This window comes from Methylobacterium longum (assembly GCF_022179385.1).
In the GTDB taxonomy this organism is placed as follows: Bacteria; Pseudomonadota; Alphaproteobacteria; order Rhizobiales; family Beijerinckiaceae; genus Methylobacterium; species Methylobacterium longum.
The window spans coordinates 53518-109596 of the sequence record NZ_BPQS01000005.1 but is presented as its reverse complement, the minus strand read 5'-3'; the positions used below and the strand labels follow the sequence as shown (position 1 = coordinate 109596).

The 56079-nt window shown below is 72.3% G+C and carries 49 protein-coding genes (1 of these 49 only partly in view); 17 read left to right on the top strand and 32 right to left on the bottom strand.

Annotated elements, in window-relative coordinates; all coding sequences use genetic code 11:
- Both MFF58_RS06495 and MFF58_RS06490 read right to left on the bottom strand, forming a co-directional pair.
- On the bottom strand, positions 1-1669 hold the 5' portion of the coding sequence (locus MFF58_RS06495; RefSeq protein WP_238286130.1) for an ABCB family ABC transporter ATP-binding protein/permease. The gene continues 314 nt to the left of window position 1, outside the view; only the first 1669 of its 1983 coding nucleotides appear in the window; its start codon is at positions 1667-1669; its stop codon lies off the left edge, out of view.
- 87 nt (positions 1670-1756) lie between these two features.
- Positions 1757-1951 carry a DUF1127 domain-containing protein gene (locus MFF58_RS06490; RefSeq protein ID WP_238286128.1) on the bottom strand — a complete coding sequence of 65 codons (195 nt, stop codon included), beginning with the start codon at positions 1949-1951 and terminating at the stop codon, positions 1757-1759.
- A gap of 104 nt (positions 1952-2055) precedes the next feature.
- On the opposite strand from MFF58_RS06490, the gene MFF58_RS06485 reads away from it, so the two are divergent.
- The gene (locus tag MFF58_RS06485; protein WP_238286126.1) at positions 2056-3390 is read left to right on the top strand and encodes an aminotransferase-like domain-containing protein; all 1335 of its coding nucleotides are present in this window, start codon (positions 2056-2058) and stop codon (positions 3388-3390) included.
- A 7-nt stretch (positions 3391-3397) separates the two neighbouring features.
- On the opposite strand, the gene MFF58_RS06480 is transcribed toward MFF58_RS06485, so the two are convergent.
- A complete protein-coding gene (locus MFF58_RS06480; protein ID WP_373323289.1) occupies positions 3398-4921 on the bottom strand; it encodes a LysM peptidoglycan-binding domain-containing protein in 1524 nt (507 codons plus the stop codon).
- A gap of 220 nt (positions 4922-5141) precedes the next feature.
- Here MFF58_RS06480 and MFF58_RS06475 point away from each other — a divergent pair, with 220 nt between their 5' ends.
- Positions 5142-5738, top strand: a complete 597-nt coding sequence (locus MFF58_RS06475; RefSeq protein ID WP_238286124.1) for an LOG family protein — start codon at positions 5142-5144, stop codon at positions 5736-5738.
- A gap of 47 nt (positions 5739-5785) precedes the next feature.
- Here MFF58_RS06475 and MFF58_RS06470 read toward each other — a convergent pair whose 3' ends face one another.
- Positions 5786-7447 carry a methyl-accepting chemotaxis protein gene (locus MFF58_RS06470; RefSeq protein WP_238286123.1) on the bottom strand — a complete coding sequence of 554 codons (1662 nt, stop codon included), beginning with the start codon at positions 7445-7447 and terminating at the stop codon, positions 5786-5788.
- A gap of 401 nt (positions 7448-7848) precedes the next feature.
- Here MFF58_RS06470 and MFF58_RS06465 point away from each other — a divergent pair, with 401 nt between their 5' ends.
- Positions 7849-9636, top strand: a complete 1788-nt coding sequence (locus MFF58_RS06465; RefSeq protein WP_238286122.1) for a methanol/ethanol family PQQ-dependent dehydrogenase — start codon at positions 7849-7851, stop codon at positions 9634-9636.
- Here the strand turns inward: MFF58_RS06465 and MFF58_RS06460 are convergent.
- Complete coding sequence (locus MFF58_RS06460; protein WP_238286121.1) at positions 9590-10519, bottom strand: LysR substrate-binding domain-containing protein; 930 nt, start codon at positions 10517-10519, stop codon at positions 9590-9592. The two genes, MFF58_RS06465 and MFF58_RS06460, sit on opposite strands and share 47 nt — an antisense overlap.
- A gap of 92 nt (positions 10520-10611) precedes the next feature.
- Here MFF58_RS06460 and MFF58_RS06455 point away from each other — a divergent pair, with 92 nt between their 5' ends.
- Positions 10612-11481, top strand: a complete 870-nt coding sequence (locus MFF58_RS06455; protein ID WP_238286120.1) for an aldo/keto reductase family oxidoreductase — start codon at positions 10612-10614, stop codon at positions 11479-11481.
- Between the two features lie 155 nt (positions 11482-11636).
- Here the strand turns inward: MFF58_RS06455 and MFF58_RS06450 are convergent, their stop codons facing one another.
- The 6 genes from MFF58_RS06450 to MFF58_RS06425 form a co-directional block, all read right to left on the bottom strand.
- Positions 11637-12866: an ABC transporter substrate-binding protein gene (locus tag MFF58_RS06450; protein WP_238286118.1), complete on the bottom strand. Its 1230-nt coding sequence runs from the start codon at positions 12864-12866 to the stop codon at positions 11637-11639.
- A gap of 184 nt (positions 12867-13050) precedes the next feature.
- Positions 13051-13935: a beta-keto acid cleavage family enzyme gene (locus MFF58_RS06445; protein WP_238286117.1), complete on the bottom strand. Its 885-nt coding sequence runs from the start codon at positions 13933-13935 to the stop codon at positions 13051-13053.
- Positions 13936-13953: 18 nt separating this feature from the next.
- The gene (locus tag MFF58_RS06440) at positions 13954-14712 is read right to left on the bottom strand and encodes an SDR family NAD(P)-dependent oxidoreductase (protein WP_238286116.1); all 759 of its coding nucleotides are present in this window, start codon (positions 14710-14712) and stop codon (positions 13954-13956) included.
- Positions 14709-15659 carry a 3-hydroxyacyl-CoA dehydrogenase family protein gene (locus MFF58_RS06435; RefSeq protein ID WP_238286115.1) on the bottom strand — a complete coding sequence of 317 codons (951 nt, stop codon included), beginning with the start codon at positions 15657-15659 and terminating at the stop codon, positions 14709-14711. The genes MFF58_RS06440 and MFF58_RS06435 overlap by 4 nt, the downstream gene beginning before the upstream one ends.
- Before the next feature lie 188 nt (positions 15660-15847).
- Positions 15848-16873 (bottom strand): cyclase family protein, encoded by a 1026-nt coding sequence (locus tag MFF58_RS06430; protein WP_238286114.1) that lies wholly within the window; start codon positions 16871-16873, stop codon positions 15848-15850.
- Positions 16874-17382: 509 nt separating this feature from the next.
- Complete coding sequence (locus MFF58_RS06425; protein WP_238286113.1) at positions 17383-18360, bottom strand: transporter; 978 nt, start codon at positions 18358-18360, stop codon at positions 17383-17385.
- 320 nt (positions 18361-18680) lie between these two features.
- Between MFF58_RS06425 and MFF58_RS06420 the strand changes: the two genes are divergently transcribed.
- The 9 genes from MFF58_RS06420 to MFF58_RS06380 all read left to right on the top strand — a co-directional run bounded on the left by MFF58_RS06420 (position 18681) and on the right by MFF58_RS06380 (position 29566).
- On the top strand, positions 18681-19940 hold the full coding sequence (locus tag MFF58_RS06420) for an ABC transporter substrate-binding protein (protein WP_238286112.1): 1260 nt from the start codon (positions 18681-18683) through the stop codon (positions 19938-19940).
- A 19-nt stretch (positions 19941-19959) separates the two neighbouring features.
- Entirely contained in the window at positions 19960-20835 is an 876-nt protein-coding gene (locus MFF58_RS06415; protein ID WP_238286111.1) for a branched-chain amino acid ABC transporter permease, read from the top strand.
- 136 nt (positions 20836-20971) lie between these two features.
- Positions 20972-21892, top strand: a complete 921-nt coding sequence (locus MFF58_RS06410; protein ID WP_238286110.1) for a branched-chain amino acid ABC transporter permease — start codon at positions 20972-20974, stop codon at positions 21890-21892.
- On the top strand, positions 21889-23400 hold the full coding sequence (locus MFF58_RS06405) for an ATP-binding cassette domain-containing protein (protein ID WP_238286108.1): 1512 nt from the start codon (positions 21889-21891) through the stop codon (positions 23398-23400). The genes MFF58_RS06410 and MFF58_RS06405 overlap by 4 nt, the downstream gene beginning before the upstream one ends.
- A 256-nt stretch (positions 23401-23656) precedes the next feature.
- Entirely contained in the window at positions 23657-24910 is a 1254-nt protein-coding gene (locus tag MFF58_RS06400; RefSeq protein ID WP_238286106.1) for an acyl-CoA dehydrogenase family protein, read from the top strand.
- Positions 24907-25965 carry a phosphotransferase family protein gene (locus tag MFF58_RS06395; RefSeq protein WP_238286103.1) on the top strand — a complete coding sequence of 353 codons (1059 nt, stop codon included), beginning with the start codon at positions 24907-24909 and terminating at the stop codon, positions 25963-25965. The genes MFF58_RS06400 and MFF58_RS06395 overlap by 4 nt, the downstream gene beginning before the upstream one ends.
- Positions 25966-26002: 37 nt before the next feature.
- Positions 26003-26785, top strand: a complete 783-nt coding sequence (locus tag MFF58_RS06390) for an SDR family NAD(P)-dependent oxidoreductase (protein ID WP_238286288.1) — start codon at positions 26003-26005, stop codon at positions 26783-26785.
- Between the two features lie 241 nt (positions 26786-27026).
- The gene (locus tag MFF58_RS06385; protein WP_238286101.1) at positions 27027-27797 is read left to right on the top strand and encodes an SDR family NAD(P)-dependent oxidoreductase; all 771 of its coding nucleotides are present in this window, start codon (positions 27027-27029) and stop codon (positions 27795-27797) included.
- On the top strand, positions 27794-29566 hold the full coding sequence (locus MFF58_RS06380) for a class I adenylate-forming enzyme family protein (protein ID WP_238286099.1): 1773 nt from the start codon (positions 27794-27796) through the stop codon (positions 29564-29566). The genes MFF58_RS06385 and MFF58_RS06380 overlap by 4 nt, the downstream gene beginning before the upstream one ends.
- Here MFF58_RS06380 and MFF58_RS06375 read toward each other — a convergent pair.
- The gene (locus MFF58_RS06375; protein WP_238286097.1) at positions 29533-30180 is read right to left on the bottom strand and encodes a hypothetical protein; all 648 of its coding nucleotides are present in this window, start codon (positions 30178-30180) and stop codon (positions 29533-29535) included. The two genes, MFF58_RS06380 and MFF58_RS06375, sit on opposite strands and share 34 nt — an antisense overlap.
- Positions 30181-30361: 181 nt before the next feature.
- Between MFF58_RS06375 and MFF58_RS06370 the strand changes: the two genes are divergently transcribed.
- Genes MFF58_RS06370 through MFF58_RS06360 form a run of 3 tightly spaced genes read left to right on the top strand, consistent with a single transcriptional unit; the run spans position 30362 to position 33141 of the window.
- Positions 30362-30607: a ferredoxin gene (locus tag MFF58_RS06370; protein WP_238286095.1), complete on the top strand. Its 246-nt coding sequence runs from the start codon at positions 30362-30364 to the stop codon at positions 30605-30607.
- Entirely contained in the window at positions 30607-31878 is a 1272-nt protein-coding gene (locus MFF58_RS06365) for an NAD(P)/FAD-dependent oxidoreductase (protein WP_238286093.1), read from the top strand. Before MFF58_RS06370 ends, MFF58_RS06365 begins: the two co-directional genes overlap by 1 nt.
- A gap of 9 nt (positions 31879-31887) precedes the next feature.
- A complete protein-coding gene (locus MFF58_RS06360) occupies positions 31888-33141 on the top strand; it encodes a cytochrome P450 (RefSeq protein ID WP_238286091.1) in 1254 nt (417 codons plus the stop codon).
- A 159-nt stretch (positions 33142-33300) separates the two neighbouring features.
- Here the strand turns inward: MFF58_RS06360 and MFF58_RS06355 are convergent, their stop codons facing one another.
- From MFF58_RS06355 to bchO, 4 genes are all read right to left on the bottom strand, one after another.
- Positions 33301-33897, bottom strand: a complete 597-nt coding sequence (locus MFF58_RS06355) for a DUF1989 domain-containing protein (protein ID WP_238286090.1) — start codon at positions 33895-33897, stop codon at positions 33301-33303.
- 8 nt (positions 33898-33905) lie between these two features.
- Positions 33906-34652: a guanitoxin biosynthesis heme-dependent pre-guanitoxin N-hydroxylase GntA gene (gntA, locus tag MFF58_RS06350; RefSeq protein ID WP_238286089.1), complete on the bottom strand. Its 747-nt coding sequence runs from the start codon at positions 34650-34652 to the stop codon at positions 33906-33908.
- 304 nt (positions 34653-34956) lie between these two features.
- On the bottom strand, positions 34957-35742 hold the full coding sequence (locus MFF58_RS06345; RefSeq protein WP_238286088.1) for a gamma-glutamyl-gamma-aminobutyrate hydrolase family protein: 786 nt from the start codon (positions 35740-35742) through the stop codon (positions 34957-34959).
- Positions 35743-35903: 161 nt separating this feature from the next.
- Positions 35904-36806, bottom strand: coding sequence for an alpha/beta fold hydrolase BchO (gene bchO, locus MFF58_RS06340; protein ID WP_238286087.1), 903 nt, complete (start codon positions 36804-36806; stop codon positions 35904-35906).
- Between the two features lie 210 nt (positions 36807-37016).
- Here bchO and MFF58_RS06335 point away from each other — a divergent pair, with 210 nt between their 5' ends.
- Positions 37017-37163: a hypothetical protein gene (locus tag MFF58_RS06335; RefSeq protein ID WP_238286086.1), complete on the top strand. Its 147-nt coding sequence runs from the start codon at positions 37017-37019 to the stop codon at positions 37161-37163.
- A gap of 37 nt (positions 37164-37200) precedes the next feature.
- Here the strand turns inward: MFF58_RS06335 and MFF58_RS06330 are convergent, their stop codons facing one another.
- The 16 genes from MFF58_RS06330 to bchF form a co-directional block, all read right to left on the bottom strand.
- Positions 37201-38955 (bottom strand): magnesium chelatase subunit D, encoded by a 1755-nt coding sequence (locus MFF58_RS06330; protein WP_238286085.1) that lies wholly within the window; start codon positions 38953-38955, stop codon positions 37201-37203.
- 199 nt (positions 38956-39154) lie between these two features.
- On the bottom strand, positions 39155-40165 hold the full coding sequence (gene bchI, locus MFF58_RS06325; RefSeq protein ID WP_238286084.1) for a magnesium chelatase ATPase subunit I: 1011 nt from the start codon (positions 40163-40165) through the stop codon (positions 39155-39157).
- Positions 40166-40338: 173 nt separating this feature from the next.
- On the bottom strand, positions 40339-41556 hold the full coding sequence (gene hemA / locus MFF58_RS06320; RefSeq protein WP_238286083.1) for a 5-aminolevulinate synthase: 1218 nt from the start codon (positions 41554-41556) through the stop codon (positions 40339-40341).
- A gap of 200 nt (positions 41557-41756) precedes the next feature.
- Positions 41757-42551: a putative photosynthetic complex assembly protein PuhE gene (puhE, locus tag MFF58_RS06315; protein ID WP_238286082.1), complete on the bottom strand. Its 795-nt coding sequence runs from the start codon at positions 42549-42551 to the stop codon at positions 41757-41759.
- 1 nt (position 42552) lies between these two features.
- Positions 42553-43656: a magnesium-protoporphyrin IX monomethyl ester (oxidative) cyclase gene (gene acsF, locus MFF58_RS06310; RefSeq protein ID WP_238286081.1), complete on the bottom strand. Its 1104-nt coding sequence runs from the start codon at positions 43654-43656 to the stop codon at positions 42553-42555.
- Positions 43653-43949 carry an O2-dependent cyclase accessory protein gene (locus tag MFF58_RS06305; protein WP_238286080.1) on the bottom strand — a complete coding sequence of 99 codons (297 nt, stop codon included), beginning with the start codon at positions 43947-43949 and terminating at the stop codon, positions 43653-43655. Before MFF58_RS06305 ends, acsF begins: the two co-directional genes overlap by 4 nt.
- Complete coding sequence (gene puhC / locus MFF58_RS06300) at positions 43949-44464, bottom strand: photosynthetic complex assembly protein PuhC (protein WP_238286079.1); 516 nt, start codon at positions 44462-44464, stop codon at positions 43949-43951. Before puhC ends, MFF58_RS06305 begins: the two co-directional genes overlap by 1 nt.
- Positions 44465-44477: 13 nt before the next feature.
- Entirely contained in the window at positions 44478-45128 is a 651-nt protein-coding gene (gene puhB / locus MFF58_RS06295) for a photosynthetic complex putative assembly protein PuhB (RefSeq protein WP_238286078.1), read from the bottom strand.
- Complete coding sequence (gene puhA, locus MFF58_RS06290; protein ID WP_238286077.1) at positions 45125-45904, bottom strand: photosynthetic reaction center subunit H; 780 nt, start codon at positions 45902-45904, stop codon at positions 45125-45127. The genes puhB and puhA overlap by 4 nt, the downstream gene beginning before the upstream one ends.
- Before the next feature lie 18 nt (positions 45905-45922).
- Entirely contained in the window at positions 45923-47353 is a 1431-nt protein-coding gene (locus MFF58_RS06285) for a BCD family MFS transporter (RefSeq protein WP_238286076.1), read from the bottom strand.
- Positions 47350-48108 (bottom strand): magnesium protoporphyrin IX methyltransferase, encoded by a 759-nt coding sequence (bchM, locus tag MFF58_RS06280; protein WP_238286075.1) that lies wholly within the window; start codon positions 48106-48108, stop codon positions 47350-47352. The genes MFF58_RS06285 and bchM overlap by 4 nt, the downstream gene beginning before the upstream one ends.
- 16 nt (positions 48109-48124) lie before the next feature.
- Complete coding sequence (bchL, locus tag MFF58_RS06275; RefSeq protein WP_238286074.1) at positions 48125-49018, bottom strand: ferredoxin:protochlorophyllide reductase (ATP-dependent) iron-sulfur ATP-binding protein; 894 nt, start codon at positions 49016-49018, stop codon at positions 48125-48127.
- Complete coding sequence (locus tag MFF58_RS06270) at positions 49015-52719, bottom strand: magnesium chelatase subunit H (RefSeq protein ID WP_238286073.1); 3705 nt, start codon at positions 52717-52719, stop codon at positions 49015-49017. The genes bchL and MFF58_RS06270 overlap by 4 nt, the downstream gene beginning before the upstream one ends.
- Positions 52694-54292, bottom strand: coding sequence for a ferredoxin:protochlorophyllide reductase (ATP-dependent) subunit B (gene bchB, locus MFF58_RS06265; RefSeq protein WP_238286072.1), 1599 nt, complete (start codon positions 54290-54292; stop codon positions 52694-52696). Before bchB ends, MFF58_RS06270 begins: the two co-directional genes overlap by 26 nt.
- A 4-nt stretch (positions 54293-54296) precedes the next feature.
- The gene (locus MFF58_RS06260; RefSeq protein WP_238286071.1) at positions 54297-55571 is read right to left on the bottom strand and encodes a ferredoxin:protochlorophyllide reductase (ATP-dependent) subunit N; all 1275 of its coding nucleotides are present in this window, start codon (positions 55569-55571) and stop codon (positions 54297-54299) included.
- Positions 55568-56074 carry a 2-vinyl bacteriochlorophyllide hydratase gene (gene bchF / locus MFF58_RS06255; RefSeq protein WP_238286070.1) on the bottom strand — a complete coding sequence of 169 codons (507 nt, stop codon included), beginning with the start codon at positions 56072-56074 and terminating at the stop codon, positions 55568-55570. Before bchF ends, MFF58_RS06260 begins: the two co-directional genes overlap by 4 nt.
- Positions 56075-56079: the final 5 nt, after the last annotated feature.

The following is a 56079-nucleotide window of genomic DNA, read 5'->3' as shown; positions in this document are numbered from 1 at the left end:
CCGAGGTCGCCTCGTCGAGCACGAGGATCGGCGGCGCCTTCAGGATGGTCCGGGCGATGGCGACCCGCTGCTTCTCGCCGCCCGAGAGCTTCAGGCCGCGCTCGCCCACCGGGGTGTCGTAGCCCTCCGGCAGGCTCGACACGAAGCCGTCGATCTGCGCGAGCCGGGCGGCCTCGCGCAGCTCCGCGTCGGTGGCGTCGGCGCGGCCGTAGCGGATGTTGTAGCCGATCGTGTCGTTGAACAGCACCGTGTCCTGCGGGACCATGCCGATCGCCGCCCGCAGGCTCGCCTGGGTCACCGCGGCGATGTCCTGACCGTCGATGCTGATCCGGCCGGCCGACGGCTCGTAGAACCGGAACAGCAGGCGCGAGAGCGTCGACTTGCCGGCCCCCGAAGGACCCACCACCGCCACCGTCTGGCCCGCCGGGATCTCGAAGGAGACGCCCCGCAGGATCGGCCGCTCGGGATTGTAGGCGAAGCGCACGTCCGCGAACCGCACCGTGCCGCCCGCCACGGCGAGGGGCGCCGCGCCCGGCCGGTCGGCGATCTCGGGGTTCTGCCCGAGGATGCGGAACATGTCGTCGATGTCGATCAGCGCCTGTTTGATCTCGCGGTAGATCATGCCCATGAAGTTGAGAGGCATCGCGAGCTGCACCAGCATGGTGTTGGCCAGCACGAAGCCGCCGATCGTGGTGCGCCCCGCCAGGATGTCCCGGGCGGCGAGCCACATCACCGCGGTCATGCCCAGCGTGAAGATCACCGCCTGCCCGGCGTTGAGCACCGCCAGCGACACGTAGGTCTGCGTCGAGGCCTTCTCGTACTTCGCCATCGACTCGTCGTAGCGGGCCGCTTCCCGGCGCTCGGCGCCGAAATACTTCACCGTCTCGTAGTTCAGCAGCGAATCGACCGCCTTGGTGTTGGCGTCGGTGTCGGAGGCGTTCATCCGGCGGCGGATCGCGATCCGCCACTCCGTCGCCTTGTAGGTGAAGGCCAGGTAGGCCGCGACCGTCAGGAAGGCGGTCGCCGCGTAGGTCCAGCTGAACTCGTAGGCCAGCACGCCGAGCACCAGCACGAACTCGACGATGGTCGGCACCAGGGTCAGCACCATCAGGCGCGACAATTCCTCGATGCCGGCGCGGCCACGCTCCAGCACCCGGGTCAGGCCGCCGGTCTTACGCTCCAGGTGGAAGCGCAGGGACAGCCGGTGCATGTGCTCGAAGGTCTGGAGCGCGAGGCGGCGCACCGCGTGCATCGCCACCTTGGCGAACAGCCCGTCGCGCACCTGGGTCAGGGCCGACATGGCGATCCGCGAGACGCCGTAGAGGGCGATCAGCAGCATCGGCGCGGCGAGCAGCCCCGTGGGCACCGGCGTGCTGCCACCCTCCTGCCCGCCGACCGCCGCGACCAGCGCGTCGGTGATCCACTTGAAGGTGAACGGCGTCACCATGGTCACCAGCTTGGCGGCGAGCAGCAGGCCGAAGGCCAGGAAGACGCGGCGCTGCAGGTCCGGCCGGCCGTAGGGCCAGAGATGTGGCCAGAGGCGCCGATAGGTGGCGATCAGCCCGGGGCGCTCGGCATTGGCCGGCCCGGCCGGGGGATTCGGCCCGGCCAGAGGCTTCGGCCCGGCCGGCGGTGTCGGCCCGGCCGGGCGCGCGGTGGTGTCGGTCATGAGGGTTCTGTCGGGCGGGGTGTCGTGAGCCCCGCATATAGGCGCGCGGTCGCGCGGGATCACCCGCGCTGCGCGCATGTCCCCGTCTCACCCCCGCCAGAACGGCTTCCGGATCTCCGCGCGCACCTGCCACGGTTCGAGGCCGACATCCCGCATCTGGTCGGGATGGAGCGCGGCGAGCGCCCGCCGGGTGTGGATCCGGCACAGCCAGATCTGGAGCGCGGACGGCCGCGCGGCGGCGCGGAGGGACGAGGGGGACTGGAACAGGCTGACGGCGGTCATCGCGGACGATCCGGTGGCGGGGGTGCAGTCCGGCCGGGATTGCTGGCGGAGAATTGATCCGATACACATCTCGGATCAATCGAAACATTGACCTCGGAGCAATAATGTCGCCCGCGGATTTCCGATCGGTCGCCGACGCCATCGCGGCCGACATCGCGGCTGGCCGGCTGCGGCCCGGCGAGCGGCTGCCGCCGCAGCGCGACTTCGCCTATGCGCGGGGCATCGCGGTCTCGACGGCGAGCCGGGTCTACGCGGAGCTGGCGCGCCGCGGCCTCGTCACCGGGGAGGTCGGGCGGGGCACCTACGTGCGGTCCGAGCCGGGCCGGGTCGGGCCGCTCCAGCCGGAGCCGCCCGCGGCGGCCCTCGATCTCCAGCGGACCCATTCGCGGCTGCCCGAGCAGGAGGCCGTGCTGTCGGAGACGCTGGCGGCGCTCGCCCGCGGCGGTGCCGAGATCGGGTTCAGCCAGTACGGGCCGGCGGGCACGGCCCGGGCGCAGGCGGTCGCGGCCGGGTTCCTGGCCCGTGCCGACTACGCGCCCGACCCGGCCGACATCCTGTTCACCGGCAACGGCCGGCAGGCGCTGGCGGCGGCCCTCGCGGCGCTGGCGGGGCCGGGCGAGCGCATCGGCTGCGAGCCGCTGACCTATCCGGTCGTGAAGGGCATCGCGGCCCGCCTCGGGATCACCCTGGTGCCGGTCGCCATGGACGCGGAGGGGATGTGTCCCGACGCCCTCCTCCAGGCCCACCGGGCGGCGCCGCTGAGCGGCGTCTACATCCAGCCGACGCTGCAGAATCCGCTGGGCGTCACGATGGGGCCGGCCCGGCGCGCCGACCTCGCGCGCCTCCTCGAGGGGACCGGCCTCACGGTCATCGAGGACGCGGTCTACAGCTTCCTCGCCGACGCCCAGCCCCTCGCCAGCTTCGCGCCGGACCGGACGATCCTGATCGACAGCCTGTCGAAGCGGGTGATGCCGGCGCTGACCGTCGGCCTGATCGCGGCGCCCCCGCACCTGACCGACCGGCTCGCGGCCTCCGTCCGCCAGGGGGCCTGGACGGCGCTCGGATTGTCGCTGGCTGCCGGGATGCACTGGATGTCGGGCGGCTCGGCGGCCGCGCTCGCCGCCGCCAAGCGCCGGGACGCCACGGCCCGGCAGGTCATCGCCCGCGCGGCGCTGTCGGACCTCCGGGTGGTCGGCGATCCCCACGCCTACCATCTCTGGCTCGAATTGCCGGAGACGTGGCGGGCGGAGGCCTACGCGGCGGCGGCCCTGCGCCAGGGCATCGCCCTCCTCCCGGCCTCGGCCTTCGCGGTCACGCCGGGCTACGCGCCGAACGCGGTCCGCCTCGCCCTCGCGGCGCCCGCGCGGGAGGACCTCGACCAAGCCCTGCGCCGCCTGCGGCGGCTGGCTTTCGCGGGGGACGACCAGGTCGTGGAGTGAGGGCGGCTCAGCCCCGCTTGCCCGTCGGCAACACGAAGATCTGGCCCGGGTAGATCAGGTCCGGATCGCGGATCTGGCTCTGGTTGGCGTCGTAGATCACCGTGTAGCGCTCGCCGCGACCGTAGGCGCGCTGGCTGATCCGCCAGAGATTGTCGCCGCGGCTGATCTTGGCCGTGCTGATCTCCGGCACGAACACCGCCCCGGCCCGCACCGGCCCCGCGGCATCCGCCGCGAGGTGGCTCGTGTCCGGACCGCGGGGCGAGTCCGGGGCGGGCGCGGAGAGGGCCGACGGGGTCCCAGGGGCATTCCCGGGCGCATGCCCCGCTGCCGTTCTTCCACCCTCGCGGGCGCCCGCCCTGGGGTGGCCCGCGGCGGTTGCCGTCGCGGCGGGCTCCTGGGCTGCGACCTGCGCCGGATCCGGCACCGACAGCGGGACCTCGGCACGGGCCGCGACCTTGCCGGTCGACGGATCGATCTGGTCGATCCGCACCTGGTACTGGCCGGGCTTGATCCCGCGCCCGATCGTGAAGCTCGCCCGTCCGTCCGGGCCGATGCTGCCCGGGGCGATCAGCGTCTCGTTGAGGTAGAGCCGGATCGGGGCGCCCGGAACCCCGGTCGCCGTCACGAACAGGCGGCCGTTGCCCTGCACGTCCACGCTGGCGATCCGGGTCGGCTCCGCTGCCCCCGCGCCGGGCGTCCCGGGGCGCGCGGCGGTGGCGACCTTGCCGCCCGCGCCGGACGCTGATGCGGGGGCGTCGGGCTGCGACAGGACCACGGTCGGCGCGTCCGGAGCCGTCAGGGCCACGAGCGGTCGACGGTCGCGGCCGGGAGCGACCGCCACCGCCACGCTCTGCTGGGAATCGGCGGCCCGCCCGTCCGGGGCGGTCATCCGCAGCCCGAGCACGCTGGATCCCGCCGGCAGCGCCGGCGGCACGATCGCGAACTGCCCGTTCGCGTCGGCCGTCGCGCGGGCCACGGGCTTGCCGTCGACCAGCATCTCGACCACGGCGTGCGGCGCTCCGCGCCCGGCCACGACGGCGTCGCCGTTCGGCTCGACCCGGACGATGTCGAAGCGCGGGGTCTCCGCGGCATCGGGGCCGGCCATCCTGCCGGAGGCGTCCGGAGCCGGGACGCGCCCGTCCTGCGGGGCCTGCGACGGTCCGGTCCCACCGGCAGGCGTGCCGGGTTTCGCGTCGCCCGGCCGGATCTGCGTGGGCCGGATCTCCGTGGGCCGGATCTCCGTGGGCCGGATCTCCGTGGGCCGGATCTCCGTGGGCTTTGCGTCGCCGGGCTTGGTCCCGCCGGGCTTGTCGTCGCGGAAATCGATGGTCGGATCGACGCGCCCGGCCACGGTGCCGGGATCGGCGAGACCACGCAGGGTGCTCTGCGGCGCGGCGGCAGGCGGGGCGGCCTCGTCGCGGCCGGTGAGCCGCCGCAGGGACTCGCCGCCGAACAGGGCCAGCACGAGGCCGAGGCCGCCGAGCAGGCCGGCGAGCGCCAGGACGAGACTGCGCCGCACCCGTCCCGACATCGCCACCATGGCCTCCCCTGATCCCGCCGCCGAGCGGCCCACCCGCCCGCGTGAAAAGCGTCGACGGCACCGCCCATAATACCGTACATGGTCGCGACACCAAGCCGTCCCGCCGCTCAGACGGGTGAATCCCGCGCGACTTCAGCAGTTTGGCGCGTGGAGCGCCGGACGCGGAGCTTCTTCCGGACGGCTCGCAACGGACGCGCGAGGAGGGCGCCGGATGGCTCCGGTGAGGACAGTCTGTGTCTATTGCGGCTCCGGCTTCGGCCGGGATCCCGCCTTCCGCGAGGCCGCGGAAATCCTCGGTACGGCGATCGCGCGGGCGGGGATGCGCCTCGTCTACGGCGGCGGCGACGTCGGCCTGATGGGCACGGTGGCGCGGGCCGCGCTCGCCGCCGGCGGCCACGTCACCGGCATCATCCCGGACTTCCTGCAGGCGCGCGAACACATGCTGGCGGAGGTTCAGGAGACCGTGGTGGTGCCCGACATGCACACCCGCAAGCGGCTGATGTTCGAGCGCTCGGACGCCTTCGTGACCCTGCCGGGCGGCATCGGCACCCTGGAGGAGCTGGTCGAGCAGCTGACCTGGGCGCAGCTCGGGCGGCACCGCAAGCCCGTGGTGCTGGTCTCGGTGGCCGAGTTCTGGGCGCCGCTGCTCGCCCTGTTCGAGCACATGCGCGGCCACGGCTTCATCCGCGAGGGGCTCGATCTCAGCTACCTCGTCGCCCGCGAGGCGGACGCCGTCGTTCCGCTGCTCCGCGACGCCGGCCACGAGCCCGATCCCGAGGCCGAGGACATCGTCCAGCAGCGGATGTGACGCGGATCGGGCGGCGGGGCCGCCCGAACGCCCCGGGGACGGTGCGATCAGGCCGCGCGCACGTCGGAGATGAAGCGCTGCACCTCGGCGTCGAGCCGCTCGGCGTGGCCGGACAAGGCCGACGCGGAGGCGAAGACCTGGGCGGCCGCAGCGCCGGTCCCCTCGGCGGCATCGGCCACGCCCGTGATGGTGGTGGTGACGGCGCCGGTGCCGGCCGCCGCCTCCGCGACGTTGCGCACGATCTCCTGCGTCGCCGCCGATTGCTCCTCGACCGCCGTGGCGATGCTGGTGGCGACGCCGTTGATCTCGCGGATCCGGCCGGTGATCGCGGTGATCGCCGCCACCGCCTCGGCGGTGGCCCCCTGGATCTGGCCGATCTGCGCGGCGATCTCCCCGGTGGCCTTGGCCGTCTGGTCGGCCAGCTCCTTGACCTCGGCGGCGACCACCGCGAAGCCCCGGCCCGCCTCGCCGGCGCGCGCCGCCTCGATGGTGGCGTTGAGGGCCAGAAGGTTCGTCTGCCCGGCGATGGTCGAGATCAGTCCGACCACGTCGCCGATCCGGGTCGCCGCGGCGCTGAGCGCCTGCACGGATCGGGCGGTCCGGTCGGCCTCGCTCACGGTGCCCTGTGCCAGATCCGCCGAGCCGGTGACCTGCCGGCCGATCTCGGACACCGACGTGCCCAGCTGCTCGGCCGCCGAGGCCACGGCCTGGACGTTGGTCGAGGCCGCCTCGGCCGCCGAGGCCACGGTGGCGGTCTTCATCGCCGTCTCGTTGGCGGTGTCGGTCATGCTCTGGGCGGTGGCCCGGAGCTCGGCCGCGGCCTCCGAGACCACCCGGATGATTCCGCCGACCGTGCCCTCGAACCCGTCGGCGATCGCCCGCATCGCGGACCTGCGCCGCCCCTCGGCCTCGCTGCGCGCCGCGTTGGCCTCGTCCTCCAGGGTGTGGGTGCGGATGAGGCTGTCCCGGAACACCCGGGCGGAACGGGCGGTCTCCCCGATCTCGTCGGAGCGTCCGGTATAGGGGATCGCGACGTCGCTCCGCCCCTCCGCGATGGCCAGCAGGACGTCGCCGATCCGGCGGATCGGGCGCGAGACGCCGAAGATCATGAGCAGCGCGGAACCCAGCACCACGGTGAGGCCGAGCAGCCCGATGGCCAGGCCGCGCCAGCTCGCCGTGTCGGCCTGGGCCAGGGCGGCCCCCGTCGCGTCGGCCGCGAAGACCTGCGCGTTCTTGGTCGATTCGCCGATGGCCGCGTCGGCGTTGGCCTCGACGTCGCTGAGCGTCCTGCGCGCCGCCACCCGGGGCGCGAGCCGCGTCTCCGTCAGGTAGGCCCGCGCCTGGCTCGCGTGGCGCAGCAGACTTGCCTGCGTCTGCTTGAGCACGTCGGGCTTGAGGGCGAGGGCGATGGGGCCGTCCAGGCCCGCGGCGGCGGCGCGCGCGAGCGCGTCGATCCCGCTCAGGGACGCTTCGTCGATCGCGTCCGCGGGCGCCGATTCGAGCGTGTGCAGCGTGTCGCGCATCCTGGCCATGGCGAGTTGCGCGCCCTCGATCCCCTTGAGGATCGCCTGCTCGCGGCCGATCGCCGCGATGTTGCCGACCATCGTCTGCGCGCTGAGCCACTGGTTGGCGATCATCCCGACGACCAGCAGGCAGGCCGTGACCGCGGCCAGCGTGACCTTCGCGCCGATCTTCAGTTTGAGCGCCATGCGTCCATTCCCCCGTTTCGCGCGGAGTCTGGCTAAAAACCGCGGAGAAATCATCGTGTTTTTGTTGTGAGTCCGTACAAATCTGAACACATGCCCTCTTGGTGCAGATTTATGCGGCCATTAGTCCGTTTATATCGCTCATATAGTAAAATATAGCTTGCCTATATTGGTTTCGTTGAGAGCACGGCTTCGGATATGGAGGGCTTGAGCCGTCGAAAACGGCTCGGCCCCGCAACGCCGGCGGTGCGCCCGGTCCGGTACGCTCGGTCCAGTGCGCACTGGAACAGTCCTCCCTCCCCTGAGGTCGGGGGCGTCGGCCGCGCCGGCCGCGCCGGGATTTCGACGGCGGTCCGGTGTATGAGGCCGCGCCGACCGAGCCGGCCGGAAGAGGAAGCCCCAGGATGCGCGTCCCGACCCTCGCGGCTGTGCCGCTCGTCCTGCTGGCCGGCGCAGGCTTCGCGGCCGAAGGACCGGTCCTCCAGACCCTGGACTACGCCAACACCCGCTATTCCGACCTCGACCGGATCGACGCCGGCAATGTCGGGCGCCTCAAGGTCGCCTGGACCTTCTCCACCGGCGTGCTGCGCGGGCACGAGGGCGCGCCGATCGTGATCGGGCACCTCATGATCGTGCACACCCCCTTCCCCAACGTGGTCTATGCCCTCGACCTGGACCAGGGCGGGAAGATCCTGTGGCGCTACGCCCCGCGGCAGGACGCGGGCGTCATCGCCGTCATGTGCTGCGACACGGTCTCCCGCGGGCTCGCCTACGCGGACGGGCGGCTGTTCCTGCAGCAGGCCGACACCACGGTGGTGGCCCTCGATCCGGAGACCGGGCGGGTGCTGTGGTCGGTGAAGAACGGCGACCCGGGCCGGGGCGAGACCAACACCGCCACGGTCCTGCCGGTGCGCGGCAAGCTGATCGTCGGGCTGGCGGGGGGCGAGTACGGGGCGCGCTGCCACGTCACGGCCTACGATCAGGCCAGCGGGAAGCGCCTCTGGCGCGCCTACGCCACCGGGCCGGATGCCGACATGCTGGTCGATCCGGAGCGAACCACCGAGCTCGGGCGCCCGATCGGCCGGGATTCCTCCCTGAGGAGCTGGGAGGGCGACCAGTGGCGGACCGGCGGCGCCTGCAGCTGGGGCTGGTTCTCGTACGACCCGGACCTAAACCTCGTCTATTACGGGACCGGCAATCCCTCGACCTGGAACCCGAACCAGCGCCCCGGCGACAACCGCTGGGCGCAGGCGATCATCGCCCGCGACGCCGATACGGGGATCGCCCACTGGGTCTACCAGATGACGCCCCATGACCAGTGGGACTACGACGGCGTCAACGAGATGATCCTCACCGAGCAGGTGATCGGCGGCGGGCCCCGCAAGGTGCTGACCCATTTCGACCGCAACGGCTTCGGCTACACCCTGGACCGGGCCACCGGCGACCTGCTGGTGGCGGAGAAGTTCGACCCCACGGTCAACTGGGCCAGCCGGGTCGAGATGGATCCGGCCGCGCCGGGCTACGGCCGGCCAGTGGTCGACAGGCGCTACGCGCCGGGCGAGGCCGACGAGGACGAAGCCACGAAAAATATCTGTCCCGGGGCGCTGGGCGCCAAGAACCAGCAGCCGGCGGCCTACTCGCCGCTGACCCGGCTGTTCTACGTGCCGACCAACCACATGTGCATGGATTACGAGGCGTTCCGGGTCACCTACACGCCCGGCCAGCCCTATGTCGGCGCGACGCTCACCCTGCACCCGCCGGAGGGCACCGACCGGACCGGCGCGTTCATCGCCTGGGACGGCGCCAAGGGCCGGATCGCCTGGACGATCCCGGAGCCGTTCTCGGTCTGGTCGGGGGCGCTCGCCACGGCGGGCAACGTGGTCTTCTACGGCACGCTGGAGGGCTACCTGAAGGCGGTCGATGCCCGGGACGGGCGCGAGCTCTACCGGTTCAAGACGCCGTCCGGCATCGTCGGCAACGTCACCACCTACCTGCACGCCGGGAAGCAGTACGTGGCGGTGCTCTCCGGCGTCGGCGGCTGGGCCGGGATCGGTCTGGCGGCCGGGCTCACCGACCCGGCCGACGGTTCGGGGGCGGTGGGCGGCTACGCGGCCCTGTCGCAGTACACGGCGCCGGGCGGGCAGCTCACGGTGTTCGAAGTACCGGATCCGGCGCCGCCGGCCGCGCACTGACGAAGTCCACGAAGGCGCGCAGCGGCGCCGGCAGGAGCCGCCGGCCCGGATAGTAGAGGAACGGTCCGGAGAAGGCCTGCCACCAGGGCTTCAGCACCGGTTCCAGGGCGCCGCTGTCGAGAAGCGGCCGCAGCCAATCCTCGAACAGGTGGACGATCCCGGTTCCCGCGACCGCGGCCGCGACCGCGAGGTCGCTGGCGCCGACCCGCACGATCAGCGGCCCGGACGGATCCACCCGGACGATGTCGCCGTCGCGCTCGAACTCCCAGGGGGCCGTCAAGGCGCCGCTCGGGAACCGGCCGAGCAGGCAGGCATGGTCCAGGAGATCCCGCGGATGGTCCGGCCGGCCGCGCCGGTCGAGATAGGCCGGGGCGGCCGCGGTGGCGAAGCGCTGCCGCCGCGGGCCGATCGGCACGGCGATCATGTCGAGCTCCAGCCGCTCGTCGTAGCGGATGCCGGCGTCGCAGCCCGCCGCCAGAACGTCCACGAACCCGTCCTCAACCACCACCTCCAGGCGGATCTCCGGATAGGCCGCCAGGAAGGGCGGCACGAGCGCCGGCAGCACCAGCCGGGCGGCGCTCAGCGGCACGTTCAGCCGAAGCATCCCGGCCGGCCGGTCGCGGAAGCCGTTCACCACGTCGAGGGCGGACTCCACCTCGGCCAGCGCCGGCCCGAGCCGGTCCAGCAGGCGGGCGCCGGCCTCGGTGGGCGCGACGCTGCGGGTGGTGCGGTTCAGGAGGCGCACGCCCAGGCCCGCCTCCAGCCGGCGCACGGCCTCGCTGAGGCTCGACGCGCTCGCTCCGCCGGCGCGGGCGGCCTCGCGAAAGCCGCCGGCCCGCGCCACGGTGACGAAGGCGGTGAGGTCCGACAGATCCTGGGTCATCGTTCGAGAATCCGCACGGCCCGTGCCGATTGTCACGGCTTATCCGCGCAAACGGTGACGTCTACATCCGGGTCGCCAACAGGAGATTCGCCATGACCGATATCGCGCAGACCGGGACGTTCCAGCTCGGCGACCGGACCGTGAAACGGCTCGGTTACGGAGCCATGCAACTCGCCGGACCCGGCGTGTTCGGGCCGCCCAGGGACCGCGCCGCCGCCATCGCGGTGCTGCGCGAGGCCGTGGCGCAGGGCGTCGATCACATCGACACCAGCGATTTCTACGGACCGCACGTCACCAACCAGATCATCCGCGAGGCGCTGCATCCCTATCCGGACGACCTCGTGATCGTCACCAAGGTCGGCGCCAAGCGCGGGGCCGATGCCTCGTGGAACCCGGCCTTCTCGGCCGAGGAACTCACCCAGGCGGTCCACGACAACCTGCGCAACCTCGGCGTCGACGCCCTCGACGTGGTCAACCTGCGCCTGATGTTCGATGTCCACGGCCCCGCGGAGGGGTTGATCGAGGCGCCGCTCACGGTGCTGGCGGAGCTGCAGCGGAAGGGGCTGATCCGCCGGATCGGCCTGAGCAACGCCACGCCGCGCCAGGTGGCGGACGGGCGCCGGATCACCGAGATCGCCTGCGTGCAGAACCAGTACAACCTCGCCCACCGGGGCGACGACGCCTTCATCGACGATCTGGCGGCTGCCGGCATCGCCTACGTGCCGTTCTTCCCGCTGGGCGGGTTCAGCCCGCTCCAGTCGGACACCCTGTCGGAGGTGGCGGCCGGGCTCGGCGCGACGCCGATGCAGGTGGCGCTGGCGTGGCTGCTGCGCCGGTCGCCCAACATCCTGCTGATCCCCGGGACGTCCGCCCTCGGCCACCTGCGCGAGAACCTCGCGGCGGCGGACCTCGCGCTCCCGGACGCCGCGATGGCGGCGCTGGATCGGATCGGCGCGGCGTGAGGGACGAAGGTCCAAACCGCGCCCTCATCCTGAGGTGCGAGCGCAGCGAGCCTCGAAGGAGCCCTCCAGCCGGCCGCGATTCCTGGAGGTCTCCTTCGAGGCCTCCGCTGCGCGCCGGCACCTCAGGATGAGGTGACTGGGTGGGATGGGGGTGCCTACTTCGCCGTCATGCCGGCCAGCATGGGGCAGCCGCCCTCGCTCATCGGGCGGAACGCCTGCTCGGCCGGGATCGTCTCCAGCACCTTGTAGAGGTCCCACTCGCCCTTCGATTCGGACGGCGCCTTGGCCTCGAACAGGTACATCGGGTGGATCTTGCGTCCGTCCGGCCGGATCATGCCCTTGCCGAACAGGGGATCGTCGGTCGGCATCTCCTTCATCTTGGCGACCACGGCGGCGCCGTCCTTGGCCGAGTGCAGGGCCTCCACCGCCTTCAGGTAGTGCAGCGTGCTGGCGTAGACGCCCGCCTGGTACGAGGTCGGCTTCTTGCCGGGCATCCGCTTCTCGAAGCGCTCCGCGAAGGCGCGGGTGCCGTCGTTGAGGTCCCAGTAGAACGAGGCGGTGAAGGCCAGCCCCTGCGCCACATCCAGGCCCAGCGAGTGGATGTCGGTGATCGCGATGAGCAGGGCGGCGAGGGTCTGGCCGCCCTGGCGGACGCCGAACTCGTGCGCCTGCTTGATGGCGTTGGCCGCGTCCAGTCCCGCATCGGCGAGCCCGATCACCTGCGCGCCCGATCCTTGCGCCTGGAGCAGGAACGAGGAGAAGTCCGGGTTCGGGAACGGCGTGCGCACGCCGCCGACGACCGTGCCGCCGTTCTTCTCCACGACGGCCTTGGTGTCCCGCTCCAGGGCGAGGCCGAAGGCGTAGTCGGCGGTGATGAAGTACCAGCTCTTGCCGCCGCGCTTGAGGATCGCCTTGCCGGTGCCGTTGGCGAGCGCCGCGGTGTCGTAGGTCCAGTGCACCGTGTTGGGCGTGCAGGCCGGGCCGGTCAGGTCCGCGGTGCCGCCGCCCGAGTTGATGAAGGCCTTGTTCTTCTCCTTGGTGATCTGCGCGATGGCGAGCGCCACCGAGGAGGTCGGCACGTCGAACACCGCGTCGACGCCGTCGCGGTCGTACCATTGCCGGGTGACCGAGGCGCCGACATCGGGCTTGTTCTGGTGGTCGGCGGAGACGACCTCGACCTTCAGCCCGTGTTCCTCGGGCTTGAAATCCTCGACCGCCATGCGGGCGGCCACCACCGAGCCCTCGCCGGTGGAGTCGAAATAGACGCCGGAGCGGTCGTTCAGCACGCCGATCTTCACCGGCACGAGGTCGGCCGCCAGCGCCGCGCCGGCACCGAGCGCGCACAAGGTTCCCAGCAGCCGCGCGGTGAGGTGGCGGACCGTCATGTTTCTCTCCCTGCTGTTCTCGAACGCGGCAGCGTTGATCGCCGCTCGCGGTCTCGGAAGGCAGAGTATCCGCGGGGCATCGCGGCTGATACCGGCGCGGGTGAGGATGCGGGCGTTCCGTCAGGGGCGGGTTTTCCTGTCCCGCGCAGGGGATCGGGAGATGCGCGGCAGGCGCGCGGGCCACCTATCCCCGCGGCGCCAGCCCGAAGATCGCCCGCGCCTGATCGGGCGTGGCCGGTTCGCGATCGATGTGGGCCAGCAGGCTCACGGCCTTCTCCACCAGGGCGGCGTTGCTCGGCGCGAGCGTGCCGCGGGACAGGTACAGGTTGTCCTCCAGCCCGACCCGGACGTTGCCGCCCATGCCGGCCGCCACCGCGAGGATCGGGAACTCCGCCCGGCCGATGCCGAAGGCCGACCAGACCGCGTCCTCCGGCAGCCGGGCCCGCATCGCCACCAGGGCCTCCGGGGTCGCCGGCGCCCCCCAGGGGATGCCGAGGCAGATCTGGAACAGGGGCGGCCGCGCCAGGTGCCCCTCGGCGATCAGGTGCCGGGCCAGCTCGATCTGGCCGAGGTCGAACACCTCGATCTCCGGCTTCACCCCCGCGTCGCGGATGTGACCCGCCATCGCCCGCAGGTGGCCGGGGGTGTTGAGGAACAGGTGCTCGCCGAAATTCATCGTGGCGACGTCGAGGGTGCAGATCTCCGGGCGCAGCGCGCCGACATGCCGGGTGCGGGCCTCCGGATTCACGAAGGTCGTACCCGGGCCGGCGACCGCCGGGTCGGGGTCGCCCGGCACGAACCGGCCCCCCGCCCCGGTGGTCAGGTTGAGGATGACATCCGCGTTCCGCTCGCGGATCCGCTCCATCACCTCGCGGTAATGGGCGAGTTCCATGCTGGGCGCGGCGGTCTCGGGGTCGCGGACGTGGATGTGAACCACGGCCGCCCCGGCGGCGGCGGCCTCAAGGGCCGATTGCGCGATGGCCTGCGGGCTCACCGGCACCGCCGGGTTCTTCCGCGGCGTGTCGAAGGAGCCCGTGAGGGCGCAGGTGATGACGGTGGTGCTCGACATCCGTGTGTTCCCCAAGCGTCAGATCGCCCCGCCGTCGACCGTGATCGTCTCGCCGGTGATGTAGGCCGCCCCCGCGGCGAGGAAGAAGATCGTCTCGGCGATGTCCTCCGGCCGGGCCATGCGGCCCAGCATGGTGCGGCCCACGGTCGAGGCCTTGCGCTCCTCCGACCAGGGCTCGGTCCAGGGCGTTGCGACGAGGCCGGGCGCCACCGCGTTGACCCGCACGTCGGGCGCCAGCGCCCGGGCGAGGCTGCGGGTCAGGTTGATCAGCCCGGCCTTGCTGGCCGAGTAGGCCACCGACGAGCCGCGCCGGCCGAGCCCGGCCACCGAGGCGGTGTTGACGATGGCGCCCCGGCTCGCCTTCAGCGTCGGGGACGCGGCCCGGGCGCAGCGGAACGGCCCGAGGAGGTTCGTCGCCAGGATCGTGGCCCAGAACTCCTCGGTCATCGCGTCGAGGTCCTCGAAGGCGATGGGCGTCGTGGTGCCCGACGTGCCGGCGTTGTTGACCAGCACGTCGAGGCCGCCGAGCCGCTCGATCCCGGCCGCCACCATCGCCTCGGCGGCGCCGGGCGCCGACACGTCGCCGGGCAGCGCGACCACCGAGAGCCCCGCCCCGGCGAGCCGGGCGGCCTCGTCGGGGCCGCGGGCGTCCCCCGGCAGGTGGTTCAGCGCCACCGCGGCGCCGTTGCGGGCGAAGATCTCCACCGTCGCCAGCCCGATCCCCGACGAGGCCCCGGTGACGAGGATGCGCCGTCCCGACAGATCCGCCCCGATCATGTGCCCTCCATCCGGCCGATCCCGGCCATGGCCGCCTTGAGCGCCAGGAGCTTGCGGTCGCGCTCGCGGAACAGGTCCGCGGGTTCCCGGCCGCCCCAGTCGAAATAGCCCCTGCCCGCCATCACCCCGGTCCGGCCCTCGGCGCAGAGGGCGTCAAGGGTTTCGGAGCGGGTGCGCGGCGGCGGCGGCGCGTAGCTGCCGTTGGCCAAAGCCCGCTGCGTCAGCTCCAGCCCGGTGAAGTCGGCCTTGGCGAGGTGGCCGAGGATCGGGATGCGCAGGGAAAGCCCGTGGATGATCGCGTCGTCGATGTCCTTCGGCGCGGCGACGCCCTCGTCGAGGAGCCGGAACACCTCGGCGCTGATCGCCTGCTGGATGCGGTTGGCGACGTAGCCGGGGATGAAGCGCTTCAGCACGATCGGGACCTGGCCCAGGCCGCGCACGAGGTCGTCCATCGCGGCGACCACCGCCGGGTCCGTGCCGGGCCCCGGCACCACGTCGACGAGGTCGACGATGTAGGGCGGCGTGTACCAGTGCAGGATCAGCGCCCGCGCCTGCCGCGCTTCGGGGATCAGCGGGAAGACGTCGAGGTAGCTGGTGTTGCTGGCGAGGATCGCGTCGGCCGCGCAGAGCCGGTCGAGCTCCGTGAACAGCGCGCGCTTGGCCTCCGGGTTCTCGGTGATCGCCTCGATCACGAGGCCCGCGCCGGCCACCGCGGCGCCGAGCTCCGCCTCGACCCGGACGGCGCCGGCCAGCCGGTCGGCATCCCAGCCTTCGGGCGCGGCCCCCGCCGCCCGCAGGGTGGCGAGCGCCGAGGCCATGAGGGTCGGCACCCGGGCGCGGGTCTCGGGGCTTGTGTCGGTGATCCGCACGGCATGCCCGTGGAGCGCCAGCACCAGGGCGATGCCGTGCCCCATCAGCCCGCCGCCGACGATCGCGATCTCGCTCATGGCCCGCCCTCCGTTCGCCGGGCGGAGAAGCCCACCCACGTCCTCATCCTGCGGTGCCGCGCAGCAGCCTCGCCGGCGGCCCCCCGCCAGCCCGGCGGCTTCTGGAGCCCCCCTCCGACGCGTCCGCCGGGCGTCGGCACCTCAGGATGCGGGCGCCGATGGGACCGAACGGGCATGCTCCCCTTCCCTCACACCGTGGCGATCGGGGTCGTCGGCGAGCCGACCGCGCCCGGCAGGCGCAGGGGCGGAGCGGTGAGCAGGAAGCGGCTGCGGCCGTTGGCGCGCAGCCACTCGGCCAGCGGCGTCAGGTGCCAGAGCTCGCCGAGATTGACCCCGAGCTTGAACAGGCAGTGCTCGTGGAGCGGCAGCGTCGCGCAGCAGGCGGGGCCGGGTCCGGCCGGGTAGGCCTCCACCGCGTAGTTGTCGGCGATCAGCGCGCACAGGCCGGTGCGGGTGATCCAGTCCAGCAACCGTGGATCCCGGCCGTCCAGTCCCGCGCAGAGGTTGTGCACCCGCGTCGGGTCCGGCGCGCCGCCCATGGCGATCAGCCGCTCGGCGAAGCCCGTGTGCAGGCAGACCATGTCGCCGGGCTCGACCACGACGCCGTCGGCCTCCAGGATCCGGGCGAGCTGGTCGTAGCCGACCTTCACCTTGGCGTCGCCGAGATGGGCGCGCAGGTCGATCATCACGGCCCGGCCCTGCATGCCGGTCTCGGCCAGGCGCTCGATGCCGAGCCGCTTCGCCCGGGACGGCTGGTCGGCCGCCGCGGCGCTCTCCGGCCCGACGATGTCGTGCCCGCCCCGGAAGCCGTTGTAGAAGGTGGGGCCCGCCCCGGTGCCGTCCGCGTCGAAGAGCGAGCCGACATGGGCGAGGGAATCCCACTGCGTCGAGTATTGCAGGTGGATCAGCGCCCGGTCGTCGCAGATCACGTCGGTGGCGCCGTCGACCTCCTCGCAGACCGGGAAGTTCATGTTCGGCCGGCCGTTGGCGCGGCGGGTCGGGGTGATCTGCGGCGGGTGGCGGCGCGGATTGAGGACGTTGCCGCCCGGCAGGTCCAGCGGCAGGCTGAGGCAGAAGGTGAGCCCTTCGCGCACCTCGGCCACGCCCTGCCGCACCTTCTCGGGGGTCAGCAGGTTCAGGCGCCCGCGCTCGTCGTCGGGCCCGAAATCCCCCCAGGTCGAGCCCTCGGGCCGCCGGGTCCAGCGCAGGCTCATGGGGTCCGTCCCCGGCGGGGCCGGGGGCCGCGGCCCGGGATGGTCCCGGGCGCGGCCATGCGTGCGTTCCTCACCTGTCCGCGCCCTTCTGCGAGGCCGTCCGGTCCGCGCGTCGCGGATCTGCCGGGAACCTAGGCCCGCGGGGCCGGGCTCGATAGTCCCGATGCGGACAGGGCGGCCCGCGTGAAACCCGCGGCGGATCTCGGGGCCGAGCCCGGTCGGGCCGCATCCCGGTGCGCGACAGCGCCCCGATGCACGGTGATCGGGTGATCCTGTCCGACCCATGATGATGAAGGGCCCGCTTCAGCGGGCGTCGAAGGAGTCATCCAGGGATCGCCGCGCCATCCGGAGCGCCCCTTCGAGGCCGGCGCTCCGCGCCGCCACCGCCGGATGAGGGAAGGGCTGGAGGATCGCCACCGGCCGCCTCGGTCCCGTGTACCGTGGCGCCGCACCCGGGCTCGGATCCGGGTCCCGGGCGCCGAACCGGAGCCCGCCTCGGCGGAGAGCGCCTAGTCCTTGCGGAGCAGCGGCTCGGGTGCCGCCGCCGCGCTCGCCACCGGGAAGGGCACGATCACCCGAAACCAGCCCCGGGTCTCCTCGTTGTGCTGGCGCTGCCCGGCGGCGTTGAGGGTGTCGCGCGCGACGATCTCGCGCGTCACGAAGGTCTGCAGGATCACGCGCCCGAAATCGTAGCCGACGAGGCCGCCGGCCGCGATGTACCCGTCCCGCTGGAAGCGGCTGAACAGGCGGTCGCGGCGGTTCACCGGCAGGTCGGTGTAGCCGTACGCCACGGCGCCGATCTCGAACTTCCCGAACTTCTTGGTGGCGGTGAGATCGAGGTTGATCTGGTCGGCCACCGGGATCGGCCCGATCGCCGTCCCGACGGTGCCGCCGAACCGGCCATGCGCGTCGAAGGGACGGTTGTAGGTGAGGATGGCCGAGAGGTTGAGGCTGCCGTCGCCCACGTAGGTGGCGGCGACGCGCTGGGTCAGCGTCGCCGACGCGGATTGCGGCAGCAGCGGCGTGCCCCGGAGGCCGAGCCCGAGCGAGCCGCGGTCGCCGTACGGCAGGTAGGCGCCCGCGATGTACGACACGCCGAGGCCGCCGCCGAGGTTCCACGCGAAGATGTTGCCGAGGAACGGCGTGTAGAAGGTGCTGACGTCCCGGTTGGGGACCGGGGCGGGGAAGTGGGTGTTGATGAACACCGACGGGAACGCGACCACCGGCTCGACGCGCGCACCAAGAATCTTGAGTGGCGACGCGTAGATCAGGAACGGGATGTTGACGCCCACCTCGGCGGCGTCGCGGCGGTCGGCCCGTCCCCAGCTGAACGTGTCGAAGGCGTAGAATCCCTCCGGCAGCGGCAGGCCCGGCGCGAGGCCGACCTGCTCTCCGGGCTGGGTCACGGCGGCGGCGTGCGCCTGGCCGGTCACGGCCAGGAACGGGGCGGTCAGCGCCAGTGCGGCGGTCGTTGTACGTCTGAGCATGGCGCCCCTCCCGTCCGATGCTGCGCGGCGCCCTGCGGCCGGGCTCGGTCGGGAACGGACGCGACACCATCTGGCTGTGCCGAAGCTGGGCTCCGATGCGGACGGGGCGCTCGCGCGGGCCCGGAGCCGCCGGCGGTTGCCGGAAACGCGGTGCGGGTTGCCGGGGCGCAACAATCCCGGCGGCGGAAATCGCGCAGCCAACGACTCGCCGGAAACGTCACCCGCCCCGGACCGGCCGGCCCTTGTGATCCGTCGAGCCCCGGCTACAGTCCCCCCAAGCCTGCGAATAAAGAATGCGGGCACGACGAGAGGAAACGCCGATGTCCGAGCCCGCGCGCGCAGCCTCCCGGCGCGTCCCGATCCGGCGCATGCTGCCCGCACTGCTGGCGACGGCTTCCCCGCTCGCGGGGCCGGCGCACGCCGCCGACCCGATCAAGATCGGCGTGATCGCCGAGGCGCAGTCCGTGGCCGGGGCCTCGATCCCGCAGGCCGTGCAGCTCGCCGCCGACGAGATCAACGCCCAGGGCGGCATCGACGGGCGCCAGATCCAGGTCGTCACCTACGACGACAAGTCCTCCGCCTCCGACGCGGTCCGGGCCTTCCAGCGGGCGGTCTCCGAGGACAAGGTCAACTTCGTCATCGCCAGCTACATCTCGGAGGTCGTGCTGGCGCTGATGCCCTGGGCGGCCCGGCTCAAGACGCCGATGATCACGCCGGGCGCGGCCTCGAACGAGATCAGCGTCGCGGTCCACAAGGATTACGCGCGCAACAAGTACACCTTCCACGGCTACCTGACCTCGCACGCCCTGGCGCAGGCGGTCTGCGACTCGGCCAAGGAGGTGCTGGTCGAGAAGCTCAAGGCCAAGACGGCGGCGATCATGAGCGAGGACGCGGCCTGGACCCGGCCGCTCGACGCCGCCTACCAGGAATGTCTGCCGAAATCCGGGCTCAAGGTGGTGGAGCACGTCCGCTTCTCGCCGGACACGGGCGACTTCACGCCGATCTACAACAAGATCGAGGCGGCCAAGCCGGACCTGATCGTCACCGGCATCGCCCATGTCGGCGTGCAGCCGACCGTTCAGTGGCAGAACCAGCAGGTCCCGATCGCCATGACCGGCATCAGCGGCCAGGCGACCTCCTCGACCTTCTGGGCCAACACCAACGGCGGCACGCAGGGCGTGCTGTTCGACAGCGTGGCGCTGCCGGGCGTGGCGCTCACCGAGAAGACGATCCCCTTCGCCGAGGCCTTCACCAAGCGCTTCGGCGGGGCGCCGTCCTACGCGGGGTACATGGCGTACGACGCCACGTACTACACCGCGGAGGCGATCCGGCGGGCGGGCTCCACGGAGGCCGACAAGCTCGTCGATGCCCTGGAGAAGACCGACTACGTCGGCACGGTCGGGCATCTCAAGTTCTACGGCAAGGACGACCCGTTCACCCACTCGATCCAGTACGGGCCCGGCCTGATGACCAGCGTCCTCGGGCAGTGGCAGAACGGCAAGCAGGTGGCGATCTGGCCGGCGGCGACCGCCAACGGGGCCATGATCCTGCCCCCTGCGGTGAAGGCGGTGGTGCAGTAGGCCGGGGCGGGAGAGCGCGGTGATCGGCCTCCAGATCCTCGTCGATGGCTTCGCCATCTCGGCCCTCTACGCGCTCGGCGCGATGGGCTTCACCCTGATCTTCGGCGTCTCGGGCGTCCTCAACCTGACCCACGGCGCCCTGATGGTCATGGCCGCGGTGGCGGCCTGGGCGGCCTCCGCGCTGTTCGGGCTCGGCTCCTACGCGGGCGCGGCGATCGGCATCCTCTGCGGGCTCGCGGGCGCCCTCGTCACCTACTTCGCGGTGGTCGCGCCGATCGAGCGCAGCCGGGCGATCCCGCGGGAGGAGAAGGAGATCTTCGTCCTCACCGGCACCCTGCTCTGGGGGATCATGATCCAGGAGCTGGTGGCCTACTTCTTCACCGACAATCCCAAGACCGTGCTGCCGATCGTCGAGGGCGTGGTCGAGATCGCCGGGGTGCGCACGCCCAAGAACGAGCTGTTCACCGCGGTGATCTGCTGGGTGGTGATCGCCCTGCTCTGGCTGTTCGTGAACCGGGCGCGGGCCGGCAAGGTCCTGCTCGCCGCCTCCATGAACCCGCGCGGCGTGACGCTGCTCGGCCACGACATGGGCAAGATCTACGTGGCGGTCTGGGCGATCTACGGCCTGCTCGCCGGCATCGCCGGGGTGCTGCTCGGGATGTTCCTCGGGGTGTCGTCGTATTCCGTGGGGCCCCTCACGGCGAGCGCCTTCTCGATCGTGGTGCTGGGGGGGCTGGGCAGCGTCACCGGCTCGCTGATCGCCGCCTACGTGGTCGGCTACCTCGAGACCGCCACCGCCTACCTGGTCTCGCCGGCCTACCGGGTGATCCCGGCCCTGCTGCTGCTGGTCGCCGTCATGTACCTGCGCCCGCAGGGCCTGCTGGGGCGACGGTGATGTGCGGGTCCGGCATCCCCGTGTCCGCCGGTCGCGCGACGAGCCCCCTCTCCCGCCCGGGAGCGCGGACCCGCCCCTTGTCCGTACCGCTTCGGGCACTCGGAATCGTAATGGTCGACCCTGGTCTGGCTCATCCATGAAGCTCCTCACCACCCCCGGCTTCTGGATCGCGATCCTCGCCGTCCTGGCCGCCGCCACCCTGCCCTGGTGGGTGTCCGGCTACATCCTCGGCCTCCTGACCATCGCCTACTATTTCGGCGTGTTCTCGATGGCCTGGGACCTGCTCTTCGGCTTCGCCGGCGAGGTGAATTTCGGCCCGACCTTCCTGATCGGGCTCGGGGCCTACGGCGCCGGCATCCTCAACAACCGCTACGAGCTGCCGATCCCCTACTGCCTGGCGGTCGGGACGGTGCTCGCCGTGGTCGGCGGCCTCGCCCTGGCGCTGCCGGCCCTGAAGGTCCGCGGCCCCTATTTCGGGCTGATCACCCTGGTGGCGGTCCTGCTCCTGCAGAACATGATCGTGGTCTTCTCCGGCCTCACCGGCGGCGAGATCGGCCTGACCGTGCCGGACGTCATCTCCATCGACGCCGACACCAACTACTGGCTGGCGCTGGGCTTCATGGCGGTCTCCGGCCTGATCCTCACGGCCATCGCCCGCTCCCCCGCGGGGCTGATCCTCCAGGCCGCCGGCCAGGATCCGGTGGTGACCGGGGCGCTCGGCTTCAACGTCGCCAAGCACAAGCTCGCGGCCTTCGCGATCAGCGCCGCCTTCTCGGGCCTCGCGGGCGGGCTGGTGGTCTTCTACATGGGCACCGCCTCGGTCGGCACGCTGATCAACACGTCGGTGGGCGTGCAGGTGATCATCGCGGCGGTGCTCGGCGGCCGGCGCACCATCGTGGGCGCGGCGCTCGGCGCCGTGTTCCTGATCGCGGCGGGCGAGCTGCTGCGCCCGCTCGGCGGCCTGTCGACCTTCGTGGTCTCGGCGGTGGCGCTCCTCGTGATCCTGTTCGTGCCTTCGGGGCTGCTCGGCCTCGCCTCCCTCAGGAGCGCCCGATGACCGTCGCCGTGAGGCCCACGCCCGCGCTGGCCGCAGCGCCGGTCGCGGCCGAGCCCTGCCTGACCGTGCGCGGCCTGACCAAGCGCTACGGCGGCCTCGTCGCCGTCAAGGACATCGACCTCGACCTGCGGCCCGGGGAGATCCTCGGCCTGATCGGCCCGAACGGGTCGGGCAAGTCCACCGTGATGAAGCTGATCATGGGGCTGGAGCGCCCCAGCGCCGGCTCGATCCGCCTCGACGGCACCGAGATCGGCGGGATGCCGGCTCACCGGGTGGCGCGCTCCGGGATCGGCCTCGTGTTCCAGCACGCCCGCCCGCTCCAGCGGCAGACCGTGCTGGAGAATATCAGCCTCGCGCTCCTGCCCGACAGCCTGATCCGATTGGCCGCGGATCCGCACGTGGCGCGGCGCGCCAAGGAAATCGCCGAGCGCGTCGGCCTCGGCGCCGTCGTCGACCGGCGCCCCGGCACCCTGCCCTTCGCGGATCTGCGCCGTCTGGAGCTCGCCAAGGCCATCGCCCGCGATCCCCGGGTGGTGCTGGTGGACGAGCCCTTCGCCGGGCTGACCGGCGGCGAGGTCTCGGCCTTCTCCGAGCTGATCCAGGGGTTTCGCGACGAGGGCAAGGCCGTGCTCCTCGTCGATCACAACGTGAAGAGCGTCGCGGCCATCGTGGATCGGGTCTTCGCCATGTATCTCGGCGAGCGGATCGCCGAGGGCTCGGCCGAATCCGTGATGGCCGACCCCACCGTGCGCCGGGTCTATCTCGGCGGCAGCATCGAGACGGCGGCCCGGCCCGAGGCGGCGTTCAAACCCGATTCGCTGCTCACCGTCGAGAATGTCGACGTGCTCTACGGCAAGGCGCAGGCCCTGCGCAGCGCCGCGATCCACGTCCACGAGGGCGAGTTCGTCTCGGTGGTGGGTCTGAACGGCGCCGGCAAGACGACGCTGTTCAACGCCATCTCGGGCCTCGTCCCGCATACCGGTACGATCCGGTTCGACGGTCAGGATCTCTCCCGGATGAAGCCCGCCGCCATCGCGCGCGCCGGCATCGTCCAGGTGCCCGAGACCCGCGAGCTGTTCGGCGACCTCAGCGTGCGCGAGAACCTCGACCTCGGCGGCCAGCATTTCCCGAAGGCCGAGAGCGCCAAGCAGCGCGACTGGCTCTACGAGCTGTTCCCGATCCTGAAGGCCCGCGAGGGCCAGACCGCCCGCACCCTGTCGGGGGGCGAGCAGCAGATGCTGACCATCGCCCGGGCGCTGATGATGCGCCCCCGCCTCCTGATCCTCGACGAGCCGACGCTCGGCCTCGCCCCGGTGATCCTGGAACTGCTGTCGAAAGCCCTGGAGAAGCTGCGCCAGACGACGCCCATCACGGTGCTGCTCGGCGAGCAGAACGTCACCTTCGCGCTCCCGCACGCCGACCGGGTCTACGTGCTGGAACAGGCGCGGATCGTCTGGGAGGGACCGCCGCAGCGCTTCGCCAGCGAGATGGGATCGGCCTATCTGTGAGGGCCGGATGATTCCGGTCCGTCGCGGCTTGCGCGTGCAGGTCGGGACGGCGCGCGGGTTCCCTCTCCCGGGCGGGAGGGGGGACAGGGTGAGCGACCGGGCCTTTCCGGACCGCGCGCAGCCCGCAGCCCAACCCCCTCCCGCGCGGGCGTGGGGGGCCGTTGCGCCGCGGCGCGGGGCCGTCGGAAGGTGGGTCACCGGCTCGTGCAAGCTTGGCGCGCTCGCCCGGCAGACAATACCCTAGGGAGCGGACGCCGTGGACTTCAACCTCTCCCAGTCCCAGACCCACTGGCTCGGGCGCGTGCGCGCCTTCATCGCCGACGCGATCGTGCCGGCGGCCGCCGCGGTGGCGGCGGAGCGCGCCGCGAGCCGTGCGCCCGCCCCCACGATGGAGCGCCTCAAGGAGAGGGCCCGGGCCGAGGGCCTGTGGAACCTGTTCCTGCCGCCCTCCCCCGGGCACGACACGGATGCGTATCGCGGCGCCGGCCTGACCAACCTCGACTACGCCCTCTGCGCCGAGGCGATGGGCCGGGTCGGGATCGCCTCGGAATGCTTCAACTGCGCGGCGCCCGACACCGGCAACATGGAGGTGCTGCACCGCTACGGCACCGCAGCCCAGAAGGACCGGTGGCTGAAGCCCCTGATGGCGGGCGAGATCCGCTCGGCCTTCCTGATGACCGAGCCGGAGGTCGCCTCCTCGGACGCCACCAACATCGCCACGTCGATCCGCCGGGACGGCGACCACTACGTCATCGACGGCCGCAAGTGGTGGTCGACCGGCGTCGGCGATCCGCGCTGCCGGATCGCGATCCTGATGGGCAAGACCGACCCCGAGGCGCCGCGGCACAAGCAGCAATCGCAGATCCTGGTACCCATGGACACGGCCGGCGTGCGGGTGGAGCGGCTGCTCCCGGTCTTCGGCTACGAGGACGCCCCCAAGGGCCACGGCGAGGTGGTGCTGGAGAACGTCCGCGTGCCCGCCGAGAACCTGATCCTCGGCGAGGGGCGCGGCTTCGAGATCGCGCAGGGGCGGCTGGGGCCCGGCCGCATCCACCATTGCATGCGCACGATCGGGGCCGCCGAGGTGGCGCTGGAGGCCATGGCGCGCCGGCTCGTGTCCCGGGTCGCCTTCGGCAAGCGGATCTCCGAGCAGTCGGTCTGGGAGCAGCGAGTCGCGGAGGCGCGGATCGACATCGAGATGACCCGCCTCCTCTGCCTGAAGGCGGCCGACATGATGGACAAGGTCGGCGCCAAGGGCGCCAAGCTCGAGATCGCCATGATCAAGGTCGCGGCGCCCCGGGTGGCGCTGAAGGTCATCGACGACGCCATCCAGGCCCATGGCGGGGCCGGCGTGTCGGAGGATTTCGGGCTCGCCAGGATGTACGCCCATATCCGCACCCTGCGGCTCGCCGACGGGCCCGACGAGGTCCACAACCGCTCGATCGCCCGGCTGGAATTCGGGCGCTACACCAATGCCCGTCCGGGCGCCGAGGAGCCGGAGCGCGCATGAGCGACGCCGATGTCTTCTCGGGCGTGAAGCCGGTCGAGCCGCGCCACCGGATCGACGAGGCGCGGCTCTCCGCCTGGATGACGGAGCACGTGCGCGGCTTCTCGGGCCCGCTCACCGTGCAGCAGTTCCGCGGCGGCCAGTCGAACCCGACCTACCGGCTCGACACCCCCGCCCAGGCCTACGTGCTGCGCCGGAAGCCCTTCGGCCCGCTCCTGCCCTCCGCCCACGCGGTGGAGCGCGAGTTCCGGGTGATCGGCGCCCTCTACGGCGAGGGCTTTCCGGTGCCCCGCCCCTTCGCGCTCTGCGAGGATCCGGACGTCATCGGCGCGGCCTTCTACGTGATGGAGGCGGTGGGCGGCGCCGTGCACTGGGACGGGGCGCTGCCGGGCCTCGACCCCCATGTCCGCCACCGGCACTACGCCGGCATGATCGCCACGCTGGCGCGCCTCCACGCGATCGATCCGGAGGCGGCCGGGCTCGCCGATTACGGCCGGCCCGGCAACTACTTCGCCCGGCAGGTCGACCGCTGGACCCGCCAGTACCGCGCCGCCGAGGACGGGCGCCTGGAGGATGTCGAGCGGCTGATCGCGTGGCTGCCCCGCACCGTGCCCGAGCAGCAGGGCGCCTGCGTGGTCCACGGCGACTACCGCCTCGACAACCTGATCTTCTCCCGCGACGGCGGCGTCAGCGCGGTCCTCGACTGGGAATTGTCGACGCTCGGCGATCCGCTGGCCGATTTCAGCTACCTGCTGATGCAGTGGGAACTGCCCGCCGACGGGCGCAGCGGGCTGCGCGGCCTCGACCTGCAGGCGCTCGGCATCCCCACCCGGGACGAGGCGGTGGCGCTCTACTGCCGGGCGGCGGACCGGACGAGCCTGCCCGACCTCGACTGGTACTTCGCCTACAACCTGTTCCGGCTGGTCGGCATCCTCCAGGGTGTGGCCGCCCGCGCCAAGGCCGGCAACGCCGCGAGCGAGCACGCCTCCGCCATGGCGGCGCGGGTGCCGAAACTCGCCGCCGCGGCCTGGGGCTTCGCCGAGCGGGCGGGGGCCTGACGTGGATCGCGGCGTGGACCTCGGCGTGGATCCCGGCATGGATCTCGCCGGCCGCGTCGTCGCCGTCACGGGGGCCGCACGGGGGATCGGCCGGGCGCTCGCGGTCGCGGCCAAGGCCCGCGGCGCGACGATCGTAGCCCTCGACCAGGACGCGGCCGGGGTGGAGGCCGTGGCGGCCGGGCTCGGCGGCCAGGCCTTCGCGCTCGACGTGGGCGACGCCGCGGCGGTCGTCGCAATCCTGGCGCGGATCGAGGCCGAGATCGGCCCGGTCGCCCTCTATTGCTCCAACGCCGGCATCCTGGAGCGCGATCCCGATCCGGATCTCGCCACCTCCGCCGATCCGGAGAGCTGGGCGCGGTCCTGGGCGGTGAACGTGATGGGCCATGTCCACGCGGCGCGGGTTCTGGTCCCGCTCTGGCGCCAACGGGGCGGGGGCGCGTTCCTGGGCACCGTCTCGGCGGCCGGGCTACTCAGCCAGATCGGCAGCGCCACCTACTCGGCCACCAAGCACGCGGCGCTGGCCTTCCTGGAGCATCTCGCCATCGCGCATGCCGAGGACGGCATCCGGGTCGCCGCCCTGTGCCCGCAGGGCGTCGACACCGCCATGCTGGGGGCGGCCAGCGCGGCCGCCCGCGACGGCGTGCTGCCGCCCGGGGCCGTGGCCGAGGCCGCCCTCGACGGGCTGGCATCGGGGCGCTTCCTGATCCTGCCGCACCCGCAGGTGGCGGCGTATGCCCGCCGCCGGGCCGGGGATCCCGAGCGCTGGCTCGCCGGCATGGCGCGCCTGCGCCGGGCGATGCGGGCGGAGCCGGACTCGTGAGGATGGGCGGCTTCGGGCGATCCGGTCGGCCGTTTCGTGGGGCGCGGGTCCCCTCTCCCGTGGGGGAGCGGGACAGCGTGGGGGATCGGGTCTGTCCGGGCGGCGCGCACCCCGCACGCCAACCCTCGCCCGGACGGGAGCGGGGGTGCGTCGCGACCCTGACCGGCCGACGCGCACCGATCGAAGGTCTTGGAATGAGGGTGGAGGCCCTGCGCCGCACCATCCGGAGCAGAGCTGTGCCATGTCCCTGTTCGATCTGACCGGCAAGGTCGCGCTGATCACCGGCTCCTCCCGCGGCATCGGGCGGGCGATCGCCCTGCGGATGGCCGAGCACGGCGCCCGGGTGGTGATCTCCTCGCGCAAGCGCGAGGCCTGCGCGGCGGTCGTGGCCGAGATCGAGGCCGCGCACGGGGCCGGCCGGGCCGTGGCGATCCCGGCGAGCATCTCGGTGAAGGCAGAGCTGGAGGAGCTCGTCGCCGAGACCGAGAACCGGCTCGGTCCCGTGGACGTCCTGGTCTGCAACGCCGCGAGCAATCCCTATTACGGGCCGCTCGCCGAGATCTCGGACGCCCAGTTCCGGAAGATCCTGGACAACAACGTCCTGTCGAACCACTGGCTGATCCAGAAGGTCGCCCCCGGCATGATCGCGCGGCGGGACGGCGCGATCGTCATCGTCTCCTCGATCGGGGCGCTGAAGGGTTCGCCGGTGATCGGCGCCTACAACGTCTCGAAGGCCGCCGACCTCCAGCTCGCCCGCAACTACGCGGTGGAGTACGGTCCGGCCAACGTGCGCGTGAACTGCCTCTGCCCGGGGCTGATCCGCACCGATTTCGCCCGCGCCCTGTGGGAGGATCCCGAGATGCTGGCCGCCACCACGGACGCCGCGCCTCTGCGCCGGATCGGCGAGCCCGACGAGATCGCCGGCGCGGCCGTGTTCCTGGCCTCCCCGGCCGGCCGGTTCGTCACCGGACAGGCCCTCGTCGTCGACGGCGGCGTGACCATCGCCCGATGAGCGCCGATTCCCGCATCCCCGCCGGCTGGCCGGCCCTGCCCTTCCGCGACGCGGAGGCGCGGCTCACCGCCCCGGGCTCGCACTTCGAGATCGCGACCACGCCGATCCGCGGCGTGCCGACCCGGATCTGGGTGAAGGCCCCGCCGACCCTGCGCGACCTGTTCCGGATCGCCCAGGGCCACGGGGACAGGACCTTCGTGGTCTACCGCGACGAGCGCGTCACCTTCACGGGCTTTTCCCGCGCGGCGACCGCGCTGGCGCGGGCGCTCACGGCCGCCGGGATCGAGAAGGGCGACCGCGTCGCCATCGCGATGCGCAACCTGCCCGAATGGCCGGTGAGCTATTTCGGCGCGCTCCTCGCCGGGGCGATCGCGACGCCGCTCAACGCGTGGTGGACCGGGCCCGAACTCGCCTACGGGCTCCGGCATTCCGGGGCGCGGGTGCTGATCGCCGACGGCGAGCGCTTCACCCGGATCGCTCCGCACCTCGGCGAATGCCCGGCCCTGCAGCGGGTCCTCACCACCCGGATGGAGCCCGATCCCCGGGCGACCCCGCTCTCCGACCTCGTCGGCCCGCCGGCCGACTGGGCCGGTCTGCCCGACGCGCCCCCGCCCGACATCGCCCTCGGTCCGGAGGACGACGCGACCCTGTTCTACACCTCGGGCACCACCGGCCAGCCGAAGGGCGCGGTCGGTACCCACCGGGCGGCCGCCACCACCGTCATGGCCTATCCCTACTCGGCGGCCCGCACATACCTCCGCCGGGGCGAGAGCCCGCCGAAGCCCGATCCGTCCGCGCCGCAGCGGGTCGCGCTGCTGGTGATCCCCCTGTTCCACGTCACCGGCTGCCACGCGAGCCTGGGCGCCGCGCTCTACGGCGGACACAGGCTGGTGATGATGCATCGCTGGGACGCGAGCGCGGCCCTCGACCTGATCGAGGCGGAGGGCTGCACCAGCGCGGGCGGCGTGCCGACCATCGCGTGGCAGCTCGCCACGGCGGCCCGGGAGGCCGGGCGGCCGCTGCCGAGTCTCGACGCGATCACGTACGGCGGCGCGCCCGCGGCCGGCGACCTCGTCCGGACCCTGGGCGCGGTTCTGCCGCGGGTCGTCCCCGGCACCGGCTGGGGCATGACCGAGACCTCGGCGACCTTCACCCATCACCAGGGCGAGGATTACCTCGCCCACCCCGATTCCTGCGGGCCGCCCCTGCCGGTCTGCGAGGTGCGGATCGTCGATCCCCTCGGGGAGGCGCTGCCGCCCGGCGCGGTCGGCGAACTCTGCGTGAAGGGCCCCAACGTGGTCCGCGGCTACTGGAACGACCCGGACGCCACCGCGGACGTCTTCTCCGAGGGCTGGCTGCGCACCGGCGACCTCGCCCGCGCCGACGCGGAGGGGTTCCTGACCATCGTCGACCGGATCAAGGACATGCTGATCCGCGGCGGCGAGAACATCTATTGCTGCGAGGTCGAGAACGCCCTCTACGCCCATCCGGACGTGATCGACGCCGTGGTGCTGCCGGTCCCCCATCCGACGCTGGGCGAGGAGCCCGGCGCCATCGTGGTGCTGGCGGAGGGGGCGGCGACCAGCCCGGAGGCGATCCGCGCCTTCGCGGCCGAGCGGCTCGCAGCCTTCAAGGTCCCGGTGCGGATCGTGGTCTGGGACGGGCTCCTGCCCCGCAACCCGGCCGGGAAGGTCCTGCGTGCGTCCCTGCGGTCGATCTTCGCGGAACCGTCCGATCAGTACGGCTCGCCCCCGTCGTCGGGGCGGTAGACCCGCAGGGTCCGGCCATCGGGGAACTGCACCGTCCGGCGGCGCACCACGAGGTAGCCGGCGGCCTGCGCGCTGCTCAGGCGGTCGAGGCGCTCGTCGGTGTAGCCGGGCATGTAGCCGGGCATGTAGCCGGAGCCCGGGCCGTACCCGTAGGCGCGGTAGCGCGCGTAGGCCTCCGCGGGCGGGCGCGGCGGAGCGGCGGCGACGAATTGCGGGTCCCGGATCGCGCGGACGGACGCGGCGGCGCGGGCCGGGCGCGCCGTCGCGGCCAACCGCTTGGTCGCCCGCGCGGACGTCGGCGGGGATTTGTGCGCGGCCTGCCGCACCGGCGCACGGCGCGCCGCCCTGCGCTCCGCGGGGGCCGGCTGGGCGGTCCGGGAGATGGCGGCGGGCGTAGGTGCGGACGTGGCTGCGGACGTGGCTGCGGACTTGGCTGCGGCAGGGGTCGTGGCGGCCGCAGCCGGGGCGTTCCGGTCGGCGGGGGGCTTGCCGGCGGCCGGCTTGTGGGTCGGCGGATCCGTCCAGGTCGTCCCCTGCGCGGGCTCGGCGGAGGCGCCTCCGAGACCGAGGATCAGCATGAGGGCTGCGAGATTCGTTCGCGCACCGTGCGGCATGGTGCCCTCCTGAGGTCGCGGCGCATCTGTCAGGTCCGCGGGGCGACGCAACAATAGATCGAACGGCGACGGAGGGGAATCGCGCCGCTCGATTTACCGGGGGCCATTTGAAGACTTGTCCTGCGATGATGAACCGGATCGGCGCCGCGGAACTCGCGGCCGCCGGCGCGGTTGCCTCGCCATGTCCCTTCCTGCCGATGCGTCCTCCGGCTCCCGCCCCGGCCTGCGGGTGAGCGTCGACCTCAACCTGTGCCAGGCCTACGCCCAGTGCTGCTACGCGGCGCCACGGCACTTCCGCATCGACGGCCACGAGGCCCTCTTCTACGATCCTGCTCCCGCCGCCGAGGATCGGGCCGACATCGAGCGCGCGCGCGTCGCCTGCCCGGTCCAGGCGATCCGGGTCGAGGATCCGGAGCGCGGCGCCTGATGGCGCAGACCCCTTTGCGCGCCGTCATCGTGGGCGCAGGTCTCGCGGCCCTGCGCGGGGCCGAGGCGCTGCGGGAGGCTGGGTTCACCGGCACGCTGACGATCGTCGGCGATGAGCCCTGCCGCCCCTACGATCGGCCGCCGCTCTCGAAACACGTCCTGGCCGGCGCCATCCCGGCCGACGCCACCACCCTGCCGGGCAGCCTCGGCCTCGACGCGGACTGGCAGCTCGGCAACGCCGCGACCGGCCTCGACCGGGAATCCCGGACGGTCCGGCTGGCGGACGGGGGCACCCTCCCGTACGACCGCCTGCTGATCGCCACGGGCACCCGCGCCCGCCCCTGGCCGAACCCGCACGAGGGTCGGCTCGCGGGCGTCTTCACGCTCCGCGGGCGCGACGATGCCGCTGCCCTGCGTCGGGCGTTGGCGGCGGGCCCGAAGCGCGTGCTGGTGATCGGCGGCGGCTTCATCGGCTGCGAGGTCGCGAGCCTGTGCCGGCAGCTCGGCCTGCCCGTGACCCTGGTGGAGCCCGGCCCGACGCTCCTGGCGCGCGTCCTCGGCAGCACGATCGGGGCCTTCATCGGGGCGATCCACGAGGGCCACGGCGTCGACCTGCGCTGCGGCCGCGAGGTCGAGTGGCTGGAGGGGGCGGAGGGGCGGCTGGTTCGCGCCCACCTCGTCGACGGCGCGCGGATCGACGCGGACGTCGCCGTCATCGCGCTGGGCGCCGTGCGCAACACCGCGTGGCTGGACGGGTCCGGCCTGTCGGCGGATCCGGGCGGGGTCGATTGCGACGCGGAGGGCCACGTGCTCGACGCGGCGGGACGGCCCGACCCGTGCATCGCCGCGGCCGGCGACGTCGCGCGGTTCCCCCACCCGCTCTACGACGGCCAGCGGGTGGCCCTGGAGCATTGGAGCCACGCGGTCGCGCAGGGCCTGTACGCGGGCCGGCTGCTCGCCGGGGCGGCCCCCGGGCGGACCTACGGCGCGCTACCGACCTTCTGGTCGACGCAGGGCGATCTGGTGGTGAAGTCCGCCGGGCTGACCCAGGGCGCCGACGCGGTGGCGATCACGCAGGGGGACCCGGCCGCCGGCCGCTTCGTCGCCCTCTACGGCCGCGCGGGACGCTGCATCGCGGCCGTGTCGGTGGATGCCGCCCGCTGGCTGCCGGCCCATGCCGAGCTGGTCGCGGCCGGCGCACCATTCCCGCCCCGCGGCACCGCGACCGACCGGCCGAAGGGCGTCGCAGTGGTCGCGCCGGGCTTTCCCTGAGGAAACCGCATGCCCGACGCCACCCTCCTCGACCAGGTCAAGGATTTCGCCAACCGCGCGAACCCCTATCCGGTCTACGCGAAGCTGCGGGCGAATCCCGTCTCGCGCCAGGACGACGGCACCGAGGCGGGGACCTGGGTCGCGTCGACCCACGGCACCATCGCGAGCCTGCTGCAGGACCCGCGGGTCAGCTCCGAGACCCTGCCCCCGGCCGACCGGCCCCGCACCGGCAACCCGTTGACCGACCTGATCGTCAAGCCCCTCAAGGACTGGATGATGGACCGGCACCGGGTGTTCATCTTCCGCGACCCGCCGGATCACGACGCCCTGCGCTCGGCCGTGATGCACCAGTTCTCCCGCGAGCGCGTCCAGGCGATGCGCACGCGCTCCGACCGGCTGGTGGCCGATCTGCTCAACGAGAAGTGCGGCGCCCGGGAGATCGACGCCGTCGACGACCTCGCCTACCCGCTCCCCGTCACGGTGATCTGCGAACTCTTCGGCGTGCCGCGGGAGGACGAGCCGAAGTTCCACGGCTGGGCGACGCAGCTCGCCACGGCGCTCGAACCCGACAGCCTGTCCGATCCCGAGATCCGCGCGGCGAACAGCCGGACCTTCGACGCCATCGGCGGCTACATGGGCGACCTGATCAAGGAGAAGCGGAAGCATCCGCAGGACGACATGCTCTCGGGGCTGGCCAACCACGCCACCCCGGCGGGCGTGAAGATGGGCGATTACGACCTGATCGCCACCTCGATCCTGATGCTGGTCGCCGGCCACGAGACCACCGTGAACCTGATCACCAACGGCCTGCTCACCCTGCTGCGGCACCCGGACGAGCTGGAGCGCCTGCGGCAGGACCCGCTCCGCGCCCCGCGGCTGATCGAGGAACTCCTGCGCTACGAGCCGCCGGTGCAGTTCCGGACGCGGCGGACGCTGTCGCCCATCGACATCGCGGGGGTCACGATTCCCGAGGGCGCCGACCTCGTGCTGCTCCTGGCCTCCGGCAACCGCGACGCGGCCGTGTTCCCGGATCCCGACCGGTTCGACCCCGACCGCACCGGAATCCGGCATCTCGGCTTCGGTGGGAGCCTGCACTACTGCGTCGGCGCGCCGCTGGCCCGGTTCGAGGCCGAGGCGGCGCTCACCGCCCTCGCCGCCCGGCTGAAGGCCCCGCGCCTGATCGAGGACCCGCCGCCCTACCGCTCCGGCGCCGCCCTGCGCGGCCCGGAGCACCTGCGGGTGGCGATCGAAGGGATCGCCTGAGATCCCGACGGCGCCGCGCCCCTCGCGATGATGCTGCGCGTTGGGCCAGGCCCGGGGATGATCCAGGGATATCCCCGCGGCCGACCGACCGAAGCGGTGGCCCCGCGCATCGCCGCGCGCCCCGTGGTCCGACCCTGCGCCGGAGGGCGATCGGCTCGGCTAGCCGTCGATCCGGTAGTGGATCGGCTTGAAGCTGCCGTTGTTCGACTGGAGGGCCGAGCAGGCGGTCAGGCCGACGATCAGGTCGGTCTCGGCCACGAACACGATCCGGTCGCCCGCCCGGCTGAGCGGCGGCTCCACCGTGAGCGCCCCGGTCGTGCCGTCGATCGGCACGTTCATGAAGCAGTTGAACGCCACCGGGATCGCGTCCGGCGCGATGCCGTAGGGGGACAGCGCGGCGGCGAGGTTGCCGAAGCAGCCGCGATGCGGGTCGGTGTCGCCGTAGATGATCCGGAACGTGTCGGCCGAGCACGGGGTCAGCAGGAAGTCGTGCCGCCCCACCGTGTCCTCGACGATGCGCAGGAGCACGTTGGAGCGGTTCGAGTAGAGCGGGTCGCCGGTCGTGAGGTAGATCCTGCTCGCGTAGTCGAGGGTCCGCCCGGAGGAGATCACCTCGCCCGTGTCGTGGCGGTTGTAGGCCACGAGGTCGGCCACCTGCTCGCCGCGCGGGTCTATCACGGTCAGGCGCTGCCCCCGGTCGAGGGTGAAGGCGACGCCGGAGCGCGGTTCGATCCGCTGCACGTCCGCTTGGGTCATGGGTCGTCTCAGGCTCCGTGTCCCGGCAGGGTGTGATCGAGGGGAAGGGCCGGCGGGTGCCAGTCGTCCGGCGTGGGGGCCGGACGGCCCTGCAGCGGGCAGCGCCAGTCGGCCTCGACCACCCGGCCGCTGTACTGGCGGGCCTCCGAGGTCTCGCCGTGGCGCGCCAGCATCGGGTTCACGCTGCCGGCCAAGGCCTCGTCCCGCTCCAGGATCGAGGCGCGCAGCTTCTCGTAGCGGCCCTCCGCGCGCAAGCGCTCGAACTGCGCGTGCAGGTTGAAGACTAGGACCGGTGAGGCGAAGCGCCGTGCCGGCCGGCTCGCGTTCGGGTGCAGGCCGACCACGAAGAAGGCCTCGCCGCCGAAGCTCAGGGAGAAGTGGGGGTTGTCGGGGTCGTCCGCCACCCGGGCGTCGTGGGGCTGACCGAGCCACGCGTCCTTGTCGGTCAGGGATTGCGCCCGCGCCCAGAGGTTCCGCTCGAAGGCCTCCTCCGAGAGATCGCCCGGCCCCTCGAAGACCACCGCGAAGCTCTGGAACAGGTCGGGCTGCGTCCGGTACTGCGACACGAAGGCGAGCAGCGCCGGGTAGATGCGCATGTCGTCCCAGCCCGAGGTGATGTCGCGCGCCACAACGATCCGCATGCGCCCGCGTGACAGCGCCGATTTGGCGCCCACGCAGGGAAAGGGCGGGTTCCGGATGAAGGCGCGGAAGGCCTCGGCACTGGGGTGCTCTCGGTCGTCGCGGGGAAGCTGCATGCGGTCGGTGCTCGTCTCGTGCACAGGCCGGTCCCGGGAGGGACGGCCGTCGTGCGGGACTCCGGCAACCCGGGCACCGCCGCGCCGTTCCGACCTGCGACAGGTCGTCCGGGGACAAGGTAAATCAGCCGACCGTCCGGAAAGATCTCGCTCCTAGCCCGCAAGATATTTCGCTGTCCAATACGAGACAATAAACATATGTTAAGCCGGGGACGACGCGAAGTGCTGGCCGTCGCGAAACTCTGTGCTGCCGCGGCCGGCGCGTCGACTGCGAGGCCGGGGACGTATGCGGCAGAACGGCGGATCAGCCTTGGCGACCCGGCCGGGCGTCGCGATGCGCCGCCACCGCGCTCCCGAAGGCCTCGAACAGGGCGCGGTTGATCGGGTTCGTGATCGGGTCGTGCTCAGCGTGCCACTGCACGCCCAGGGCGAAACCCGCGGCCTCGCGGATCCGGATCGCCTCGATCGTCCCGTCCTCCGCGACGCCCTCGACCACCACCCGCGCTCCGGGCTCCAGGATGCCCTGTCCGTGCAGGGAATTCACCCGGATCGTCTCGCGCTCCAGCAGGCGGGCGAAGGCGCCGCCGGGCGTCAGGCGGACCTCGTGCCGGTCGGCGAAGATCACCTCCAGGTCCGGATGGATCTCGCCGTTCTCCAGGCGCGGCATCCGGTGGTTCAGGCGTCCGGGCAGCGTGCGGATCTCCGGATGCAGGCTGCCGCCGAAGGCGACGTTCATCTCCTGGAGGCCGCGGCAGATGCCGAACAGCGGCACGCCCCGCGCCACGCAGGCCGCGACCAGCGGCAGGGTCAGGGCGTCGCGGGCCTCGTCGTAGGGTTCGTGCGCCGCGCAGGGCTCGGCGTTGAACCGGGCCGGGTGGACGTTGGCGCGCCCGCCGGTGAGCAGGATCCCGTCCACCGTGTCGAGGAGGTCGTCGAGGCCGGTGACCGCCGGGTCGGAGGCGACCATCAGCGGCAGGGCGCCCGCCACGGCCGCCACGGCGCGCATGTTGTTCTCGCCGACGATCTGGGCTGGAAACCGGTTGTCGATCAAACGAGCGTTCCCGATGACGCCGATTACGGGTCTCGCCATCGTCCTGATCGCTCCTGTTCCGACGCTGCCGTGAATTCCACGCTCCGCGGCAGCCTCTACGGCCCACGCAAGCCCGGCGCCAGTCCCGCGGCCCGCCCGGCTGAGGCGGCCGCGCGCTCCTGCCGGGCGGGGCAACGCGGTCGCCACCGCGGGCAGACCACCTAGGCCAAGATGCCGACGGAACGCGCCTCCTCGCACAACACCGCCGCCACCCGCTCCGGATCCTCCTCGTGGGCGAGGTGGCCGAGCCTGCGGATCAGCGCCACCCTTGCGTCGGGCAACCGGTCGCGCACCGTGAAGGCGGTGTCCGGCAGGATGGCCCGGTCGTCGCCCCCGACGATCAGCAGGGTGCGGGTCGCGAGGCCCGGCAGCGCCCCGTGGAGCCCGGCGAGATCCCAGTTGGCCATCATGCCGAGGGCTCCGCGGACGTGGCCCGCCCGGGCGAAGAGCCGCCGGTAGAGTTCCACCCCCTGCGGATCGAGGCGCGAGCCCGTCCCCTCGATCAGCCGCTTGGCGGCGGACCGGTCCGCCGTCCAGGCGAAGATCTTCGGGGTGAACGGGTTCAGGAACAGGAGCCGCGCCATGCTGGGAAACAGCAGGTTGGCCGCCCCCGGCAGCGGCGCCAGGGCCCCGTTGAAGGCGGCGAGCAGGCGGGGCGCGAGGGTGCCGTCGAGGCACATCCGCGCCAGCACGGCGGCGCCGGCGGAATGGCCGGCCGCCAGCACCGGCGGGCGGCCGAGCGCCGCCACGAGGCCGGCGACGGCCCGCGCCATGCCGGGCAGCGACAGGTCGGAATCGGCCAGCGGATCCGTGAAGCCGTGGCCCGGCAGATCCGGGGCGATGACGAAGAAATCCCGGGCCAGCAGCGGCGCCAGACCGCGCCACGAATGCGTCGCCGCCCCGGTGCCGTGCAGGAGCAGCAGCGTCGGTGCGTCCGGCGAGCCGAATTCCTGGACGTGCCAGCGTAGCCCCGCCGCCTCCACGAAGCGGCTCGCGGCCCGATGCGGCCAGTCCCGGCCCTCGCGCTCCCAGTCGGGACGGTCCGGATCGAACGGCTTCAGCACGTCGCGATCTCCTGCGCCGCAACAAAGCCGGCCGGCCCGCGCCCGGGGGCGGCGCTATCGTTCAAGGGTGGAAGTATTTCGTAATGCTGAAGAATCCCATGCGGAAACCGCATGCCACCGCTGACCCCGCCCGGATTGCTGCGCTGCAACAGGAGGGGCATATCGGTCTTGCACAAGAACAAGACGCGTCCCCCGACTTTGGAGAAGGCCATGATCCTCTTCACTTCCTCGACCCAGAACATCGCCAGCCCGGCTTCCGGCGGCTGGAGCTTCGGCGCCATCGTCCGCGACATGATGAACGCCTGGTTCGCCCACCACCAGCGCCTCGCCGATCTCGGCGTCAGCGGCGACCTCTGAAGCCCGTCGCGGCGCTCCCGGAGCGCCGTCCCGGATCTCAGAGAGCCGCCCGCACCGCGGCGCTGAGCTGACCGGCCTCGGCGCGCGGAAGCTTCAGGTAGCGGGCGCCCATCGCGTCCGCGACCGCCCGGGCCTCCTCGCCCCGGCTGCCGGTATCGACCACCAGGGCCGGCAGCCCGGCCGCCCGCACGGCCCGGGCCGCCTGCAGGGCCTCCGCCCCGGCCCGGGCGCGGCCACCCTCCCCCGAGCGGGCGACGTTGGCGCGCCCGTCGGTCAGCAGCACGATCGCCGGCCGGCTGCCGCTCCGGCGCACGCCGATGGCCACCGCGACCGCCGCGTCGATGCCCGACGCCAGCGGGGTCCCCCCGCCCCCCGGCAAACCCGAGAGCCCGCGCTTGGCGCGGGTGAGGGAGCGGGTTGGCGGCAGGACCAACTCGGCGCCGCCGCCGCGGAATGCCACCAGGGCCACCCGGTCGCGCCGGACATACGCCTCGGCCAGCAGCAGCTCGACCGCGCCCTTCGCCTCCGCGAGCCGTTCCAGGGCAGCCGAGCCCGAGGCGTCGACGCAGAACACCGTGGTTGTCTCCGTCCGCTGCCGCAGGATCCGGATCCGCAGATCGTCCCGCCGCACCACGATCGGCCGCGTCGTCTGCCCCGCGCGCCGCACGGCCTGCCAGGGGGCTGCCGCCCGCAGGGTCGCGAGCAGGTCCAGACGCTCCCGCCGCGGGTCGCCCCGCCGGCTGCCCACCGGACGCCCGGTGCGGGCGGCCGCGGCCTGCCCGACGCGGCCGGCCCGCGCGGCGGCGAGGCGCTGCTGGCCGGACAGGAGCTGATCGAGGAGGTTGGGCGGGATCGCCGCCCGCACCGCCTCCAGCACGACATCGTCCGGCGCGTCCGGAATGGCCGGATCGGCCACGTCCGCCTCCGGGGGCGGATCCGCGGGCGGGTCCTCGCGGGGCGGCGCCGCGGCTTCGGGGGAATCGGGTTCGCGCGGGGGCAGGCGCGTGGCGCGCGGGGCCAGGACGAGGCGCGCGGCCACGGTGACGTGGTCCCGGCCGACCGGCCCGTCCGCCGCGAGGGCGCGCACCACGCGGGCGGCCAGGATCGGCGCGCGCAGGGACGCCACGCCGAAGGCCTCGGCCAGGGCGCAGAGACTGCCGACCGGATCGGGCTCCGCCGCGGTGGTGTCGGCTCCGGCCGCGGACGGCTCGGCCTCCGGGTCGCCGCTCCCGACGTCACTCCCCGCATCACTCCCCGCGTCAGTCCCTGCGTCACTCCCGACGCCGCTCAGGTCGATCCGGAAGGCGAGACGGTCGGCCAGCGCCTCGGCGACCGTCTCGTCCGCCTCGCCCTCGTCGAGGAGGATCAGGCCGAACCGGGCGGGCCGGTCCGCCACCGTGCCGGTGTCGAGGGCGGCCGCGAGCCGGGAGGCGGTGCCGGCGGGCAGGCGTTCCGCCATGGGCACCACGACGATCCCGCCATCCGCCTGCGCCAGCAGGCCGGCCCGCGCCACGGGGCGGCCCGCCGCCAGGGTCGCGGCGAGATCGAGGCCGCCGAGCAGGCCGTCGTCACCGATGGCGGGCGGCAGCCGGCGCCAGGGCGTGCCGGGCTGAAGCGCGCCCCGCAGGTCATCGAGCCAGCGCTCGCGCACTGGACCGGGGGCCGCGCGCACCACGGCGCCGCGGAGCCCGTGCGGGTCTGCGGCGAGCAGGCGGGCGGCCGAGCGGGCGTCGGTCCACGGGCTCGGCGCCGCGTTCACCCGCGCCTCCGCGCCGCTGCGATGCTCAGGCATGGGCCCGGGCCGGGCGCGACGGGCGCACCCGCAAAGGGCGCACCCGCGACGCGAGTCCAGGGTGCGCCGCGCTCGGCGCAGCCGCACCCCTCGTCCCGTCCCCCCGCTCTCCGGGCGCGGGGATTCCCGGTCCGCCGCTCGGCCGCGCGCCGGCCGCCGCCGCGGCGGCCCGCCCGCGCCGCGGGGCGCGGCGCGCCCGTCACGCGAAGACCTCCGCGAGCGCCCGCTCCACCCGGGCGGTGGAGCCGGATTCGTCCAGCGGGTTCCGCCGCAGGCGATGGCGCAGGGAGGCCGGTGCGATGCGGCGGATATGTTCGTCCGTGACCGCGTCGGCGCCGTCGAGGGCAGCCAGCGCCCGGGCGGTGCGCATCAGGGTGAGCTCGCCGCGCAATCCGTCGGTGCCGAGGGCAAGGCAGAGCCGCGCCGCCCGCTCCAGGGCGGCGTCCGGAACGCGCACCTCCGGCAGGCGCTCCCGCGCCAGGAGGATCCGCTTCCGGATCTTCTTCTCCTCGCCCTCCTGCGCGGCGCAGAAGGCGGCCGGGTCGCGCTCGTAGGCGTCGCGGGCGCGCACCACCGCGATGCGGGTCGGGATGTCCCTCGGGGTCACGACCTCGCAGGCGAGGCCGAACCGGTCGAGGAGCTGCGGGCGCAACTCCCCCTCCTCCGGGTTGCCGGAGCCGACCAGGACGAACCGCGCCGGATGGCGCAGGGACAGGCCCTCGCGCTCGACGGTGTTGACGCCGGAGGCCGCCACGTCGAGCAGCAGGTCGACGAGGTGGTCCTCCAGCAGGTTCACCTCGTCGATGTACAGGAACCCGCGGTTGGCCCGGGCCAGCAGGCCCGGCTCGAAGGCCTTCACGCCGGCACCCAGCGCCCGTTCCAGGTCGAGGGTGCCGACCACCCGATCCTCGGTGGCGCCGAGCGGCAGGTCCACCACCGGCACCGGTGTCTTGTGGCTCCTGCGCGGGCCGCCCGAAGCGCAGTGCGGGCAGGCCTCGGCCGGGCTGCCGGGATCGCAGCTGTACGGGCAGCCGGCCACCGCCCGCATCGGCGGCAGCAGGGCGGCGAGCGCCCGGATCGCCGTCGACTTGCCGGTGCCGCGATCGCCGAAGACCAGCACGCCGCCGACGACGGGGTCCACCGCTGCGATCAGCAGCGCCTGGCGCATCTCGTCCTGGCCGACGATCGCGGAGAAGGGGAAGGTGGGCACGCGAAGACTCGATGCTGCGGGGGGCATCCGACCCAGCCCCTCCTCCTGAGGTGCCGCAGCACAGCGGAGGCCTCGAAGGAGGCCTCCGGCGCGCGCCGCTGGCGGGAGCCCTCCTTCGAGGCCCGCTGACGCGGAGACCTCAGGATGAGGGTGCGGGTGGGAGAAGGAAACCCCTACTCCGCCGCCTTCTGCCGAAGCCCGATCCGGCCCCAGATCGTGGTCAGCGCCTCGACCAGACGGCCGATATCTGCATCCGTGTGCAGCGGCGACGGGGTGATGCGCAGGCGCTCGGTGCCGCGGGCCACAGTCGGGTAGTTGATCGGCTGCACGTAGATGCCGAACTCGTCGAGCAGGGTGTCGGAGATCGCCTTGCAGAGCACGGGATCGCAGACCATCACCGGCACGATGTGGCTGTCGTTGGGCATGGTCGGGATGTCGGCGGCCTCCAGCGCCTGTCGGACCTTCGCCACGCGCTCCTGATGCCGGGCGCGCTCGGAGCCGCTCGTCTTCAGGTGGCGGATGCTCGCCGCCGCGCCCGCCGCCACGGCGGGCGGCAGCGAGGTGGTGAAGATGAAGCCCGAGGCGAAGCTGCGCACGAAGTCGCAGAGCTTCTCGGAGGCCGTGATGTAGCCGCCGTGGACGGCGAACGCCTTGCCGAGGGTGCCCTCGATCACGTCGAGCCGGTGGGCGACCCCGTCCCGCTCCGAGATGCCGCCGCCCCGCGCCCCGTAGAGGCCGACCGCGTGGACCTCGTCCAGGTAGGTCAGCGCCCCGTGGGCCTCGGCCACGTCGCAGATCTCGGCGATCGGCGCGATGTCGCCGTCCATCGAGTACACGGATTCGAATGCCACGAGCTTCGGCCGCGACGGATCGATCAGGCCGAGCTTGCGGTTCAGATCCTCCGGGTCGTTGTGGCGGAAGATGTGGCGCTCGGCGCGGGAGAACCGGATCCCTTCGATCATCGACGCATGGTTCTCGGAATCCGAGAAGACCGCGCAGTTCGGCAGGCGCGACGCCAGGGTCCCGAGCGCCGCCCAGTTCGACACGTAGCCGGAGGTGAACAGGAGGGCCGCCTCCTTGCCGTGAAGGTCGGCGAGTTCCTGCTCCAGCAGCACGTGGTAGTGGTTGGTGCCGGAGATGTTGCGGGTGCCGCCGGCGCCCGCGCCGCAGCGGTCGATCGCCTCGTGCATCGCTCCGGTCACGGCCGGGTGCTGGCCCATGCCGAGATAATCGTTCGAGCACCAGACCGTGACCGGGCGCGTGCCGCTGGCGTGGTGGTGCGTCGCGTGCGGGAAGTTCCCGGCATGGCGCTCGAGGTCGGTGAAGACCCGGTAGCGCCCCTCCCGGTGGAGACCGGCGATCTCGGCTTCGAAGAAGGTCTCGTAGTCCATGTCGCCTCTCCCCGAACAAACCCTGCGGGTTGATCCCGCCTGTGACACCGGACTTCGCACAAGACCAGTTCCAGATTGGTGGACGTGCGTCGCCCGACTGTGATCCCCGAGGGCGTCATCCCGACGGCCGGAACGACGCTCCCTGTCTTCGTGTCCGCGCCGTCCCGGAAGCCGAAGGCCGGATACCGGGAGACGCGGACCTACACGTGATCCGGCGGTCTGGCCGTCTCCGTGGATGCCCGCGCGGGCAGGCTCCAGCGCCACAGTTCCGCCGAGGGCAGCGGCAGCATCAGGAACCAGTGCTCCAGGGTGGCGAGCGCCGTGAGCGTCGCCAGGACCGTGAAGCCGATCAACTCGTGCTCCAGCAGGTCCGGCCCCAGGGCAGCCCGCCCGAGGAGCGCCGCCGCGATGGTCCCGAGGCTTACCGAGACCGGGAACAGCAGGTTCATCGGCTTCCGGGACAGGTAGCAGGCGAGGTATCCGAGATGGTCCGGCAGGAACTCAGCGTGCAGGTTGCGCACGCCCAGGAACAGGTTGAGCCTCGCCGAGAGGTTCATCACCACCAGGGTCCCGTAGGTCCACAGGGCGAAGCGGTTCGGGCTGCCCCAGACCAGCGCCAGGATCGCGACGCCGCCGATCACGATGGCGAATTCGTGCCAGAGGCTGGTGGCGAGCGCCGCCAGGAACCGGTCGAAACCCCGCACACCGGGCGCGCAGGCGGCCGGCCGCGGGCCCGACAGGAAGCCCATGTAGTAGCTCATCTCCTGCCAGCCCCAGACCGCGAGGGCCGCCGTGAACGCCGTGTAGGCCCCCGTGGCGCTCGTATCCGCAGCACTGGCGCGGATCGCCACCAGGGCGCCGGCGAGAAGCAGCGTCGCCGCCGCCATGCTCCACGGATGGGTCCGCCGAGGGGCGTGGTCGAGCAGCAGGATCAGCCCCGTGGAGAACCACCAGAGCAGAACCGCATACAGGACCGGGGCGGCGTAGGTCCCCATGCTACCAGACCGGCTGGAGGCGGATGTCGGCCGGCAGGGCGTTGGCCTTGACGGGCAGGCAATAGAGCCGGGCGAAGGTCACGGCGGCCCGTGCGGCGTGGACGCCCTGCAGGACCTTGCCGACGGGGCCGCCCCGCGCCTTCGCATCGGTGATCGCCCGCGAGCAGGCGAGCAGCCGATCGAGCCCCGCCTTGAACTTCGGGTTGTCGAGGTCGAGTTCCAGCGGAAAGGTCTGCCGGGAGATCTCGGAGGTGATCCGGAAGACCTTGAAGTCGTAATCGCTGGGATCGACGCCCAAGGCTTTGTGGAAAGCCGGGCGGTGATGGTCGCGCACGTACATCGTGGCGAAGACCGCCAGCAGGAAGAACCGGATCCAGTAGCGGTTCACGCCGCTCGTCAGCTTCGGGTTGGCGCGCATCAGCAGCGCGAAGGCCTCGCCGTGGCGAAACTCGTCGTTGCACCACAGCTCGAACCACTTGAAGATCGGGTGGATGCGCCGCTCCGGATGCCGCTCCAGCTCACGAAAGATGGTGATGTAGCGGGCGTAGCCGATCTTTTCCGACAGGTAAGTCGCGTAGAAAATGAACTTCGGCCGGAAAAACGTGTATTTCTTGGATTTCGTCAAGAATCCTAAGTCAACGCCGATGCCGAAATCCTTCAGCGTGTCGTTGATAAAGCCGGCGTGGCGCGCCTCGTCGCGGCTCATGAAGCCGAACAGCTCCTTGATGTCCTTGTTCTTCGCACGCTTGCGCATCTCGGCGTAGAGGACGCAGCCCGAGAACTCAGCGGTGATCGACGAGACCAGGAAGTCCAGGAATTCCTTCCGCAGCTCCGGCTCCATCCGCGAGAGGTCGCAATCGAATTCCTCGTTGCGTGTGAAGTGGCGCTTGTTCGGGTCGGCGCGCAATTCGGCGATGAGCACGTCCCAGTCGCGGCGCACCGGCTCGACGTCGGTGCGGTCAAGCTCGTCGAAATCCGTCGTGTAGAAGCGCGGGCTCAGGAACGTCGTCTCCTGCGCCGAGCGGGTCGATTCGTTGATCGGGCTCTTGGGCGGCGGGCCTTGAGGGACGGGCTGGCCGGAGGGCGGGGGGACAGGAGCGTTCACAGCTTCCTCCTCTCGGAAAAACTGACCTCGTAGAGCTCGGTCAGTTCGAGATGGGCGATGAGCTTGGTCCAGGCCCGCTCCAGCGGACCGGCCCGGGTGACGGTGGCGGTGCGGCGCACACTCAGGCGCTCGCCGTAGGGTACCGAGGTCGGCGCGTCGTGGACCTGGACCGCGTCGCCGGGCTCAATCTCGAAGCCGGCATCTAGGGTCACGTGCGCGTGCAGGCTCTCGGGGGTCTGCTCGATCTCCACCGTGCAGGGCACGGTGACGGTGCGGCTGCCGAACAGGCCCATCAGTGCGTCTCCGTGACGGGGGCCCCGGGATCGGGCAGCAGCCGGGCGAAGGCCCCGGCATTCGTCGACCCGAAGGCCTCGAGGGGCACCTGCCGGCCAGTGGCCTCGTCGGCCAGCGCGAGGCGGCCGTCATCGAATCGGGTCAGGCTGAAGGGCTGCTCCGGCCCGAGGCCCCCGCGCTGGCGGGCCTGAGCGAGGCCGCGCAGGGTCCCGCGCAGGAACCCGTCCTCACCGGGGCGGATCCAGGCGACGATCTGCCGGTCGGCGGCGTTGCGCAGGGCGATCGAGCCGTCGACCTGATCCTCGGCGCGAAATTCGAGGCGCGCCACAGCCTTGGCGGCCGGCAGGGCGACGAGGCCGACATCCTCGCTACGGCCGATCAGGACCGCCAGCATGCTGAAGCCCATCAGTGCTCCCGCGCCGATCATCAGCAGCGCCGGCGCCGGTCCCGTGGCGGCCCGAGTCCTGACGGCCTGTGCCGAGGCCAAACCGGCGCCTTCCGCCCGCTCGCCCATCTCGTCTCTCCCCCTACTCGGCCGCGACGAGGCGGCCGGGATTCTCGTTGGCGCGGCCCAACTGGGCCACCCGGACCTGCGGCGCGGCGCCGTCGGCATGCACCGCCAGCGCCCGCGCCAGCAGCGCCGCCACCGCGTCGGCATCCGGCACGGACCGCATCATGGGCTCGGTCCGGGCAAGGCGCCAGGGCCGGGCGTGCGGCCACAGTTGAAGGTAGGCGATGCGCAGCCCCGGCCGCAACCGCAGAGGCAAGTCGCCGCTCCCGTCCGTGAAGGCGCGCAGGGACGCCGTGTCGATCTGTGCGAAGGGCAGGTTGTGGGTCACCGGCAGGGCGATGCCGGCTTGCAGCACGATCCGGCGGTTCGTGACCGTGTAGAGCGTCGTGCGATGGGTCAGCCACGCGAGCAGCCAGAGCAGCGCGAGCCCGGCCGCGCCGACCGCCAGGGTCGGCGCCACGACCTTCAGCGCCGCCGCGGGCGCGCCCGCGGCGAGCCCGAACGCCAGCGCGCACACGGCGAACCACGCAATCACCAATCGGGCGTGGAACACCCGCACCAGCAGCCCCGCGGTGGTCGGCGACCCCTGCCACAGGATGCGCTCGCCCGCCGGCAGCGGACCGGGCAGCCCCCGCGGGGTGCCTTCGGGAAGGAAGTCGCCGCTCATATCAGGGGCTCCGCGCGGGCCGGCGTGGCGTAGAGCGTGCCGGCGCCGAAGTAAGACACGATCCGCTCCTCCTCCAGGAAGGTGACGCTGTCCGGGTCGCGGATCGACGGGATGTCGGCGAACTGGGCGGCGAGCAGCGCCTCGGTCTTGACGGTCTTGGTGAAGCCGCCGGCCCGGCAGAACGTCGTCGGCATCAGGCGGCGGCCCCCCGTGGGCAGCTCGACCTCGTAGTAGCGGATCAGCGATTCTCCCCGATCGACCCAGACGTCGCTGACGACACCGGCCACCGCGTTGTCGGTGCCGAACACGGTCATGCCGATCGGGTTCGGCCCATCCTCGTGGATGACGAAGTTCTTCGCGACCCGCAGGGGCACGATGCGGATCTCGTTGTCCCAGGTCCGGTCGTGCACATCGTGCCGCAGCACCCACGAGCCGGGACCGACGCCGGCCTGGAGCGACGTGTCGGTGCGCTCGTAGGGAGCGCCCGGCCAGGGCTCGACCTTGCGGGCGGGAATGCCGGTCTCGATGTCGTTGCGGCCGTGCACCGCCTGCGGCGCGTAGGTCGTCTCGCCACCGGGCAGGTGGAAGGCCTTGGACCGGGGAATCAGCACCGGATCGTCCGCCTTGCGGCGCCCGACCGTCTCGTTCTCCAGAGGGTAGCCCTCGCGCCGATCCTCGCGGCGCAGCCAGAAGACCAAGCCGGCGAAGAACAGGAAGAACGCGTATAGCACGACCTGGGCGACGTCGACGTAACCTGTAAGTGCGCCGGTTGGCATGGCTGACCTCCCCGTCTCTTAGGCCGTCCGGCCGGCAAGATTGCCGCCGAGCCGGTCTCGAACCTCTGCACGCGCGTCCTCACGCACCAGCGGCCCGAGCGCCAGGAGCGCGGCGAACAGCAGGGCGATCTCGATGTGGTAGACGATGAGGTAGCCGATGGCGGGCTCGTTCATGCCCTCGCCGAGCACCCCCGACTGGGCGATGGCGCCGCCGACGTCGCGCACGAGGCCGCTGGCCGCGATCGACAGGCCGGCCGCGGTCGCCTGCACGGCGCCCCAGGCGCCGAGCGCCAGACCGGTATCCTCAGGGCCGGCCCGGTTCATCGAGGCGGTGAGCGTGCCGTGGGCGAACAGGCCGCCGCCGAGCCCGATCAGGCTGACGCCCGCGGCGAACAGGTCCGCCGAGGCCAGTGGCGCGGCGAAGACGACGGCCGAGAACGCCAGGATGCCGATACCCACTCCGACCGCCGAGACCCGGAACGGGTCGCCGCCGCGCCCGAGCCACCGCGCCGCGATCAGCAGCCCGAGGCCGCCGCCGGCGGCGAGGAGCGCGGTGAGGGCCGTGGTGGCCGCCACCGACAGATGCAGGATCTGGCCGCCATAGGGCTCCAGCAGGATGTCCTGCATCGAGAACCCCGCGGTGCCGAGGCCGATCGCCACGAGACGGCGGCGGGCGGTGCCCTCTCCCGCATAGGCGCGCCAGGATGCACCGAAGTCGCGCGGCTGCGCCGCCTGGGTCCGGTTAGAATCGCGTGGCTCCTGCTTCCACAGGGCGACGCCGTTCAGGACGATTGTCACGAGCGCTGCGCCCTGGATCACCTGGATCAGCCGCACGGGCGAGAAATGCGCGAGGCACAGCCCGAACACCACGGCGCTGGCCATCATGCCGAACAGCAGGGCCGCGCAGAGCAGCGCCACGACCTTGGGTCGCGCATGCGCGGGAGCGAGGTCCGTGGCGAGCGCCAGCCCGACGGTCTGGGTGGTGTGCAGGCCGGCCCCGACCAGCAGGAAGGCGAGCGCCGCCGCGAGGTCGCCCACCCAGAGCGGCCCGGTCGTGTCGCCCGACAGGATCAGCAGGGCGAAGGGCATGATCGCCAGGCCGCCGAACTGCAGCAGCGTGCCGAACCAGATGTAGGGCACCCGCCGCCAGCCCAGCACCGAGCGATGCGTGTCCGAGCGGAAGCCGACCAGCGCCCGCAACGGTGCGAAGATCAGCGGCAGCGCCAGCATCACGGCGACGATCCAGGCCGGTACACCCAGCTCGACGATCATCACCCGGTTCAGGGTGCCGATCAGCAGAACCGCGGCCATGCCGACCGTGACTTGGAACAGGGCGAGGCGCAGGAGACGCCCGAGGGGCAGCTCGACGGTGGCGGCGTCCGCGAAGGGCAGGATCGCCGGGCCGAGGCGCATCAGGGCGCGGGTCAGTTTCTGGGACGCAGCGATCATGATCGCACCCCCGGCACCGACGGGCTGCCGTTCTTCCTCGGAGACGGCGGGGAGAGGGCGCGCGTCAGCGCCACCGCGTTCGACAGGTAGAACCCGCTGTTGATCCGATGGCTCTGCGACCAGGCGAAGCCGTCGAGCGCCCGCTCGGATGAAATCCGCCGCCGCAGCCCCCTCTCCGTCACGGGCACGATCGCCGGCGACCGGTCCCCGCGCGGGAAGAACTTCCCGGCCGCATGCATCACCGTCAGCAGCGTGGTGCGCGGCGCCACCGTGAACAGCACCGATCCGTCCGTGCGCGCGCCCAGCGCCGCCAGCGCCCGGGCGATGTCGGCGGCGCGGTAGTGGATCAGTGAATCCATCGCCACCACGTAGTCGAAGCGGCCGAGCGCCGGATCGAGCATGTCGCCGACGCGGAAATCGATCCGGCCGGCGCCCGGGATCGCCGGAAGCCGCTCCCGTGCGAGGTCGATCAGGGTCGGCGAGACGTCGATGGCGACCACCTCGGCGCCGCGCCGCGCCGCCTCGACGCTGAGCGCGCCGGTGCCGCAGCCGGCATCGAGCAGACGCAGGCCGGTCATGTCGGCCGGCAGCCAGGAGAGCAGCGTCGCCCGCATGGCGTCGCGCCCGGCCCGCACCGTGGCGCGGATCCGGCTCACCGGGGCGTCCGAGGTCAGACGCGACCACGCCTCGACCGCGGTGCGGTCGAAGTAGGTGGTCAATTCGCCCCGGCGGGCGTCGTAGCTGGCGCTGGCCATCGGTCGCACCCCAAACTCAATCGAAACCGAGGAACTCGAACAGGTCGCGGTCCTTCATCGGGACCGCCTCGCAGGGCGCGGCGCCCGACCAGAGCGTCTCGGCGAGCCGCATGTACTCGGCGGTCACGGCGTCGAGTTCCGGGGACGAGTCCATCTCGAACAGGGTCGACTTCTTGAGCCGCGAGCGGCGGACCACGTCGAGGTCGGGGAAGTGGGCCAGCCGCTTCAGGCCGACTGCGTCGTTGAACCGGTCGATCTCGTCGGTCTTGGCGGAGCGGTTGGCGATGACGCCCCCCAGGCGCACCGGGTAGTTCTTCGACTTGGCGTGGATCGCCGCCACGATCCGGTTCATGGCGAAGATCGAGTCGAAATCGTTGGCGGTGACGATCAGCGCCTGGTCGGCGTGCTGGAGCGGCGAGGCGAAGCCGCCGCAGACCACGTCGCCCAGCACGTCGAACACCACGACGTCGGTGTCCTCCAGGAGATGGTGCTCCTTGAGGAGCTTCACCGTCTGGCCGACCACGTAGCCGCCGCAGCCGGTGCCGGCCGGCGGCCCGCCGGCCTCGACGCACATCACGCCGTTATAGCCCTCGACCACGAAATCCTCGACGCGCAGCTCCTCCGAGTGGAAGTTCACCGCCTCCAGGGCATCGATCACCGTCGGGGCGAGGCGCTTGGTGAGCGTGAAGGTCGAGTCGTGCTTCGGATCGCAGCCGATCTGCAGCACCCGCTTGCCGAGCTTCGAGAAGGCCACCGACAGGTTCGACGAGGTCGTCGACTTGCCGATGCCGCCCTTGCCGTAGACTGCGAAGACCTTGGCGGTCTCGATCTTCAGGTCCGGATCGAGGGCGACCTGGACGCTGCCTTCTTCCTTCCGGGCGACGACCGGATTGCGGATGGCGATGTTCATGCGGCGACTCCTGTGGTGACGCCTTCGAGACGATCCTCCAACTCCTCCTCGGCCCGGTCGAGGGCGTCCCGCATCTCTGCGTTGGGAGTCCAGAAGCCGCGCCGGTGGGCCTCGATCAGCCTTTGGGCGACCTTGGCGGAGGCGGTGGGGTTGAGGGCCGCCATGCGCTCGCGCATGGCGGGGTCGAGGACGTAGGTCTCGGTGATCCGCTCGTAGATCCAGGGCTGGACCGCGTTGGCGGTGGCCGACCAGCCGACCGTGTTGGTCAGGTGGGTCTCGATCTGGCGCACGCCCTCGTAGCCGTGGCCGAGCAGGCCCTCGTACCATTTCGGGTTGAGCATCCGGGTGCGCGTCTCCAGCGCCACCTGCTCCTCCAGGGAGCGGACGCGCCCCTCCCCGCGGGTCTGGTCGCTGATGTAGATCGGCACCGACTCGCCCTTGGCCCGGGCCACCGCCCGGCCCATGCCGCCAAGGCCGTCGAAGTAGTGGTCGACGGAGGTGACGCCGACCTCGACCGAGTCGAGGTTCTGGTAGGCCATGTCGACGGAGGCGAGCACCGCCTGCATCAGGGCGCGCTGCGGCGCCGGGCGGCCGGTGCGGCCGTACGCGAAGCTCTTGCGGCGCGAGAAGGTCTCGCACAGCTCGGCGTCATCGTCCCAGTTCCCGGAATCGACCAAGTGGTTGACGTTGGCGCCGTAGGCCCCCTCGGCGTTGGAGAAGACCCGCAGGGACGCGGTCTCCAGATCGCAGCCCTGCTCGACCTGGATCGCCAGGGCGTGCTTGCGGACGAAGTTCTGCTCCAGCGGCTCGTCGGCGGTGGCGGCGAGGTACGACGCTTCAGCCAGAAGCTTTGTCTGCAAGGGTAGCAGATCGCGAAAAATGCCCGAGAGGGTGACCACCGCGTCGATGCGCGGGCGGCCGAGGGCTTCGAGCGGGATCAGCTCGGCGCCACTGAGCCGGCCGTAGCCGTCGAAGCGGGGGCTTGCGCCGATCAGCGCGAGCGCCTGGGCGATCGGGCCGCCCTCGCTCTTGAGGTTGTCGGTGCCCCACAGGACCAGGGCGACGCTCTCCGGGCAGGGCTTTCCGTCCGCGGCGAAGCGCTCGAGGATGCGGGCCACCTGCCGGGCGCCGTCCGCCACCGCGAAGGCTGAGGGTAGGCGATAGGGATCGAACCCGTGCAGGTTGCGGCCGGTCGGCAGGATAGCGGGATTGCGCAGCAGGTCGCCGCCGGCCACCGGCGGCACGAAGCGGCCGTCGAGCGCCCGCAACAGCGCGGGGACCTCGTGGTCTTGGGCGAGCAGCCGGTCGGTCTCGGCGAGGCTCGCGAAGGCGGCGCGGGTCTCGGGATCGCCCGGCAGTCCGGAGGCCGCGAACGCCGCTTCGGTGCCGGCTCCGGCGACCAGTGCGTCGAGGCCGGCGCGGTCCGGCTTCAGCCCGTGCGAGGCTTCGGCCAGGGCGAGCAGGAGGTCGACCCGCTCCTCCGCCGGGACGCCGTCGCCGACCACGTGCAGCCCGTGCGGGATCAGGGTCTGCTCCAACTCCTGCACGGCGGACCAGAGGGCGCCGACCCGGGCGCCGAGATCGCCGGTCCAGACGGGCTCGGCGGCGACGAGATCGAGGGCCGCGCCCTGGTCCTGAATCATCCGGGCGAGGCTCTCGCGCTCGGGTCCAGCGTCGAGGTCGAGGCCGCGCCAGCGCTCCATCGAACTCTTCAGGTCGATCAGCCCGCGGTAGAGCCCGGCGGCCGCGAGGCTCGGGGTCAGGTAGCTCACGAGCGTCGCGGCCGAGCGGCGCTTGGCGAGCGTCCCCTCCGACGGGTTGTTGGCCGCGTAGAGGTAGACGTTGGGCAGAGCCCCGATCAGCCGCTCCGGCCAGCAGGCTTCGGACAGGCCGGTCTGCTTGCCGGGCATGAATTCGAGCGCCCCGTGGGTGCCGAAATGCAGCACGGCGTCGGCGGAGAAATCTTCGCGCAGGTAGCGGTAGAAGGCCGAGAAGGCGTGGGTCGGCGCGAAGCCGCGCTCGAACAGCAGCCGCATCGGGTCGCCCTCGTAGCCGAAGGCGGGCTGGACCCCGACGAAGACGTTGCCGAACTGGGCGCCCAGCACGAAGATCTCGGCGCCGTTGGTCTGGTGGCGGCCCGGTGCCGGACCCCACTGGGTCTCGATCTCGGCGAGGTAGGGCTCGCGCCGCAGGTGATCCTCAGCCGGGATGCGGGCATGGACGTTGGCCTGGGTGCCGTAACGCTTGGCATTGCCGTCGAGGATCGCCGCGCGCAGGGCATCCACGCTCTCCGGCACCTCCACGGCGTAGCCGTCCGCCGCCAAGCCCTTCAGCGTGTTGAGGAGCGAGGCGTAGACCGACAGGAACGCTGCCGTGCCGGTGGCGCCGGCATTCGGCGGGAAGTTGAACAGCACCACGGCGAGCCGGCGCTGGGCCTTCGCGGTCCGGCGCAGGGACACGAGTTGCGTGACCCGCTCGGCGAGACGCATGGCCCGCTCGGGATGGACCCGCATGTCGCGGGAATTGTCGCTGCCCGATGCGGCGGAGCGGCCGCCGAACACCATCGGGGCGGTGGCGCCGTCGAGTTCGGGGATGGCGACCATCATGGTGGCCTCCACCGGCGACAGGCCGCGCTCGCCCGCCTCCCACTGCTCAAGGGTCTGGAACTCCAGCGCCTGGGCGGCGAGGTAGGGCACGTCGAGCCGGGCCAGCATCGCTTCGGCGGAAGCGGCATCGTTGTAGGCGGGGCCGCCGACCAGGGAGAAGCCGGTGAGGGACACGAGGGCGTCGATGCAGGCGCGCCCGTCCAGCATGAAGAAGGACTCCACCGCCGGGCGGTTGTCGAGGCCGCTGGCGAAGGCCGGCACCACGTCGAGGCCCTTCGCCTCCAGGGCCGCGATGACGCCGTCGTAATGGGCGGTGTTGCCGGCGAGCACGTAGCTGCGCATCACCAAGAGTCCGACACGGCCCTTCGCGCCGGGGAGGCGCGGCAGCCGGGACGGGTCGGCGCCGATCCGGCCGGGCAGGCGCGGGTGGTAGAGACCGGTCTCGGGGTAGTCGAGGGGCGCGGGGGGCGCCGGCCCGTCGCGCCACGCCGCCCGCGCGCCCGCCGCGTAGCGGTGCACGAGGAAGCGCACCAGGGCGGCGACGTTCTCGTCGGAGCCCGCCAGCCAGTATTGCAGGGTGAGGAAGTAGGCACGCACGTCCTGCGCCGAACCCGGGATGAAGCGCAGGATCTTCGGCAGCTTGCGCACCAGGGCCATCTGCCGGCCGGCATTGCCTTGCTGGCCGGGCTTGCCGCGCAGCTTCTTGAGGAAGTCGAGGGCGCTGCGCTTGTTGCCACTCATGTCGAAGCGGCCGAGCCGCGTCGTCTTCACCACGTCGCTCGCCGAGAGGCAGCCGATCATCGCGTCGCAGGCCTCGCGCCGGGCCGCGAGCGCCGGCAGGATCGCCCGGACATGCTCGTCCATGAACAGCATGGCCGAGAGCACGATGTCGGCCTGCGCGATGTCGGCCCGGCAGGCTTCCAGCGTCGACGGGTCGGTCTCCCACTCGGCCGCCGCGTGGAAGCCCAGCAGCAGTCCGGGCATCTCGGACCGGAGGCGCAGGCGCGCCCGTTCCACCGCGCTCGCCAAGTGATTGTCGAGCGTGACGATGACGATGCGGATCGGCGGCCTAGCGGCCGTAATGCGCTTTGGCATCGTAGAGGGTCTCGATGGTGATGAGCGGCAGGTGCCGCTCTCGGGCGAAGGTCTCGGTGTTGGTGCGGGCCTTGCCGCGCACGAAGAACGGGATCTTTCTCAGTTCCTTCTCGGCTTCCGGCGACCACGCAGTCGCCACCGCCCTGTCCAGCAGGATCGGAACGGGCGCCGGCGTCGGAGGGGTGTCGGCCGGCGCCGGTTCCGCAGGCCCGGACGCCTCGTCCGCCTGAGTCCCGAAGGACTTGCCGCCGAGATGCGAGGGGCCGACGCCGTCGTGAAATTCGGGGTCCTCCCGGAACATGCCGAGGAGGTGTTCTTCGAGGCCCATCATCAGGGGATGGACCAGGGTGTCGAACAGGACGTTGGCGCCCTCGAAGCCCATCTGCGGGGCGTAGCGGGCCGGGAAGTCCTGGACATGGATTGGCGCCGAGATCACCGCGCAGGGAATGCCGAGTCGCTTGGCGACGTGGCGTTCCATCTGGGTGCCGAGCACGAGCTCTGGCGCCGCCGCGCGGATCGCCGCCTCGACGTCGAGATAATCGTCGGTGATCAGCGCCTCGAGATCGTGCTCGGCCGCCTCTGCCCGGACCTCGCGGGCGAATTCACGGCTGTAGGTGCCGAGGCCGACCAGCTTGAAGCCGAGTTCGCGTGCCGCCACCCGGGCTAGGCCGATGGCGTGGGTCGCGTCCCCGAACACGAAGACGCGCTTGCCCGTCAGGTAGGTCGAATCGACCGAGCGGGAGTACCAGGGCAGGCGCGAGCCCGGGCCGTCGAGCACGGGCGCCGGATCGATCCCGGCGATCTCCGCCACCTCTTCGATGAACCGGCGGGTGCCGCCGACGCCGATCGGCAGAGTCTGCGTGTACCGCTGCCCGAAGCTTTTCTTCAGGTAGTCCGCGGCCGATCGCGCCGTCTCGGGGTAGAGCACGACGTTGAAGTCGGCGTCCCCGAGGCGGCCGAGATCGGCCGGCGAGGCCCCCAGCGGGGCGACGATGTTGACGGCGATCCCGAGGGAATCGAGCAGGCGGCGGATCTCGATCAGGTCGTCCCGGTGGCGGAAGCCCAAGGCCGTCGGCCCGAGGATGTTGCAGAGCGGGCGCCGACCGGGCTCGCGCGCCGGACGCGGGGCCGGCGGACCGGCGAGCGCCCGGACGAGGCGATAGAAGGTCTCCGAGGCGCCCCAGTTCTCCTTCTTCTGGTAGGCGGGCAACTCCAGCGGGATCACCGGGATCGGCAGGTCGAGGGCCTTGGCGAGACCGCCCGGATCGTCCTGGATCAGCTCGGCGGTGCAGGAGGCGCCGACGATCATCGCCTGGGGCTGGAAGCGGGCGTGCGCGTCGGCGACCGCCGTCTTGAACAGCTCGGCCGTGTCGCGGCCGAGATCCTGGGCGCGGAAGGTGGTGTAGGTGACGGGCGGGCGGGCGTCCCGCCGCTCGATCATCGTGAACAGCAGGTCCGCGTAGGTGTCGCCCTGCGGCGCGTGCAGCACGTAGTGCAGCCCGGACATCGCCGTGGCGATGCGCATGGCGCCGATGTGGGGCGGACCCTCGTAGGTCCAGAGGGTGAGCTGCATGGCGCTACACCTCCAGCAGGGCGCGGCGCCGGAGCGGGCGCACGAACAGCTCGGCGAGGTCGCCGGCCTGCTCGTAGCCCTGCACGGGCGTGAACAGCAGCTCGATCGACCACTTGGTCGACAGGCCCTCCGCCTCCAGCGGGTTGGCGAGGCCGAGGCCGCAGACCGTGAGGTCCGGCCGCGCCGCCCGGCAGCGGTCCATCTGGTCGTCGAGGCTCTGGCCCTCGGTTACCCGCGTGCCCTGGGGCAGCAGCTCGATCTCGGCGGCGAGATGCGCCCGGTGCAGGTAGGGCGTGCCGACCTCCACGAGGTCCGCGCCGAGTTCCCGAGAGAGGAAGCGGGCGAGCGGGACTTCGAGCTGCGAATCGGGGAAGAAGAACACCCGTTTGCCGCCGAGCGTTTCCCGATGGGGGGCGAGGGCGGTCTCGGCCCGGGTGCGGCCCGGGGCCGTCGCCCGGTCGAAGTCGGCCTCGGCGACGCCGAACGCCTCGGCCGCCGCCCGCAGCCATCCGGTCGTGCCCTCGGCGCCGAGCGGGAACGGCGCGGGGAGCCGGCGGGCGCCGCGCTCTTCGAGGGCGCGGGCCGTGTCGGCCAGGAACGGCTGGGCCAGGAGGTAGCGCGTGTTGCGACCGACCGCCGGCATCGTGCCGGCCCGGCGGGCGGGCAGGAATCGGACGTCGCCGATCCCCATCGCGGCGAAAATCCGGAGAAACTGGTCCTCCACCACGTCGGCCAGCGCCCCGACCACCAGGAGCGACGGCGCGGCCGTCTCGGACTCGCGGGGCAGGTCCGGCACCAGGGCGGCGAGGCAGGCATCCTCGCCCTGCGTGAACGTCGTCTCGATGCCGGAGCCGGAGTAGTTCAGGACCCGCACGGGGGCGAGACGGCCCGACAGCCGCTGCGCCGCCCGCGACAGGTCGAGCTTGATCACCTCCGACGGGCAGGAGCCCACCAGGAACAGGAGCTTGATGTCCGGCCGCCGCTCGATCAGCCGGGTCACGACCCGGTCGAGTTCCTCGTTCGCGTCGGCGATGCCGGCCAAGTCGCGCTCGTCAATGATCGCGGTGGCGAAGCGCGGCTCGGCGAAGATCATCACCCCGGCGGCGGACTGGATCAGATGCGCGCAGGTGCGTGAGCCGACCACGAGAAAGAACGCATCCTGGATCTTTCGATGCAGCCAGACGATCCCGGTGAGGCCGCAGAACACGGCCCGCTGCCCCTGCTCCTGGTGCAGGTCGATGCCGCCACAACCGGGCTGATGGACCAGGGGGGCGTTCATGGAAGCGCCTCCACGAGACGCGTCACACGGTCCTCGGCGCCCTCCAGGCGGGCGGCACGCAGCTTCAACAGGAACTGACCGGCGTTGACCACGTAGGTGGCGTAGGCCGCAAGCGCGAGGAGCAGCAGCGCTTGGCCGCCGAGGGCGCCCGTGGCGAGGGCGGCGAGGTAGGCCGTGTGGAGCGCCAGCACCAGCATGCTGACCACGTCCTCCCAGAAGAAGGCCGGAGCGAACAGCCAGCGGCCGAACACGTCCTTCTCCCAGATCGAGCCGGTGACCATGATCGCGTAGAGCGCCAGCGTCTTCACGACGACCGAGATCTCGGCGGCACCTTGACCCTGCCCCTCGACGAGGGCGCGCAGCACCAGGATCAAGCTCGCTAGGAAGATCACGAACTGCAGGGGTGCGAGCACGCCCTGGACGAGCGTCCAGCGGGACGCGTCGCGCCGTTGCCGCTCGGCGGGCGTGTAGAGCGGTCGTGTCGGCCGGTCCCCGGGACCCATCCATC

Coding starts and splice junctions, on each gene's coding strand:
- MFF58_RS06385 (WP_238286101.1), top strand. CDS start 27,027: ATGTCCCTGTTCGATCTGACCGGCAAGGTCGCGCTGATCACCGGCTCC.
- MFF58_RS06330 (WP_238286085.1), bottom strand. CDS start 38,955: ATGCCTGAGCATCGCAGCGGCGCGGAGGCGCGGGTGAACGCGGCGCCG.
- MFF58_RS06260 (WP_238286071.1), bottom strand. CDS start 55,571: ATGAACGCCCCCCTGGTCCATCAGCCCGGTTGTGGCGGCATCGACCTG.
- MFF58_RS06485 (WP_238286126.1), top strand. CDS start 2,056: ATGTCGCCCGCGGATTTCCGATCGGTCGCCGACGCCATCGCGGCCGAC.
- MFF58_RS06455 (WP_238286120.1), top strand. CDS start 10,612: ATGACCGATATCGCGCAGACCGGGACGTTCCAGCTCGGCGACCGGACC.
- MFF58_RS06420 (WP_238286112.1), top strand. CDS start 18,681: ATGTCCGAGCCCGCGCGCGCAGCCTCCCGGCGCGTCCCGATCCGGCGC.
- MFF58_RS06285 (WP_238286076.1), bottom strand. CDS start 47,353: ATGATCGCTGCGTCCCAGAAACTGACCCGCGCCCTGATGCGCCTCGGC.
- puhE (WP_238286082.1), bottom strand. CDS start 42,551: ATGGGGACCTACGCCGCCCCGGTCCTGTATGCGGTTCTGCTCTGGTGG.
- MFF58_RS06345 (WP_238286088.1), bottom strand. CDS start 35,742: ATGGCGAGACCCGTAATCGGCGTCATCGGGAACGCTCGTTTGATCGAC.
- MFF58_RS06305 (WP_238286080.1), bottom strand. CDS start 43,949: ATGGGCCTGTTCGGCAGCCGCACCGTCACCGTGCCCTGCACGGTGGAG.
- bchM (WP_238286075.1), bottom strand. CDS start 48,108: ATGGCCAGCGCCAGCTACGACGCCCGCCGGGGCGAATTGACCACCTAC.
- MFF58_RS06480 (WP_373323289.1), bottom strand. CDS start 4,921: ATGTCGGGACGGGTGCGGCGCAGTCTCGTCCTGGCGCTCGCCGGCCTG.
- MFF58_RS06435 (WP_238286115.1), bottom strand. CDS start 15,659: ATGAGCGAGATCGCGATCGTCGGCGGCGGGCTGATGGGGCACGGCATC.
- bchL (WP_238286074.1), bottom strand. CDS start 49,018: ATGAACATCGCCATCCGCAATCCGGTCGTCGCCCGGAAGGAAGAAGGC.
- MFF58_RS06445 (WP_238286117.1), bottom strand. CDS start 13,935: ATGTCGAGCACCACCGTCATCACCTGCGCCCTCACGGGCTCCTTCGAC.
- MFF58_RS06475 (WP_238286124.1), top strand. CDS start 5,142: ATGGCTCCGGTGAGGACAGTCTGTGTCTATTGCGGCTCCGGCTTCGGC.
- gntA (WP_238286089.1), bottom strand. CDS start 34,652: ATGCAGCTTCCCCGCGACGACCGAGAGCACCCCAGTGCCGAGGCCTTC.
- bchF (WP_238286070.1), bottom strand. CDS start 56,074: ATGGGTCCCGGGGACCGGCCGACACGACCGCTCTACACGCCCGCCGAG.
- MFF58_RS06440 (WP_238286116.1), bottom strand. CDS start 14,712: ATGATCGGGGCGGATCTGTCGGGACGGCGCATCCTCGTCACCGGGGCC.
- hemA (WP_238286083.1), bottom strand. CDS start 41,556: ATGGACTACGAGACCTTCTTCGAAGCCGAGATCGCCGGTCTCCACCGG.
- MFF58_RS06465 (WP_238286122.1), top strand. CDS start 7,849: ATGCGCGTCCCGACCCTCGCGGCTGTGCCGCTCGTCCTGCTGGCCGGC.
- MFF58_RS06410 (WP_238286110.1), top strand. CDS start 20,972: ATGAAGCTCCTCACCACCCCCGGCTTCTGGATCGCGATCCTCGCCGTC.
- MFF58_RS06390 (WP_238286288.1), top strand. CDS start 26,003: ATGGATCTCGCCGGCCGCGTCGTCGCCGTCACGGGGGCCGCACGGGGG.
- MFF58_RS06460 (WP_238286121.1), bottom strand. CDS start 10,519: ATGACCCAGGATCTGTCGGACCTCACCGCCTTCGTCACCGTGGCGCGG.
- MFF58_RS06430 (WP_238286114.1), bottom strand. CDS start 16,873: ATGAGCCTGCGCTGGACCCGGCGGCCCGAGGGCTCGACCTGGGGGGAT.
- puhB (WP_238286078.1), bottom strand. CDS start 45,128: ATGAGCGGCGACTTCCTTCCCGAAGGCACCCCGCGGGGGCTGCCCGGT.
- MFF58_RS06450 (WP_238286118.1), bottom strand. CDS start 12,866: ATGACGGTCCGCCACCTCACCGCGCGGCTGCTGGGAACCTTGTGCGCG.
- MFF58_RS06370 (WP_238286095.1), top strand. CDS start 30,362: ATGTCCCTTCCTGCCGATGCGTCCTCCGGCTCCCGCCCCGGCCTGCGG.
- MFF58_RS06375 (WP_238286097.1), bottom strand. CDS start 30,180: ATGCCGCACGGTGCGCGAACGAATCTCGCAGCCCTCATGCTGATCCTC.
- MFF58_RS06360 (WP_238286091.1), top strand. CDS start 31,888: ATGCCCGACGCCACCCTCCTCGACCAGGTCAAGGATTTCGCCAACCGC.
- MFF58_RS06380 (WP_238286099.1), top strand. CDS start 27,794: ATGAGCGCCGATTCCCGCATCCCCGCCGGCTGGCCGGCCCTGCCCTTC.
- bchB (WP_238286072.1), bottom strand. CDS start 54,292: ATGCAGCTCACCCTCTGGACCTACGAGGGTCCGCCCCACATCGGCGCC.
- MFF58_RS06335 (WP_238286086.1), top strand. CDS start 37,017: ATGATCCTCTTCACTTCCTCGACCCAGAACATCGCCAGCCCGGCTTCC.
- MFF58_RS06355 (WP_238286090.1), bottom strand. CDS start 33,897: ATGACCCAAGCGGACGTGCAGCGGATCGAACCGCGCTCCGGCGTCGCC.
- MFF58_RS06270 (WP_238286073.1), bottom strand. CDS start 52,719: ATGCCAAAGCGCATTACGGCCGCTAGGCCGCCGATCCGCATCGTCATC.
- MFF58_RS06365 (WP_238286093.1), top strand. CDS start 30,607: ATGGCGCAGACCCCTTTGCGCGCCGTCATCGTGGGCGCAGGTCTCGCG.
- MFF58_RS06405 (WP_238286108.1), top strand. CDS start 21,889: ATGACCGTCGCCGTGAGGCCCACGCCCGCGCTGGCCGCAGCGCCGGTC.
- MFF58_RS06490 (WP_238286128.1), bottom strand. CDS start 1,951: ATGACCGCCGTCAGCCTGTTCCAGTCCCCCTCGTCCCTCCGCGCCGCC.
- puhA (WP_238286077.1), bottom strand. CDS start 45,904: ATGCCAACCGGCGCACTTACAGGTTACGTCGACGTCGCCCAGGTCGTG.
- MFF58_RS06395 (WP_238286103.1), top strand. CDS start 24,907: ATGAGCGACGCCGATGTCTTCTCGGGCGTGAAGCCGGTCGAGCCGCGC.
- MFF58_RS06470 (WP_238286123.1), bottom strand. CDS start 7,447: ATGGCGCTCAAACTGAAGATCGGCGCGAAGGTCACGCTGGCCGCGGTC.
- puhC (WP_238286079.1), bottom strand. CDS start 44,464: ATGGGCGAGCGGGCGGAAGGCGCCGGTTTGGCCTCGGCACAGGCCGTC.
- MFF58_RS06425 (WP_238286113.1), bottom strand. CDS start 18,360: ATGCTCAGACGTACAACGACCGCCGCACTGGCGCTGACCGCCCCGTTC.